The 54,524-nt window shown below is 64.9% G+C and carries 56 protein-coding genes and 2 tRNA genes (2 of these 58 only partly in view); 20 read left to right on the forward strand and 38 right to left on the reverse strand.

The window, feature by feature from the left end; translation table 11 throughout:
• Together ACXYMR_RS11510 and ACXYMR_RS11515 are read left to right on the forward strand one after the other, a co-directional pair.
• Positions 1-18, forward strand: the 3' portion of a protein-coding gene (locus ACXYMR_RS11510) for a PAN domain-containing protein (RefSeq protein ID WP_458943015.1). The gene continues 375 nt to the left of window position 1, outside the view; only the last 18 of its 393 coding nucleotides appear in the window; the start codon falls outside the window, past its left edge; the stop codon is at positions 16-18.
• Positions 19-115: 97 nt separating this feature from the next.
• Positions 116-1,198 (forward strand): DUF2336 domain-containing protein, encoded by a 1,083-nt coding sequence (locus ACXYMR_RS11515; RefSeq protein ID WP_458943016.1) that lies wholly within the window; start codon positions 116-118, stop codon positions 1,196-1,198.
• Here ACXYMR_RS11515 and ACXYMR_RS11520 read toward each other — a convergent pair.
• The 4 genes from ACXYMR_RS11520 to ACXYMR_RS11535 form a co-directional block, all read right to left on the reverse strand.
• On the reverse strand, positions 1,195-2,403 hold the full coding sequence (locus ACXYMR_RS11520; RefSeq protein WP_458943017.1) for a mechanosensitive ion channel family protein: 1,209 nt from the start codon (positions 2,401-2,403) through the stop codon (positions 1,195-1,197). The genes ACXYMR_RS11515 and ACXYMR_RS11520 overlap by 4 nt on opposite strands.
• Positions 2,400-4,007, reverse strand: a complete 1,608-nt coding sequence (locus ACXYMR_RS11525; protein WP_458943018.1) for a peptide chain release factor 3 — start codon at positions 4,005-4,007, stop codon at positions 2,400-2,402. Before ACXYMR_RS11525 ends, ACXYMR_RS11520 begins: the two co-directional genes overlap by 4 nt.
• A 33-nt stretch (positions 4,008-4,040) precedes the next feature.
• Complete coding sequence (locus ACXYMR_RS11530; protein ID WP_458943019.1) at positions 4,041-4,472, reverse strand: hypothetical protein; 432 nt, start codon at positions 4,470-4,472, stop codon at positions 4,041-4,043.
• 62 nt (positions 4,473-4,534) lie between these two features.
• On the reverse strand, positions 4,535-4,870 hold the full coding sequence (locus ACXYMR_RS11535; protein ID WP_458943020.1) for a DUF1491 family protein: 336 nt from the start codon (positions 4,868-4,870) through the stop codon (positions 4,535-4,537).
• A 56-nt stretch (positions 4,871-4,926) separates the two neighbouring features.
• Between ACXYMR_RS11535 and ACXYMR_RS11540 the strand changes: the two genes are divergently transcribed.
• Positions 4,927-6,603 (forward strand): hypothetical protein, encoded by a 1,677-nt coding sequence (locus ACXYMR_RS11540; protein ID WP_458943021.1) that lies wholly within the window; start codon positions 4,927-4,929, stop codon positions 6,601-6,603.
• Positions 6,604-6,715: 112 nt separating this feature from the next.
• Positions 6,716-7,612, forward strand: a complete 897-nt coding sequence (locus ACXYMR_RS11545) for a hypothetical protein (protein WP_458943022.1) — start codon at positions 6,716-6,718, stop codon at positions 7,610-7,612.
• 4 nt (positions 7,613-7,616) lie between these two features.
• On the opposite strand, the gene ACXYMR_RS11550 is transcribed toward ACXYMR_RS11545, so the two are convergent.
• Positions 7,617-9,359, reverse strand: coding sequence for a sensor histidine kinase (locus ACXYMR_RS11550; RefSeq protein ID WP_458943023.1), 1,743 nt, complete (start codon positions 9,357-9,359; stop codon positions 7,617-7,619).
• A gap of 192 nt (positions 9,360-9,551) precedes the next feature.
• Here ACXYMR_RS11550 and ACXYMR_RS11555 point away from each other — a divergent pair, with 192 nt between their 5' ends.
• The 3 genes from ACXYMR_RS11555 (at position 9,552) to ACXYMR_RS11565 (ending at position 11,551) form a co-directional block, all read left to right on the forward strand.
• Positions 9,552-10,553, forward strand: a complete 1,002-nt coding sequence (locus ACXYMR_RS11555; protein WP_458943024.1) for a hypothetical protein — start codon at positions 9,552-9,554, stop codon at positions 10,551-10,553.
• A 229-nt stretch (positions 10,554-10,782) separates the two neighbouring features.
• Positions 10,783-11,049, forward strand: coding sequence for a hypothetical protein (locus tag ACXYMR_RS11560; protein WP_458943025.1), 267 nt, complete (start codon positions 10,783-10,785; stop codon positions 11,047-11,049).
• 82 nt (positions 11,050-11,131) lie between these two features.
• Positions 11,132-11,551 carry a SufE family protein gene (locus ACXYMR_RS11565; protein ID WP_458943026.1) on the forward strand — a complete coding sequence of 140 codons (420 nt, stop codon included), beginning with the start codon at positions 11,132-11,134 and terminating at the stop codon, positions 11,549-11,551.
• Here ACXYMR_RS11565 and ACXYMR_RS11570 read toward each other — a convergent pair.
• The 15 genes from ACXYMR_RS11570 to ACXYMR_RS11640 form a co-directional block, all read right to left on the reverse strand.
• The gene (locus ACXYMR_RS11570; protein ID WP_458943027.1) at positions 11,548-12,261 is read right to left on the reverse strand and encodes a DUF6456 domain-containing protein; all 714 of its coding nucleotides are present in this window, start codon (positions 12,259-12,261) and stop codon (positions 11,548-11,550) included. The genes ACXYMR_RS11565 and ACXYMR_RS11570 overlap by 4 nt on opposite strands.
• Positions 12,261-12,605: a helix-turn-helix domain-containing protein gene (locus tag ACXYMR_RS11575; RefSeq protein ID WP_458943028.1), complete on the reverse strand. Its 345-nt coding sequence runs from the start codon at positions 12,603-12,605 to the stop codon at positions 12,261-12,263. The genes ACXYMR_RS11570 and ACXYMR_RS11575 overlap by 1 nt, the downstream gene beginning before the upstream one ends.
• 159 nt (positions 12,606-12,764) lie before the next feature.
• Positions 12,765-14,492, reverse strand: a complete 1,728-nt coding sequence (locus tag ACXYMR_RS11580) for a Na(+)/H(+) antiporter subunit D (RefSeq protein WP_458943029.1) — start codon at positions 14,490-14,492, stop codon at positions 12,765-12,767.
• Positions 14,489-14,803, reverse strand: coding sequence for a hypothetical protein (locus ACXYMR_RS11585; protein ID WP_458943030.1), 315 nt, complete (start codon positions 14,801-14,803; stop codon positions 14,489-14,491). The genes ACXYMR_RS11580 and ACXYMR_RS11585 overlap by 4 nt, the downstream gene beginning before the upstream one ends.
• Positions 14,800-16,281, reverse strand: a complete 1,482-nt coding sequence (locus ACXYMR_RS11590; protein ID WP_458943031.1) for a proton-conducting transporter transmembrane domain-containing protein — start codon at positions 16,279-16,281, stop codon at positions 14,800-14,802. Before ACXYMR_RS11590 ends, ACXYMR_RS11585 begins: the two co-directional genes overlap by 4 nt.
• A gap of 6 nt (positions 16,282-16,287) precedes the next feature.
• Positions 16,288-17,808 (reverse strand): monovalent cation/H+ antiporter subunit D family protein, encoded by a 1,521-nt coding sequence (locus ACXYMR_RS11595; RefSeq protein ID WP_458943220.1) that lies wholly within the window; start codon positions 17,806-17,808, stop codon positions 16,288-16,290.
• Positions 17,808-18,392, reverse strand: a complete 585-nt coding sequence (locus tag ACXYMR_RS11600) for a cation:proton antiporter subunit C (protein WP_458943032.1) — start codon at positions 18,390-18,392, stop codon at positions 17,808-17,810. The genes ACXYMR_RS11595 and ACXYMR_RS11600 overlap by 1 nt, the downstream gene beginning before the upstream one ends.
• 3 nt (positions 18,393-18,395) lie before the next feature.
• Positions 18,396-18,854, reverse strand: coding sequence for a Na(+)/H(+) antiporter subunit B (locus ACXYMR_RS11605; RefSeq protein WP_458943033.1), 459 nt, complete (start codon positions 18,852-18,854; stop codon positions 18,396-18,398).
• On the reverse strand, positions 18,851-19,426 hold the full coding sequence (locus ACXYMR_RS11610; RefSeq protein ID WP_458943034.1) for a DUF4040 domain-containing protein: 576 nt from the start codon (positions 19,424-19,426) through the stop codon (positions 18,851-18,853). Before ACXYMR_RS11610 ends, ACXYMR_RS11605 begins: the two co-directional genes overlap by 4 nt.
• Positions 19,423-19,872, reverse strand: a complete 450-nt coding sequence (mnhG, locus tag ACXYMR_RS11615; RefSeq protein ID WP_458943035.1) for a monovalent cation/H(+) antiporter subunit G — start codon at positions 19,870-19,872, stop codon at positions 19,423-19,425. The genes ACXYMR_RS11610 and mnhG overlap by 4 nt, the downstream gene beginning before the upstream one ends.
• A complete protein-coding gene (locus tag ACXYMR_RS11620; RefSeq protein ID WP_458943036.1) occupies positions 19,869-20,186 on the reverse strand; it encodes a monovalent cation/H+ antiporter complex subunit F in 318 nt (105 codons plus the stop codon). The genes mnhG and ACXYMR_RS11620 overlap by 4 nt, the downstream gene beginning before the upstream one ends.
• Positions 20,186-20,689: a Na+/H+ antiporter subunit E gene (locus ACXYMR_RS11625; RefSeq protein ID WP_458943037.1), complete on the reverse strand. Its 504-nt coding sequence runs from the start codon at positions 20,687-20,689 to the stop codon at positions 20,186-20,188. The genes ACXYMR_RS11620 and ACXYMR_RS11625 overlap by 1 nt, the downstream gene beginning before the upstream one ends.
• 129 nt (positions 20,690-20,818) lie before the next feature.
• Positions 20,819-21,232, reverse strand: a complete 414-nt coding sequence (locus ACXYMR_RS11630; RefSeq protein ID WP_458943038.1) for a response regulator — start codon at positions 21,230-21,232, stop codon at positions 20,819-20,821.
• An 8-nt stretch (positions 21,233-21,240) separates the two neighbouring features.
• Positions 21,241-22,638: a PAS domain S-box protein gene (locus tag ACXYMR_RS11635; RefSeq protein ID WP_458943039.1), complete on the reverse strand. Its 1,398-nt coding sequence runs from the start codon at positions 22,636-22,638 to the stop codon at positions 21,241-21,243.
• Positions 22,639-22,733: 95 nt separating this feature from the next.
• Positions 22,734-23,831 carry a DUF2336 domain-containing protein gene (locus ACXYMR_RS11640; protein WP_458943040.1) on the reverse strand — a complete coding sequence of 366 codons (1,098 nt, stop codon included), beginning with the start codon at positions 23,829-23,831 and terminating at the stop codon, positions 22,734-22,736.
• 179 nt (positions 23,832-24,010) lie between these two features.
• On the opposite strand from ACXYMR_RS11640, the gene ACXYMR_RS11645 reads away from it, so the two are divergent.
• The 3 genes from ACXYMR_RS11645 to ACXYMR_RS11655 all read left to right on the forward strand — a co-directional run bounded on the left by ACXYMR_RS11645 (position 24,011) and on the right by ACXYMR_RS11655 (position 28,031).
• Positions 24,011-25,321, forward strand: a complete 1,311-nt coding sequence (locus ACXYMR_RS11645) for an MFS transporter (RefSeq protein WP_458943041.1) — start codon at positions 24,011-24,013, stop codon at positions 25,319-25,321.
• Positions 25,302-25,709 (forward strand): peptide-methionine (R)-S-oxide reductase MsrB, encoded by a 408-nt coding sequence (gene msrB / locus ACXYMR_RS11650; protein WP_458943042.1) that lies wholly within the window; start codon positions 25,302-25,304, stop codon positions 25,707-25,709. The genes ACXYMR_RS11645 and msrB overlap by 20 nt, the downstream gene beginning before the upstream one ends.
• A 120-nt stretch (positions 25,710-25,829) precedes the next feature.
• A complete protein-coding gene (locus tag ACXYMR_RS11655; RefSeq protein ID WP_458943043.1) occupies positions 25,830-28,031 on the forward strand; it encodes a S9 family peptidase in 2,202 nt (733 codons plus the stop codon).
• Between the two features lie 84 nt (positions 28,032-28,115).
• On the opposite strand, the gene ACXYMR_RS11660 is transcribed toward ACXYMR_RS11655, so the two are convergent.
• The 9 genes from ACXYMR_RS11660 to ACXYMR_RS11700 all read right to left on the reverse strand — a co-directional run bounded on the left by ACXYMR_RS11660 (position 28,116) and on the right by ACXYMR_RS11700 (position 35,371).
• On the reverse strand, positions 28,116-28,724 hold the full coding sequence (locus ACXYMR_RS11660) for an energy transducer TonB (RefSeq protein ID WP_458943044.1): 609 nt from the start codon (positions 28,722-28,724) through the stop codon (positions 28,116-28,118).
• A 221-nt stretch (positions 28,725-28,945) separates the two neighbouring features.
• Positions 28,946-30,481: a tetratricopeptide repeat protein gene (locus tag ACXYMR_RS11665; RefSeq protein WP_458943045.1), complete on the reverse strand. Its 1,536-nt coding sequence runs from the start codon at positions 30,479-30,481 to the stop codon at positions 28,946-28,948.
• A gap of 135 nt (positions 30,482-30,616) precedes the next feature.
• On the reverse strand, positions 30,617-31,234 hold the full coding sequence (locus tag ACXYMR_RS11670) for an energy transducer TonB (protein ID WP_458943046.1): 618 nt from the start codon (positions 31,232-31,234) through the stop codon (positions 30,617-30,619).
• Positions 31,235-31,246: 12 nt separating this feature from the next.
• A complete protein-coding gene (locus ACXYMR_RS11675) occupies positions 31,247-31,651 on the reverse strand; it encodes an ExbD/TolR family protein (protein WP_458943047.1) in 405 nt (134 codons plus the stop codon).
• A gap of 17 nt (positions 31,652-31,668) precedes the next feature.
• A complete protein-coding gene (locus tag ACXYMR_RS11680) occupies positions 31,669-32,082 on the reverse strand; it encodes an ExbD/TolR family protein (RefSeq protein ID WP_458943048.1) in 414 nt (137 codons plus the stop codon).
• Complete coding sequence (locus ACXYMR_RS11685; RefSeq protein WP_458943049.1) at positions 32,079-32,615, reverse strand: MotA/TolQ/ExbB proton channel family protein; 537 nt, start codon at positions 32,613-32,615, stop codon at positions 32,079-32,081. Before ACXYMR_RS11685 ends, ACXYMR_RS11680 begins: the two co-directional genes overlap by 4 nt.
• Before the next feature lie 14 nt (positions 32,616-32,629).
• Positions 32,630-34,015: a MotA/TolQ/ExbB proton channel family protein gene (locus ACXYMR_RS11690; RefSeq protein WP_458943050.1), complete on the reverse strand. Its 1,386-nt coding sequence runs from the start codon at positions 34,013-34,015 to the stop codon at positions 32,630-32,632.
• A gap of 23 nt (positions 34,016-34,038) precedes the next feature.
• The gene (locus ACXYMR_RS11695; protein WP_458943051.1) at positions 34,039-34,764 is read right to left on the reverse strand and encodes a DUF3450 domain-containing protein; all 726 of its coding nucleotides are present in this window, start codon (positions 34,762-34,764) and stop codon (positions 34,039-34,041) included.
• 532 nt (positions 34,765-35,296) lie between these two features.
• Positions 35,297-35,371, reverse strand: a tRNA-Gln gene (locus ACXYMR_RS11700).
• 214 nt (positions 35,372-35,585) lie between these two features.
• On the opposite strand from ACXYMR_RS11700, the gene ACXYMR_RS11705 reads away from it, so the two are divergent.
• Both ACXYMR_RS11705 and sppA read left to right on the forward strand, forming a co-directional pair.
• Positions 35,586-35,662, forward strand: a tRNA-Pro gene (locus tag ACXYMR_RS11705).
• A 233-nt stretch (positions 35,663-35,895) separates the two neighbouring features.
• Positions 35,896-37,686, forward strand: coding sequence for a signal peptide peptidase SppA (gene sppA / locus ACXYMR_RS11710; protein ID WP_458943052.1), 1,791 nt, complete (start codon positions 35,896-35,898; stop codon positions 37,684-37,686).
• A gap of 78 nt (positions 37,687-37,764) precedes the next feature.
• On the opposite strand, the gene ACXYMR_RS11715 is transcribed toward sppA, so the two are convergent.
• Both ACXYMR_RS11715 and ACXYMR_RS11720 read right to left on the reverse strand, forming a co-directional pair.
• Positions 37,765-38,952 carry a DUF3667 domain-containing protein gene (locus ACXYMR_RS11715; protein WP_458943053.1) on the reverse strand — a complete coding sequence of 396 codons (1,188 nt, stop codon included), beginning with the start codon at positions 38,950-38,952 and terminating at the stop codon, positions 37,765-37,767.
• Between the two features lie 58 nt (positions 38,953-39,010).
• A complete protein-coding gene (locus ACXYMR_RS11720; RefSeq protein WP_458943054.1) occupies positions 39,011-40,642 on the reverse strand; it encodes a peptide ABC transporter substrate-binding protein in 1,632 nt (543 codons plus the stop codon).
• A 132-nt stretch (positions 40,643-40,774) separates the two neighbouring features.
• Between ACXYMR_RS11720 and ACXYMR_RS11725 the strand changes: the two genes are divergently transcribed.
• Together ACXYMR_RS11725 and ACXYMR_RS11730 are read left to right on the forward strand one after the other, a co-directional pair.
• Positions 40,775-41,377, forward strand: a complete 603-nt coding sequence (locus ACXYMR_RS11725; protein WP_458943055.1) for a hypothetical protein — start codon at positions 40,775-40,777, stop codon at positions 41,375-41,377.
• Positions 41,378-41,397: 20 nt separating this feature from the next.
• Positions 41,398-42,105 (forward strand): hypothetical protein, encoded by a 708-nt coding sequence (locus ACXYMR_RS11730; RefSeq protein ID WP_458943056.1) that lies wholly within the window; start codon positions 41,398-41,400, stop codon positions 42,103-42,105.
• A gap of 83 nt (positions 42,106-42,188) precedes the next feature.
• On the opposite strand, the gene ACXYMR_RS11735 is transcribed toward ACXYMR_RS11730, so the two are convergent.
• The 3 genes from ACXYMR_RS11735 to ACXYMR_RS11745 form a co-directional block, all read right to left on the reverse strand.
• A complete protein-coding gene (locus ACXYMR_RS11735) occupies positions 42,189-43,097 on the reverse strand; it encodes an ABC transporter permease subunit (protein ID WP_458943057.1) in 909 nt (302 codons plus the stop codon).
• Positions 43,097-44,029, reverse strand: coding sequence for an ABC transporter permease (locus ACXYMR_RS11740; protein WP_458943058.1), 933 nt, complete (start codon positions 44,027-44,029; stop codon positions 43,097-43,099). Before ACXYMR_RS11740 ends, ACXYMR_RS11735 begins: the two co-directional genes overlap by 1 nt.
• 72 nt (positions 44,030-44,101) lie before the next feature.
• On the reverse strand, positions 44,102-44,257 hold the full coding sequence (locus tag ACXYMR_RS11745; protein ID WP_458943059.1) for a hypothetical protein: 156 nt from the start codon (positions 44,255-44,257) through the stop codon (positions 44,102-44,104).
• Positions 44,258-44,400: 143 nt separating this feature from the next.
• Here ACXYMR_RS11745 and ACXYMR_RS11750 point away from each other — a divergent pair, with 143 nt between their 5' ends.
• The gene (locus ACXYMR_RS11750; protein ID WP_458943060.1) at positions 44,401-45,339 is read left to right on the forward strand and encodes a hypothetical protein; all 939 of its coding nucleotides are present in this window, start codon (positions 44,401-44,403) and stop codon (positions 45,337-45,339) included.
• 5 nt (positions 45,340-45,344) lie between these two features.
• Positions 45,345-46,268: an MBL fold metallo-hydrolase gene (locus ACXYMR_RS11755; RefSeq protein ID WP_458943061.1), complete on the forward strand. Its 924-nt coding sequence runs from the start codon at positions 45,345-45,347 to the stop codon at positions 46,266-46,268.
• On the opposite strand, the gene pdxH is transcribed toward ACXYMR_RS11755, so the two are convergent.
• A complete protein-coding gene (gene pdxH / locus ACXYMR_RS11760; RefSeq protein ID WP_458943062.1) occupies positions 46,259-46,927 on the reverse strand; it encodes a pyridoxamine 5'-phosphate oxidase in 669 nt (222 codons plus the stop codon). The two genes, ACXYMR_RS11755 and pdxH, sit on opposite strands and share 10 nt — an antisense overlap.
• Before the next feature lie 90 nt (positions 46,928-47,017).
• Here pdxH and ACXYMR_RS11765 point away from each other — a divergent pair, with 90 nt between their 5' ends.
• From ACXYMR_RS11765 to ACXYMR_RS11780, 4 genes are all read left to right on the forward strand, one after another.
• The gene (locus ACXYMR_RS11765; protein WP_458943063.1) at positions 47,018-47,527 is read left to right on the forward strand and encodes a J domain-containing protein; all 510 of its coding nucleotides are present in this window, start codon (positions 47,018-47,020) and stop codon (positions 47,525-47,527) included.
• A 46-nt stretch (positions 47,528-47,573) separates the two neighbouring features.
• Positions 47,574-48,665: a chorismate synthase gene (gene aroC, locus ACXYMR_RS11770; RefSeq protein ID WP_458943064.1), complete on the forward strand. Its 1,092-nt coding sequence runs from the start codon at positions 47,574-47,576 to the stop codon at positions 48,663-48,665.
• Between the two features lie 116 nt (positions 48,666-48,781).
• Positions 48,782-50,053: a hypothetical protein gene (locus tag ACXYMR_RS11775; protein WP_458943065.1), complete on the forward strand. Its 1,272-nt coding sequence runs from the start codon at positions 48,782-48,784 to the stop codon at positions 50,051-50,053.
• 190 nt (positions 50,054-50,243) lie between these two features.
• Positions 50,244-51,044, forward strand: a complete 801-nt coding sequence (locus ACXYMR_RS11780; protein ID WP_458943066.1) for a hypothetical protein — start codon at positions 50,244-50,246, stop codon at positions 51,042-51,044.
• A 20-nt stretch (positions 51,045-51,064) separates the two neighbouring features.
• On the opposite strand, the gene ACXYMR_RS11785 is transcribed toward ACXYMR_RS11780, so the two are convergent.
• The 3 genes in view from ACXYMR_RS11785 to ACXYMR_RS11795 are tightly spaced (at most 22 nt apart) and all read right to left on the reverse strand, a layout consistent with a single transcriptional unit that may run on beyond the window.
• Positions 51,065-51,796 carry a TlyA family RNA methyltransferase gene (locus ACXYMR_RS11785; RefSeq protein ID WP_458943067.1) on the reverse strand — a complete coding sequence of 244 codons (732 nt, stop codon included), beginning with the start codon at positions 51,794-51,796 and terminating at the stop codon, positions 51,065-51,067.
• A gap of 22 nt (positions 51,797-51,818) precedes the next feature.
• Positions 51,819-53,747: a 1-deoxy-D-xylulose-5-phosphate synthase gene (gene dxs, locus ACXYMR_RS11790; protein WP_458943068.1), complete on the reverse strand. Its 1,929-nt coding sequence runs from the start codon at positions 53,745-53,747 to the stop codon at positions 51,819-51,821.
• Between the two features lie 18 nt (positions 53,748-53,765).
• Positions 53,766-54,524, reverse strand: partial view of a polyprenyl synthetase family protein gene (locus ACXYMR_RS11795; RefSeq protein ID WP_458943069.1) — the 3' portion only. It continues 129 nt past the right edge of the window; 759 of the gene's 888 nt are visible here — the last part of the coding sequence; its start codon lies off the right edge, out of view; the stop codon is at positions 53,766-53,768.

Here is a 54,524-nt window from a genome sequence, read left to right on the forward strand (position 1 = left end):
GGCAGCGGCCCGCACTGATTTTCTTCCGCCGCAATACGCAATTTGCGCATCCGTCAGCACGCTTTCTTTACGGATATCGACCAGTTTGAACCGGACCGGTGGTGCGGAGACGTCGATGGCAATCAACAGCAGGCTGAATAATCTGGTCGAGCTGGCCAAGGAAAAGTCGAGCGAGCGACGCCGCACACTGCTGCGTGAAGTCACCGACCTGTTCTTCGAAGAGCCCCCGGCCCGCGACACAGCCACATCCCAGGAATTCGACGACGTGCTCAGCGCGCTGGCCGCCCAGACAGCCCAGGAAGCTCGCGAAGAACTTGCCGAGCGATTTGCCGACACACCGGTGGCACCGCACGGCCTGATCCTGCAGCTGGCCCAGGACGCGATCGACGTCGCGGCCCCCATTCTCAGTCGCTCTTCCGCGCTCAGCGAACACGACCTCGTCGACATTGCCGAGCGTGCCGGGCAGACCCACCTGAAGGCGATCAGCCAGCGCGAGAGCGTGCCGGAGAAAGTGTCCGACACCATTGTGCGCCGCGGCGATGACGACACCGTTGCAGAATTGATCGGCAATGAGGGTGCGCGGCTGTCACGCAATGCCTTCGAGGCCGTATCGGAACGGGCGGAGACCTCGCCGACCCTGCAATCGCCGCTGGTCGAGCGCCAGGACACACCCAACGACCTTCTCGCCGATCTCATGCTGACCGTGAACAACCGCCTGCGCGAGCGTATCGAGGAGCGCTTCGAGCAGGTCGACCCCGAAGTGCTGGAGCAAGCCATGGCGGCCTCCCGGGCGCGTCTCGCCGATCGGCTCAAGGAAGACAAGGAGATTGCCGAGGCGCGCAAGTTCGTCAGCACGATGGCGGTACGCCGCAAGCTCGACAACGCCTTGCTTGCCCGCCTGCTGCGTGAAGGCCAGCGGGTGCGGTTCTACGTCGCTTTCGCCGAAATGGCCGACATCGACTACATGGCCGCCAAGCGCGCCATCGACCAGGATTGCATCGATCCCCTGGCCCTGATCTGCAAAGCCGCGAAGTTCGACAAGGCGCTCTTTGTCACCCTCGCTGTGTTGCGCGACACAGCCAATGAGGACGCTTTCAGCGATGCCCGTGAACTGGGCGCACTGTACGATGCGATCTCGATCGAGGATGCCAACCGGGCGATGCGCTTCTATCGCATGCGCCGCGACGTCGCTGCCTAGGACGTCGCCGGCTCGGAGGCCGTGCTCTCGATGGACTGCGGCGCTGGCCCGTCCGGCTTCGGGAACACTTCAACACCGCCCTCCACGTAAAGCGAGGTCGACGGGAAGGCGAACTCGGTCCCGGCCTCTTCCACCGTCTGCTTCACGAATAATGCCAGCTCTTCCTTGATGCGCAGCCACTCGCCCCAATTGGTGGTGACGGTGAAGCAGTAAAGCAGGAAATCGATCGACGAGGCGTTGAAGGCGTCGACCCGCATGAAGGTTGCGACATCCGGCGGATTGGCGAAATCCGGACTGTCCGAGACGTAGGCGAGAACCTTGTCACGGATTTCCTTGAGCTGTTCGGACGTGGTGTCGTAGCGCACGCCGATGGCCCACTTGATGCGACGGTGGGTCATGCGGGAGAAATTGGTCACCGCATTGTCCGAGAGATCCGAATTGGGCACGTAGACCGGCCCCTTGTCGAAGCGCCGGACCACGGTCGAGCGGAAATTGATCTCCTCCACCGTGCCCTCGACCACGCCGTCGACAAGAATCCAGTCGCCTGGCAGGAAGCGCTTCTCAGTGAGGATGAGGATGCCGGCGATCAGGTTCTTGAACAGGTCCTGCGCGCCGAGACCGATGGCAACGCCGAACAGGCCCAGGCCGGCGACAATGCCGGCCACCGGGATGTCCCAGATCTGCAGCACCGCGGCAGCGCCGACGATGATGAAGATCAGGCGCAGCGCTTTGGACATCCAGTCCAGCATTACCGGCGTTAGCGCCGAGCGCAGCCCCGTCAGCAGCTGGGTGACCGGGGCGACGGCATTGTGCAGGGCCCAGAACAGGGCAATGACGATCAGCGATTGCACAAGCTGGTAACCCCGCAGCGCATTGTCGGAGCCGATCTGCAGGATGTTGATGGCGAAGAACACGGCGATGATCACCGGAACCAGCTTGAGCGGGCCTGACAGGGCCTCGACCACCGCGTCGTCGAGCGTTGTCTTGCTGCGCGCGGTCAGCCCCTTGAGCATCTTGATCAGCGCCCGGGCTGCCAGCCCGCGCACGGCAAGGCCGATGCCGAGCACGAGCAGGGCGATCAGTCCCTGACCGACGCTGACGCCCAGGAACGAGGTATTCCAGACCTCCAGCACCATGGCCCAGAGGTCTTCGCTCTGCGTGACAACGGTATCGACAGCGCTGTCGACGACGTTCTCCTGGCTCATGTCGAGCGCTCCTTGGCCCGATGGAAGGTGATGTCCGGAAACTTCTCTTCGGAATAGGAGACTTCCCAGGCACTCTTGGCCAGGAAGACCGGGTCGCCATTGATATCCTCGGCCATGGCCGATTTGTGCCGGTCCGCGAAGGCCTCGAGCTTGTCACGACTGCCGCCGAGCCAACGCGCCGTGTCATAGGGTGCGGGCTCGAAATCGACCTCGAGCCCGTATTCCGCCGCCACGCGCTCGCGCATCACGTCGATCTGCAGTGCCCCCACCGCGCCGACAATGAAATCGCCGCCGAGGACCGGCCGGAAGAGCTGGGTCACGCCCTCTTCCGCCAGGCTTTCCAGCGCCTTCTTCAGATGCTTGGCCTTGAGCGGATCGGCAAGGCGGGCGCGGCGCAGGATTTCCGGTGCGAAGTTTGGAATGCCGGAGAAGCGCAGCTTGCCGCTCTCCGACAGGCTGTCGCCGACCCGTAATGTGCCGTGGTTGGGCACACCCATAACGTCGCCGGCAAAAGCTTCGTCCGCGATCTCGCGGTCCTGGGCAAAGAACAGGATGGGCGAGGACACGGTCAGCTGCTTGCCAGCTTCCGTCTTCAGCTTCATGCCCCGCTTGAACTTGCCCGAACACAGACGGACGAAGGCGACGCGGTCGCGGTGGTTGGGATCCATGTTTGCCTGGATCTTGAACACGAAACCGGTGACTTCCTTGCCCGCCGGCTCGATCTCGACCGTCTTGCCATTCTGCTCGGCCTTGATCGGGGCCGGGCCCGGAATCGTGTCGGCCAGGCCTTCCAGCAATTCGCGCACACCGAAATCACGCAGCGCCGTGCCGAAGAAGACCGGTGTCATATGGCCTTCGAGGAAGCTGTTCGGGTTGAAGCTCGGGCACAATTCCCGGGCCACTTCCGCGCCCTCGGTGACCTCGGCGATCTCCTCCTCGGACAGCACCGCTTTGATGGCGTCGCCATCCATGGCGATGCGCTCGGCAGGTTCTCCGGCTTCACGGTCCTCGCCCGGACGGTGATAGCGCAGGAAATCCCCACTGGTAACGTCGAGCACGCCCTTGAAGCGATTGCCCGAGCCAGATGGCCACTGCATCGGCACGGCATCCAGGGCCAGCTTGTCCTGGATGTCCTCCAGCAGGTCGACCGGATCGAGCGCCTCGCGGTCCATCTTGTTGATGAAGGTGACGATCGGGATGTCGCGCAGGCGGCACACCTCGACCAGTTTCAACGTCCGCGGCTCCACCCCTTTGGCCGCATCGAGCACCATGATTGCGCTGTCCGCCGCCGTCAGCGTGCGATAGGTATCCTCGGAGAAGTCCTCGTGGCCCGGCGTGTCGAGCAGGTTGAACAAGAGGCCGCGGTGCTCGAACGTCATCACCGACGCCGACACCGAGATGCCGCGCTCCTGTTCGATCTTCATCCAGTCCGACTGGGTACGCCGGTTCTCGCCGCGCGCCCGCACCTGGCCGGCCAGACGGATCGCGCCAGCCGACAGCAACAGTGTCTCGGTCAGCGTGGTCTTACCGGCGTCCGGGTGGGAGATGATGGCGAAGCTGCGGCGCCGCGCCCATTCCGGCGTGTCAGAAGTCTGGGAGGTCATGCAAGCGGCTCACATTCGATGTTGGCCGCCCGGTTACCCCGTTCCGGTCGCCTGAGGCAAGTTTTCGCTGTCGTTCGAGCCTGACTGACCAGCCAGCCAGACGGCCTGATTAACCCGGGACGCGTTGAGCCGCCCCAGCTGCTGCTCGCCCCACAGATAGGCCAGCGTGGTGATCGGAAGCTGGGCGTAGCGCAGACCGACCTCCGTCCAGCTTTCAGCACCTGAGGGCGCAACCGCGAGCAAGGCATTGGCCCCCGGCGCGACCTGGCAGATCAGCGCCGCGAGGTGGCGCACATGTTCGGGTTTGCTGTGCGCGATATTGGCGTCCATGAACACCGTTTCGCGGACCAGGCTGTTCAGTTGGGCAGCCGTCAGATTCTCGATCTGGGCGGGGCTGAGCGGGATGACCCCGCTTCGCAGCACACTGTGGATATCACCCAGATCGAAAACCACATCGTTGAACAAAAACAACATCGTGATCTCGGAGCAATAGAGCAACAGGAAGCGTGGACTGTAAGCCCCGCCGGTTAAAGATCCTCTACCGGCTCGGTAAGGAAGTGGCGACCCTGTCGGTCCTCGATCTCGACAAGCCACAGATCAGAGTCCTGATCGCAGCGGCGGCGGAGATAAGCGTCGATGTCGGCCTCCCCCACCGCTCCTTCACGGAACACTGTCCAGACCCGCTCCCCCTCCGCGTCCCGGGCTGGGACATAGAGCCGACAGCTCCCGCCCGGCTGCACCACCTTGACGAGCACGGCACCCGCATCCTCGTCTCCCCGGCGAACCACATAGGCCGCGGCAAACCCTGTTTCAGCCCGTCTCACAAGGGCCGCCACCCAGAAATCTGTCTTCAGTGCATTCATTTTCGTTGCTGGCCGCCCAATTGCTTAATAATCTGTAAACGGGTGAGGAGCGTTTCATGTTTGTACGTGTCGTGTCGATGACTGTCGCCGCCATTCTGGCCGCGTCCGGTTCTGTTCATGCGCAGTCCGTTGCGGCTGCCGGTTCGCCAGCACCCGAAACGCTGGAGGTTTCAGCCGAGGAATGGTCGCTCGCAGCGCTGCACGGACGCGCCAGCGCCTTTGTGCTGACGAATAGCCAGACCATGACCCGGATCAATTTCGACCTGCCGCCAGGCGCCCGGGCAAGCGAAGCCACCCTGCGGCTCGCCGCCCGCCCCCAGGCCCCGACCACGAGCGGCCTCATACATGTCTCCGTCAATGGCGGAGACCCCATCACCATTCGCCCGCAAGCGCGCGAGATGGAAGCCCGGTTTGCCCTGTTCTCCGCTGATGTGCGCCCCGGCGCCAATGTCCTGGAGATCCGTTTCGACAACCAGCGCGCCACGCCGGGCTGGATCATCGATGCGCAACGCTCGCAATTGCGCCTGACGCTCGACGCTGCCACTCCGGTTTCGACATTGGCGGAACTCGAGCAGGTTCTGGCCGCCGATTTCGCCGCTCCCCGTCGCATCGCCCTGGTCACCGAAGACACGCAGGACCGGGTGATGCTGGAAGCGCTGGTCGCCCAGGGGATTGCCCTGCGTACGGGGAACGTACCCCTGTTCACGGCCGACGCTGAGAATGCCGACCTGGTCATCCGTGTAGCCCCCAACCACGCGCTGGCCGCCGCGGATCGCGCGGCCTTGCGCAATTCGGACCAGAGCGCCGGGCCGGAGATCGGCCTGCTACAGGGCGCGACGCCGCGCCTGATCCTGACCGGCCGCAATGCCGAGGAAGCCGCCGCGGCTGCCCGCCTCATGGCAGCCCGCTCCTTCGCCGGCCAAGGCGTCCATTTCGGACCCAGCCAGGCCATTGCCGCGCCGCGCCTTGGCGAAGCCCCGGTCCGGCTCGACACCCCCTCAGCGTCCGTGGCCGACCTCGCAACCTTCGCTGCCACCGGACGACCTTTCTCCGACCAGCATGGCTCACGCACCGCCGTCCAGTTCGCTGTTTCCAGCGATGCCGACCGCGCCGGCGCCCTGTCTGTCATGGCCCGCGCCGCCCTGATCTCGGGTGAAGCCTGGCTATATGCCTGGTACGGGGACCTGTCCCAGACAGCTCCGGCCAGCCACAACCTCCTCGTCATCGGGCCGGACAGTTTCGAACAGGGCGATGTGGCAGCCAGTGCTCCGGCCGAATTGCGCGCTGCCCTGCGTGCTGCCGAACGTTCACGCGGCCAGCGCGGCGTCATGAGCCTCGCCGCTGCGGCCTATGCGGACGACATTGCCGCCTCCACCCAGCCCGCGGATTCCGGCATCACCGGCATCGGTGTGGCCTCGGTGTTTGCCGACGTCCATCGCCCGGGTCGCACGATTGCCACCCTGACCTCGCCCGAAATGGCCTCGTTCGAGGCCGCCAGCCGCAGCCTGGCGCGCTCGGAGCTTTGGCGGGCCCTGGAGGGCCGGGCCGCCGTCTGGAGCTCGCGTGGGGTGACCTCACTGGATTATTCCGTTTCAGCGCCCAGCCTGCTCGACCGGGGCCGGGAAATGGCCATCGATCATACGCGGGATGCGGCCTTCATCCTGTTCGGTGCGGCCCTGCTGCTATTGGCGCGCGGGCTCTCGCGCCGCCGCCGCCGCACCGCCCAGGCTTGAAGCTCAGGCCGGCGAAAATTTTCGCCTTCCGCCTAAGTACCTGTTAACCAACCTTCTTCACGAGGCATCAAAACCGGCGTGCTATTCCCTTCTTCAACGAATGGGAAGACCGATGCGCCTTTTGACGACTCTGACCAGCTCTGCCCTCTGCCTGGCCGCCCTCGCGCCGGCCGCCTTTGCCAACAATGCCGAGGCGGTGTTTGGAGAGCGTGAGCTGGCGCTCAATCTGGACGCCCGGTGCAACCTGTTCAGCGAGGCGGAACGCAAGGCGCTCGACGCCTCCCGGCTCCAGGCCCGGGGGACCCTCCTGCGCGGGGGAACAAGCACCGCGACACTCGAGGCGAAGACTACCGCCATTCGCGACCAGGCCGCCCGTCTCGATTGCCAGGCCCCCGTCGTCGCCGATATGGCGGACCGTGTCGGGTCAGCCTATGCCGCCTGGATGCTGATCCAGTCAGCAGAATTTCCCGGCGACACGTTCGGCTGGAATGCCACCCGTTTCGCCTATCCGGGGGTCGAGAGCTGGGCCCTGTACCAGGACACCGGATCGCTTCGGGTCGGCATGAGCGTGCTGGACGAGAGGATGCGGCTGACCCTGGCTCTCCCTGATGCCGAACCGCGCGCCACGGCCGCGGTGCTCGTGCTGCGCGATCTGGACCGCGCGCCGGACCTCTACGATCCGACCGTGGGCGGCATCTTTGCCGGCCCGGCGGATGCCCAATGGGCCCGCTGGACCCCGCCCGCCTATGCCAAGACGCTCAACTGGGCCCGTGGCCGCGGCGACCGGGCCTCCGTCACCGCCCTGACCGGCGATGCCGATGGCAGCGTGTTCTATTTCTCCGAGAGTGCCGCCGAGGCCCTGGCCCTGCGTGATCCGCGCGAAGCCGCGCGCATCGAGCTGCTCGACCGGCGCGGCGAGGTCATTGCCGTGCATCACTTCGAAGTCGGGGATTTCGGCGCCGGCCTGGCTTTTCTAGAAGCCTCGCAGTGGCACCGGCTGGAGAGCTGACGCGCTAGGCGGATTTCGCCGGCGTCATGTTTTCCGAAGCCGCCCGCGCCCGCTCGATCTGCTGATGTACGTCGAGCCCGGTGGCCGGCAGGGTTTCCACCTCGCCCCGATCCTCGACCAGCACCGGCAGGGTCACGGTCACCGTGGTTCCGACGCCCTTGCGGCTGGTCAGCGCCATTGCCCCGCCATGCAATTCCGCCAGCGAGCGCACCAAAGACAGGCCAAGGCCGGTGCCGCGCTTGTCGATGTCGCGGGCATTGGTGGCCTGTTGGTAGGGTTGGCCGAGCTGGCTCGCCTCACCGGCATCGATCCCGACACCGCTATCACCAACTGCGATCACCAGGTTCTGGCCACTCGGCTTGGCCATGACCACCACGGCGCCGCCTTCCGGCGTGAACTTCACCGCATTGGAGAGAAGGTTGAGCAGGATCTGGCGCAGCGCCTTGCGGTCTGCGGTTACGCGCACCGGCTCGTCCGGGGTGCGTACGGTCAGGGTCAGCCCGGCTTCCTCGGCCTGCAGGCGCATCATCTTGGCTGCCAGTCCGATGACTTCGCCGATCTCGAATTCCTCCCGGACCAGCTCGTAACGGTCGGCCTCGATTTTCGACATGTCGAGCACGTCGCCGATCAACTCCATCAGGTGCTGGCCGCTTTCGTGGATCAGGTCGGCGTACTCTGCGTACCGCGCCGGCATCGGGCCGAACAGCCGGGCCTTCATGACATCGGAGAAGCCGATGATGGCGTTCAGCGGAGTGCGAAGCTCGTGGCTGACCGACGCCAGGAATTGCGACTTGGCGAGAGCATCGTCCTCGGCCTGACGACGCATCGACTCGGCTTCCGCGAGGCGACGCTCCAGATCGTGCCCGGGGTCGGCGGCGAGGATGGCGACCGAACCGCCATGGATCGGCCGAGCCTTGAAAGTGATGTCGGAACGCGCGCCCCGGTCCGGCCCACGCAGGGTCAGGTCGGCACTGATGTCGCGCAGCGCGGCGCGGCGGCCGGAAGCCGCCAGCTGGGCCCGGTCTTCATCGTCAAACCCGAGATCCGCAAGCGGCAAGCCATACAAATCCCGCGGCAGTCCCGGCGACAGGTCGCGAAGCCCGTTCGAGGCAGCCAGGATGTGGCCGTCCGCGTCGCAGGCGACGAGGGCCGCCGGCGCGGCGTCGAAGGCGCGCGACCGAATACGCCCGCGATCGGCCTCCGCCCGGATCCGGTCCGCTGTTCTCACGGCCTGCAGGGCCCCGAGCCCAAAGCCGGTCGCCAGCAGGACAGCCGTTCCGAACACGAAGGGCAGATGCTGTTCGACTGCCATGGGAGCCGGCTGGACAAATCCTGCGATCTGCAAGCCGGCCACGATGGCTCCGGCCCCGGCGGAAATGGCGATGGCACGCGTGATACCGCGTCGCTCGCCGCTCGAGGCGGCCACGGCGGGACCGATCAGGAAGGCGAGAGCGGCCAAGCCGGTCACTCCTCCACCTGCCATTGCGACCGTTGCTGCCAGGGCCGTCCACACGAGGGCCAGTACGAATTGCGCCGAGGAGCGATCCAGCCGCGAGGCTAGCAATGACGTGATGATGGCCGGAAGACCCAGGCACGCCAGTGTCAGGGTGCGAAGCCACGGCGCTCCATCAATTAACGGCCAGACCTGGGGCGCGGCCACGCCAATCGTCACCAGCCAGATCAGGCTAGTGACGACGGCACCCTGGCTCGTGAGCCGGGTCAGGAAATCGCGCTTGGAGCTATTCATCTCGCCGTATTTCGACTCATTAACAATTCACGGTGAATCTTCGCTGAGTGCGTTAACAAATACTGAATCGTGAACGTTGGCCGTTTACGTATCAAATATGGCAAGATTGCGCGCGTTTCCTCATACATAATCCCTTGGTCCCGCACGCCGCTGCAGGCAATATGGAATCATGGAAGTTGCGGAGTGACCCACATGCTGACCCACCTGATCGCCGTATTGTCGCTGACCCTTACGGTCCAGGATGAAAGCCCGGCCCCGGCGAACGCTGAAACCCCACCGGTTCTGCAGCTCGAACTGCCGGAGAACTCCGGTGTCGTGGAAACCTCGGCGCGCGAGTATGCCGCTTATCACCGGGTCGTTGCCGATCTGCGGGACGCCCCGATCGGGTCCGGTGAAGATCTCGACCGGGCCATGGACCGCCTCACGTCCTTCTATGGCGAAGACCAACTGGTTCGCGCCTGGATCGCCTACGCCGCTATCATCGCTTCCCGGCATCCCGAATATCTCGACGAAGTACGAGAACTGGCCGACTATTACGGTCCGCAATCCGCGATTTCCGGCCTCATATACGACCCCACCTACGCCACCAGCTTCGCTACGTCAGACGTTGCCGAGGCCCATGTCGTGGACGTGCTCGAACAGGACAGCGCCCAGCTTCGTGAAGTCTCCGAGCGCTACCGGTTGGCCGCGTATGACCTGCAGTCGGAACAGTGGGCCAATCGCCGCGCAAGTGATCGCCGGCAACGCCTGGCCATGCTTGAATCCATCGGCCAGCGCCCGATCGCCCTGACGGACGAGTTCAACTTTTCCTTCGACGAGCGTTTCGAGGCCGGCCTGCCGGCCTCTGCCCTGTTCGAGCGCATGGACATCCCGGCCGCCCGTGTCAACGCCGCTCCCTCCCCGCACCTGACCCTGAATGTCGGTGAAGCCGCGCCCGATCCTGACCGGACCCGTGTCGGTCGCATCCTCTCGGTCGCTGCCCTGCAATCGATCAGCGACGACCCCAGTGAGGTCGAGCAGGCCATCCAGTCCCTGCTCAGCGACCCGATAGTCGAGCGCTGCCTGGCCTGGGTGCGTCTGGACCTCCAGCAATGTGTTGCTGCCGGTCACTTCAAGTACGAGGACAGCTTCTGCATCTCCGAGCACGCCCTGCTCGACGTGTCGCGTTGCCTGGGAGCCGCCAGCAGCGAGTAGCGGATAAAAACTGCAAATCGACGCACCGCGGTAACTGTCTGTTAGGGTCAAGGTGTTTCGATGAGAGACAATCTAAAATTTCCGCATAATTTTATACAAAATCGGCGCGCCAATTTTGCACGCCGTTTCCCGTACGTATTGGTTTCGCTCGATTTTTTGAATCAACCGACCTAGCCTCAATCCTGCAACGGCCCCCATTGAAGAGGAGCCGGACAATGAGGTCGGTACGATGATGTTTCTAATTCGAGCTGCGTTCTGGATGGCCATAGTCAGCGTGTTTGTGCCGAAGGATTTCGCCGGCGACGCTTTCGAAATGCCGATGAATCTCGCCGAGACCCGGATTGATGCCGGGGCTGGCGTGAACGATTGGTGCGCCGACAATGAGGCCCTGTGCGAAGCCGGCGAAGAAGCCGCCCGCCTCGGTGGCTTCCTGTCCGAGGTCGCTGTGGACCGGATTGCCCTGGCCATTGAAGAGAACAACACCGACGCGTCCTGAACCGCCACGCCGTGACGCCGTGTTGCGCACCTGATCTGGAGGCTTGCCTCGATCCGTGCCGCACACTACCTCCCCGCCTGTGATGACAGGTACAAGCATTCAGACCGAAATCGACGATATCGTCGACGAATTCGCCCTTCTTGACGATTGGGAGCAGCGCTACCGCTATCTCATCGACATGGGCAAGGCGCTGCCCGAGCTCGACGAGGCAGAGCGCAGCGAGGCCAACAAGGTCAAGGGCTGCGTCAGCCAGGTCTGGCTGGTTACCGAGCAGCCCGATCCCGATCACCTCGTGTTTCGCGCCGACAGCGACGCTCACATCGTGCGCGGCCTGGCGGCTCTGCTTGTACGCCTCTATTCCGGTCACTCGCGCGACGACATCCTGTCCGTCGACGCACGTGACGTGCTCGCCCGCATCGGCCTGTCCGAGCATCTGTCCCCGCAGCGCTCCAACGGCCTCGCCTCGATGATCGGCCGGATCCGCGCGGCAGCGGAGCACTAGAGCCCGGCATAGATCAGAACCAGGGCGGCCATGGCACGCTTGACCGCATCCCGGGCCCGCCGCCTTGAGGCACCCAGCCTGCGAGCAATGGCGGCCTGGCTCTCCTCGCGCACCAGAACCGCTTCAAGCAGACTTGCCTGATGTTTCGGCAAGGCCTCCAGCACCGCCATCACCCGTTGCTTCGCCGCCAGCGCGGCAACACTACTTCCGTCACCCCCGGCCTGACGCGCCCGTCGTCGGCCGATCGGCACCGGGCAGTCCCAGTTCTGGGTCACCGACTGGCGCAGGCTGGATTGCAGGTAGTCGTTGAGAAAACGCTCTCCGGCCTCGCTCTCGGCCGGATCAAGCAGTGATTGCCAGCGGGCCAGCGGCGACGCGTCGGGCGCCACGCGCACCCGTTGCGGCCGTCGCCCCGGCTCGCGCAGCAACCGGTCCTGCAGATCCTGCCGCTCGACCCCGGCCAGCCCTCCGCCCTCTTCCCGCGCCGCCTCAACCGCGGCGCGGCCCGACTGGCTCAGCGTCCAGCCGCTGTCACCGGCCTCCAGCAACCCCAGGGCCTGGGCTTGCTCGACCTGGCGGCGGGCCAGCCGCTTGGCCGGGCGCCGTCGGCGGTCAGGCGTGCGGTAAACGGCAAAGCCCTCACCGGGGCCGCCATATCGCGCCAGGAACGCGCCCGGTCGCGCCAACTTGGCCAACCAGCGGGGGGCCATCACGCCGCCTCCCTGACGCAGCAGGGTGTTGCCTTGAGGCTGGCCTCAAGGGCGTCCATGTACTCATCGAAGGCCATGTCATCTCTGCGGTCCTCGATGCGGTGACAGGCGCTCGCCGCTGTCGACCGATCGCGGCCAAAGGCCTGGGCCACCCGGCTCAGGGACATTTCGAAGGCGACATGCGCCAGGTACATTGAAGCCTGCTGCACGAACACCGCGCGATCATTGCGCGGAGGTCGTTTCTTAATCTGCGATTCCGATATTCCGAAGGCATAGGCCACGGCGTGCTGGGTGAACTGGGCCAGCGCAATATCTGCTTCCAACTGCTCGACGAGCTCCGTCATCATCCTCTCCCGTCCAGTCGCCGCACAAAGCCGCGCGACAGGGTCCATGATAAGCCGGCCACACCCAGGTGGGGATAATATTCCTATTTTAGGTGTAAAGAAAGCCCTGACCACCTAGGCGGGCAGGACTTTCTTCTTGTGCCAATATGTACCGGAAAATCAGGGTGCTAGGTAGGCAATCAAAAGCACGATTGCGAGCAATGCACTCGTCCAGATCGCAAGTATTCCACTGGGGATATCTCGACTCATGGCTCCGATAGGACTGAATGCCTGAAACAGTCTGGCTCCAATCCGACGCCGTCCGGCGTCTGCCACATTGCCCGTCGCGGCCCACAGCCGGTCGAGCATGGCCAAACCCCACCGCACGAAACCATCGGCGGCCCGACGGTAGACCCAGTCGGTGTCCAGATTGACCCCGCGCTTCTCCGCCGGATACCAGTTCATCCGGACGAGGAAGGCGAAGGCGAACATCGCCGCGAGCAGGAGCTGCATCTGCCCCACGATATGGTCCAGCGTGAAGGGGGCGTACTCCAGCGCCGCGGCCGGATACGGCACCAGCTCGTACAGCGTGCCATAATCAATGCCGAGATAGACACAGATCAGCGCCGCGATCGCCATCGCCATGAGCATGTTGGCGGGAGCCTCGCGAACCCGGTGGCCACGATCATGGCTGAAGAAGGCGAAGTACGGGATCTTGATGCCGGAATGCTCAAGAACACCGGCCGAGGCGAAGACCAGAACCAGCCACACGACCCAATGCCCCTCCTGGGCAACGGCCGCCAGTGTCAGCGCCTTGGCGACGAAGCCCGAGAACAGCGGGAAGGCCGAGATCGAGGCGGCCCCGATGAGGCAGAACACCGCCGTCGCCGGCATCGACTTGAACAGGCCGCCCAGCTCGGACGCCTTGACCGTACCGACGCGGTGCAGCACCGCTCCCATGCTCATGAAGAGCAGCGCCTTGTAGATGATGTGCACGAAGGCGTGGGCCGCGGCGCCATTGATGGCCAGCTCGGTACCGACACCGATACCGACGACCATGAAGCCGAGCTGGTTGTTGAGCGAGTAGGACAGCACCTTACGAAGATCGTTTTCGACCACGGCGAAGAACACCGGGAAAGCGGTCATGATCGCGCCGATCCAGATCAGCATGTCGGTGCCCGCATAGCCGCGCGCCAGAGCGTACACGGCTAGCTTGGTGGTGAAGGCCGACAACACCACGGTGCCGGTGATCGTCGCCTTCGGATAAGCGTCCTGCAGCCAGTTGTGCAGGAAGGGGAAGGCACACTTGATGCCGAAGGCGATGAAGATCAGGAAGCCGCCCGGCGTCGACACCGACAGACTGTCGTCGAACGCCCAGCTGCCGGTCGCATTGGCGTGCAGCACGGCACCGCCGAGCAGCAGCACGCCGGACAGTACATGGATGACCAGATAGCGAAGGCCTGCCTTGTACGCGGCCTGGTTACGGGCGCCCCAGATCAGGAAGACCGAAGAGATCGCCGTCAATTCCCAGAAGAAGAACAGCGACAGGAGGTCGCCGGCAAACACGGCGCCGAGACCGGCACCGGCATAGATCAGTCCGGCCGCATCGGCGATACGGTCCTTCTCGTGCAGGCCGTAGACCGCGTTGATGAAGGCGGCGATGATGAAGATCAGCCCCCAAATCCTCGACAGCCCGTCAAACCGGAAGGTCTCGAGGGTGAACCCGCCCATCTCGATGATGCCACCGACATAGACACCTTCCGGCGGGTTGAACCACAGGAACAGCGCCGCGATGGGGGCCAGCAGGGCCAGGCCCTTGCGCACCATGTGCATCGGGAAGGCAGCCGCCAACAGGCCACCGATGATGACCGGCCAGGCCGGGGAGACGTCGTAGAGGGCCTCGATCATTGCTCGCCCTCCCGGTCGCCCGGCTCGCGATCCCAGTAATCCTCGGACCGGCCCAGCAGGCCGCGCACGATGAACCAGCCGCCCATCACGGCCAGCACGAAGGCGCCAAAGCCCCACATTGCGTAGAAGCCGTAGAATTCGGCCAGGTCGACGTATTCATGCCGGTGATGCACGAAATCGACGGCCACGAATCCCAGCGTCGCCGCCAGCAGGATCCAGATCATCGATTTCTTCAGCCAGGGCGCATCGAGCCACAGGAAAGGCCGGGCTGCGGGATGCACCAGGTCGTCATTGTTTTGCTGATCGCTCATGACAGGCTCTCGGCAGCAAGGCCCGACGTCAGGAATACCGGTTCAAGGTAGTCCCGCAGCGGGGTGATGAGGAAAAACAGGACGATGACTCCGATCGCCGTGATCACCGGCGGGATGATCACCCAGACCGGAGGCGTCTTCTTTAGACCGCTCTCTTCCGGCGCCGAGAAGAAACCGCGCGCCGAAATCGGCAACAGATAGGCAACATTGAGGATCGACGAGGCGATCAGGGCCACGATCAGGGCGCCCTGCCCGGCGTCCCAGGCCCCCTGCATCAGGAAGAGTTTCGGCCACGTCCCGCCCAGCGGCGGCAGGCCGATGATCGACAGCGCGCCGATCGTGTAGGCGATGAACAGCCACGGCATGTAGCGCCCGAGCCCTGCCATCTGGGAGATCTCGGTCTTCTTGGTCGCGGTGTAGATCGCGCCGGCGCTCATGAACAGCGTGATCTTGCCCCAGGCATGCATGACGATCTGCAGCGCGCCGCCGAGCATCGCCAGCGGCGAGCCGAGCATCACGCCGAGGGTCACATAGGACAGCTGGGACACCGTCGAGAAGGCCAGCCGGGCCTTGAGGTTATCCTTGGTCATGGCAATGATCGAGGCGAGCACGATCGAGATCGCGGCGATCCAGGCCAGCGTGTCTGAGGTCGGCGCGGCGGCGATCAGGGCCGGTCCGAAGATGTAGGTGCCGACCTTGAGCATGGCGAACACACCGGCCTTCACAACGGCCACGGCGTGCAGCAGGGCCGATACCGGGGTCGGAGCCACCATGGCATTGGGCAGCCACGGGTGGACCGGCATCAACGCCGCCTTGCCGATGCCGAAGGCGAACAGCACCAGCAGCACGCCGGCAATCATCGGGCTGACATCATTGAGCGCCAGCAAGCCGCCGGCCACAAAATCGGTCGAGCCGGCCAGGTAATGCGTGGCGATCACGGCCGGCAGAAGCAGGCCGATCGATGTGCCCAGCAGGATGGACAGGTAGATCGCCCCGCCTCGCTTCGCCTTGGCGTCGCCCTTGTGCGTCACCAGCGGATAGGTCGACAGCGTCAACACTTCGTAGAAGACGAACATGGTCAGCAGGTTGCCGGACAGGGCAACGCCCATGGCGGCCCCGATGGCGATGCAGAAGAAGACGTAGAAACGGGTCTGGTTCTTCTCCTGATTGCCGCGCATGTACCCGATCGAATACAGCGAGTTGACGATCCACAGCCCACTCGCCACGGCGGCAAGGAGCGCGCCCAGCGGCTCAAGGCGGAAGGTCAGCTCCAGGCCCGGCGCCAGGGTCGCCAGATCAAGCTCGGGCCGCTCCGGCGCGATCTCGACCAGATAGGCGACATTGAACGCCAGCAGAACCGCGGCAATCAGGGTGGCCGCCTCGCGCAGATTGGGTCGGCTGCCGAGCAAGGCGACGAAGACGCCACCGGTCGCCGGCAGGGCGAGGGCCAGGGCAAGGGAGAGTTCGGGAGTCCACATGATGCGTCAGCCCCCCATCACTGCAGCGGCCGCGGCGCGGGTGAGCGCAACCAGCGGATCGGCATGGAAGAAGAAATACACATTGGCGAAGGCCAGAAGGCACAACGGCACCAGGATCATCAGCGGGGCCCGGCGCGCCGGCACCGGAGCGCCGCGCCGCTGCGGCGGGCCTTCCATCCAGATCGCGATCAGCATGCGCGCCACATAGGCCAGGGCCAGCAGGGAGGACAGCATCAGCGCCGCCACGGCCCACCACCAGCCGCGCTCCAGCGCCGCTGTGACGAGATACCATTTGGAGGTGAACCCGACCGTCAGCGGCACGCCAACAAGCGATATGCAGGCCACAGTGAAGGCCGAGGACGATACCGGCATGAGCTGGCCCAGCCCGCCCAGGTCCTTGATCCGCCGCACCCCGAAATGCAGGGCGAAGGCGCCCAGCGCCATGAACAGTGCCCCCTTCATCAGCGCGTGGTTGACCAGGTGCAGCAGGCTGGCCGACAGGCCCGCCGTGGTGCCCATGCCGAGGCCGAGCATCATGTAGCCGACCTGGGCCACCGAGGAGAAGGCCAGCAGGCGCCGCGCATCGGACTGGAACACGGCCTGCAGGGAAGCCACGACCATCGCGACCACTCCGACTACTGCGAACAGCCAGGTAAAGCTGGTCATGACGAAGTTGACGTCCGGATGGAAGACCGAGAACACGAAGCGGATGAGCACGTAGAAGGCGACCTTGGTGGCCGTCGAGGCCAGGAAGGCGGTGACGAAGCTGGGCGCGAAGGCATAGGCGTTCGGCAGCCAGACGTGCAGCGGGAACATCGCCGCCTTCAGGCCGAGGCCGACGACGATGAAGGCGAAGGCGGCCTGGGTGACGCGGTTGTGCCCGGTCTGCTCGAGCACCAGCGCCATGTCGGCCATGTTCAGCGTGCCGGTCGCCATGTAAAGGAAACCGACGCCGATGACGAAGAAGGTGGCACCGATGGTGCCGAGAATGAGGTAGTTATAGCTCGCCGTCAGGGCGCGGCGGTCCTGGCCGGCACCCATGGCCACGATGGTATAGGTGGCGATCGAGGAGATCTCGAGGAAGACGAAGACGTTGAAGGCATCGCCGGTGATGGTCACGCCGATCAGGCCGGCAAAAGCCACCAGGAACGCCGAATAGAACAGCGGCTGCTTGTCGGCGGGGATATCGTCGGCCACGGTGGGCAAGGCAAAGATCACGCACAGCAGGCCGATGATGCCGACCAGCAGGAGCAGCAGGACATTGAGTGCGTCAACACGCAGCTCGATGCCGTGCGGCGGCTGCCAGCCACCCATGGCATAGCTGATCAGGCCTTCGCTCATGACCTGGCCGAGCAGGACCAGAGACAAAACGGCAACCGGTATGGCAGCGGCCAGGGCTACACCCCAAGCCAGGCGCCCGCGCGGCATGAAGGCGGCAATGGCCGCCATGATCAGCGGAATCACCACGATCAGGGCAGGCGAATGAACGGCCAGACCGGCCGGCAGGAGTTGGGCCAGGGTCTGCATCAATCGACATTCCCGGTTTCGAGCGAATAATCAGCGGCGTTGAGTGCGTCGTCCTCGATCGTGCCGTAGGCCTCGCGGATGCGAACAACGAGTGCCAGCCCCACCGCCAGCGTCGCCACGCCAACCACGATCGCGGTCAGGATCAGCACGTGCGGCAGCGGGTTGGAGTAGAGCACCTCACCGGTGGCAGAGAGTGCCGGGTCGAGCGCCGTGTCGGAGACACTGTGAGCATCACTCAGGCCGGCGACTTCGTGGGAGGTCGGTTCATGGTCCATCGGCTCGTCATGCGCCGCGGCATCGGCATGCCCGTCGGCATCGCCATGGCCGCCGGCAGAGGCGTAGCCGGCATCGGCACTGCCGCCATGATCCCCCTCGCCGCCATGACCATCGCCCGCCAGGATGGGCGGATTGCCGCCGAACACCTTGCCGATGGTGATGTAGAGCAGGAACACCGAAGTCTGGAACAGGGACAGGCCAACCAGTCGCTTGACCAGATTCCCGGTGGCGAAAACCACGTACAGCCCGGTCATCATCAGCACGATGATCGGGATGTAGTTGAAGCGGTCGATGAGGATGTCGAGCATGGCTTACCAGTCCTCGTCCGGAATATCCGGCACGCGGCCGGCAAAGGCATAGAAGATCGCCAGCATCACCGAGGCCACGGTGATCAGCACACCCAGTTCGACCAGCAGGATGCCGTAATGCTGACCGGTATGGTGGCTCTGGTCGGGATGCAGGGCGTCATAGTCGAGGAAATTGACCGGCTCGCCGGCCCCGTTCATCACCAGCGTGGCAAGGCCGACGCTGATATACAGGACCACACCCGCCGCGGCCCCGATGCGGCAGGCCACGGGGGGCACCGCCTTGCGGGCCTCGTCCATGCCGAAGATCAGCGCGTAGAGGATGACGGCGACGGCGACAATGACGCCGGCCTGGAAACCGCCACCGGGGCCGAAATCACCGTGGAATTGGACGTAGAAGCCGAAAACCAGAATGAGCGGGATCAGCAGTTTGGAGACAACTCGAAGGATCAGGTGCGGGCTCATGCCTCGTCCTCCTCTTCGTCCTTGCGCCGGCGTCCGGTACCGAAACCGAGCAGCAACATGACCCCAAGGGCGGCGGAGAAAATCACCACCACCTCGCCCATCGTGTCATAGCCGCGATAGCTGGCCAGTACCGCGGTCACCACATTGGGAATGGCGATCTCGTTGGGGGTGCGCGACATGTAATCCATGCCGACCGAGGAATTGGCCGGCGAATCGGCGGCGCCGTAAACCGGCATGTCCGGAATGGCGAAGAACAGCGCGGCGCCGGCGGCCACGACCACAGCGAACGCGGCCCAGTGGCGCCCCTTGCCGGCGGGCTCGGCCTCGCGTGCCGTCAGCAGCATCGCCGCCAGCATCAGAACGGTGGAAATGCCGGCGCCCACGGCGGCCTCGGTGAACGCGACATCGACGGCGTCCAGCGATACGAACCAGGCCGCCGAGAGAAAACTGTACACACCAGTCAGCATGACCACGGCGAACAGGTTGCGCATGCGCACGATGGCCACGCCGACCGCCAGCAACATGGCGATCAAGGCATAGTCCAGATACTGCGTGAGATCGGCTTCGCTCATGACTTGTCTCCGCTCTCGGGCGCCTCGACCTTGGCCTTGGAAGGCGAATTCGCCTCGAGCACCTTCTGGCGCGGCGACAGGGCCTCGGCCTTGACCGCGGCACCGGCATCGCGCGGATGCTGGGGCCGGAAACGGGCCAGCATCGGGGCCAGGCCCGCACGATGCGCCGCATTGGCCACAGCGTGTGTCGCTGTCGGACTGGTCAGGAAGAGCAGGAGGCCGACCAGAGCCAGCTTGGCCACGGTTTGCCAGTCATGCGCCTGCAGCATCAGGCCGACAATGATCATCTCGGCCCCCAGCGTATCGGTGACGCCGGCAGCGTGCAGGCGGGTGTAGAAATCGGGCAGGCGCATGACGCCGATGGCGCCGGCCAGAACGAAGACGAGGCCCGTCGCCATCAGCACAATGCTGGCGGCATAGAGGGCGTAACCGAGAAACTCGCTCATTCGTCCGGCTCCCCGCCCAGGGCCCGGCGCAGTGACATCTGCGCCAGGGCGATCTCCAGCGACCGGTAGCGGAAGAATTTCAGGACCGCGATGGTCGCCACGAAATTGATCAGCGCGTACAGCAGCGCGATGTCGATGGCATCCTGCCGCCCGACCAGGGCTGCAAAGACGAGCAGCAGGAGCAGTGTCTTGGTGGCAAAGGAATTGGCTGCAAGAACCCGGTCATACAGCGTCGGACCGGCGAACAGCCGGGCCAGCATGATGGCCATGGCGCCAGCCAGGCCCAGGGCAATGACGAAATTGAAGATATCCATCAACCGGCCTCCCGCGAGCCGTCGGTTGCCCGGTCCGAACGCAGCCCCATCTCGGCGAATCCCCGCGGGTCGGTGAAACTTCCGTCAAGGGCGTGCACGAGGAAACCGTCTTCCTCGACGTCGACGGTCACGGTGCCCGGCGTCAGGGTAATCGAATTGGCGAACACGGTATGGCCGAGATCCGAACGCTGCTCCGCCGGCACGCGCACCAGACGCGGCTCGACATCGATCTCCGGCTTCATCACCAGACGCAGCACGGCGAGATTCGACTTGGCGATCTCACCGCCGAGCCAGCCCCAATACCCCATGAGGCGCGGCGCCGGAGCCAGCGGCACGGTTTCGCGGTCGAATATGCGCATGCGGAAAGTGGCAAACAGGGTGATCAGGATGCTAATCACGCCCAGCCCCATCACGATCGGGTAATCACCCGACAAGGTGAACGGCCCGGACAGGGCCAGCCACAGCGCCACAAGTATGACGGTCAGGCCAATGCCGTAGAACATGGGATCTCCCCGCGAAAGCACGCTTCCGGGGTATTTAGCCGCACAGGCAGGGGTTGGCCAGACGAAGTCGGGAAGGAAGTGCAGAGGCCGGGCGATCATCCGCCTGCCAGGCCATGCGATTGCACCGAATTACGAGCGTTGCGACTGGCCGCTTCGGGCGGCGAGCACGGCCTGGTCATCGCGCCGGGGCGAGATGTCCAGATCGTCGATGGCGCGCTTCAGCATGGCGTCGGTAAACGGCTTCTGGAGGACCGGCGCGTTCTGGAACGGGGCTTCCAGGCCCTGCTTGCCATAGCCGGTGGCGAACAGCACGGGAACCCCCATCTCCGTCAGGCGCTCCGCGATCGGGAAACTGCGGCTGCCATTCAGGTTGACGTCCAGAATGGCCAGATCGGGCACCGTCCCGCCGTCCAGCGTATCGATGGCCTCTTCTACCGTCCCGACAGCGGCGATCACATCATGCCCGAGCTCCGTCAGACGGACCTCGAGATCAATGAGGAGAATGGCGTCATCCTCCGCCAGCATGATGGTGTGCCGTAACATCGTTCCGTTCAAACCTTGCCTTCAATCCGGCAAATCACACCGCTTTCGGCATAATCGACCAATACTTCTCCCTGGATGTCACGCGGGAGTATCCGCTTGAGCATCAGGCTTCCGAAACCTTCCCGCTCTGGTGGGGTCACCGTCGGCCCCCCTGTTTCGCGCCAGGTGAGCTCGAACCGGCCGGCCTCTTGGTCCAGCCATGCCCATCTAACGCATATCCGGCCATCTGGTTGCGAAAGCGCCCCATATTTAACCGCATTTGTCACCAATTCGTGGATGGCCATGGACATCATTTGGGCCGCCTTGGCCGGAAGCTGGATGTCCGGACCATCCAAATCAACGTCTTGCCGGTCATTGGAGCTCGGATCGCGGCTGTCGCCATAGCCGAAGGGCATCAACGCCGAAGCCACGACCTCGCGCATGCTGGCGCCGCTCCAGCTTTCCTTGAGCAGGAGATTGTGAACCGATGACAGGGCGCTCAGCCGGGCAACGAAATTCTTGCGCCCGTCTTCCAGACTGGTTTCGCCGCGCAGCGATTGCGAAGCGATTGCCTGCACCGTGGCCAGCGTGTTCTTGACCCGGTGATTGAGCTCCTGGGTCATTACCTCGAGATGCTGCTCCCCGGCCTTTCGCCGGCTGATATCCTCGACAACGGCGATGCAGTACAAGGGCGCGCCCTCGGCGTCCCGCTGCAGCGATGTCGACAGGTTGACCCAGATCAGCTCGCCATTCTTGCGGTAATAGCGCTTCTCCAGGGAATAGCTGCCGATCTCGCCGCTGGTCAGTTGGCCAAACAATTCACGGTCGGCATCCTGGTCTTCCGGATGCGTCATGTCCTCGGAGCGCAGATCGAGCAACTCGTCCCGCGAGTATCCGACGATCTCGCACAGTCGACTGTTGACCCGCAGCCAGCGCCCGTCCTCGCCGACATGGCCGATTCCGACAGCGGCGTTCTCGAACGTCGCTTCGATCAGCGCCTGGTTGGCCTCCCGTTCCGCCTGGGCCTGCTTCTCCGGCCTCAGGTCGCGCACTTCGATAATCGTTCCGACGACCTCTGAATCATGGGCCCGCAGCGGCGACGCGGTAAACGCCACGGGATAGAAACTGCCATCCTTGTGCACGAAAATCTCTTCGCCCTGCTCGCAGTTGTTTTCGGGGAATGCCCGGTCAATCGGGCATTCCTCCAGTGGGTAGGGCGATCCGTCAGGCTTGGTGTGATGGACCACGTCGTGCAAGGCCCGGCCCCGCGTTTCCTCGAGGGTGTAACCACTTAGCTCTTCTGCGGCCGGATTCATGTAGATGCATTGCTGCCGGTCGTTCATGATGAACATTGCAACCGTCGCGTTTTCGCAGACGGCGCGCCACAGCGACACGGTATCCGGGATATTCAGGGTATCGACCGGCACAACAACTCCCCGCTTTTCAGACCCGACGATAACTGCTGACCTGCCGAAAAGTTCCCTGGTTGATCACAGTCACTGCTCACCGGCTCAGCTGGCGCCTATGCGACCTGCTTGTCCTCGAGCGAGAGATTCCAGTAGCGCAGTACGGTCTGCGCCTTTTCGACCGACAGGGAATCGAAGACCTTGCGCGCCTGTTCGAGCACTTCTCCGCTCTCCGGTCGCCCCAAGCCTCGCCAGAAGCCGAGAAATGACGGCCACTTAAGACCGGTCGCCTTGCACAGGACGGCGAACGGTTCGCCGGCATAATCGTCCACCATCTGCAGGACGAGCCGACGGTCGACCGCGGCCAAGGTGGCAATCTCGCTGATCAGTTCGGGGCGGGCGCCCTCCACCGCGAACGCATCCAGTGTCCCTTCCAGCGAGCCGTACGGGCTGAGCTCCGCGGCGGCGCGATTGCGCTGGCGACGATCGATATAGCGCAGGATCCGGGTGACCATCGGATCCTCCCAGCCATCCGCCGATGCCATCGGGAAGATGTCTTCCGACGCGTCAATCAGAATGCTGCGGTCGACCGCGAACCGGCTGAGGATCTGGAAGCGGTCGACATGATCGCAATGCCAGAACAGCCGGAAGGCCTGGGCGGGGCGCAATTCCTCGCGCCGGATGATCATGCTGGCAAAGCGGTTCTCCTCCAGCGCCACACCAACCAGGTGATCAATGGTCGGAGCCGCCAGCAAGGCCGTACGATTGCGCAACAGGCGCTCGACCACCGGTGGCTCGCCATAGGCCGCCAGCGCAGCCGCCACGGTCTCGGAAATATTCTCCCGATTGGCCACGGTCATGCGATGCTGCAACGTCCCGGCCTGGACGATTTCCAGCATGTCGAAATCGGTCAGCGCCTGGCAATTGGCCAGGATCGGCTCGGCCACTTCGAAGACGTCGCTGGCGAGCATGCGAAGCAGACGGTGCGGCGCTTCCTTGAGCACTGAAATGCGGCGCGCACAGCGCTGGCGCAGCTCGACATCGCTGGAGCGCAGCACATCATACAGCAGGTCCCCGACGATCCAGCGCTCGCGAGGCGTAATGCGGCTGGCTGGCAGGCCGACGATATCCGCCAGGCGCCGTGCCAGGATGGCCCGCGTGGATGTGCGGAATCCGGTCGGCTCGTCGAGCGGAAGTGGGTCGGCATCGGCCATGATGGCATCCTGAGGGTCCAAATACCGCAACAGAATGCCCGCTCGGCGTTAATGAATGGTACGTCGCCGCCTCGACGTGCGGGCTGATGGCGGGCCATGGGCAGCCGCCGGACTTGTGCTAGACAACGGATGGGACCCGGTCGCGCACCCCTCCCCCCACGCCGAGAAAGCCTGTCACCTTGCCCGTTTTCCGTCCCCTCGCCGTCAATCGCAATCTGCGCCTGCCGCCGTTCGGGGCCTATCTGGTTCTGGTCGCCGGCTGGTTCTTCGGTTTCGGCCTCCAGACCACGCTGTTTCCCGGCGTCATCACCTTCACCCTCGGGGAAAGCCCGGAGCGGCTCGGCATCGCCCAGGCCGCACTGACCGGCCCCATGATGCTGCTCCTGCCCGCAGCCGGCGTCCTCGCCGAGCGCAAGGACCGGCGTGGCATCATGTTCTACTTCTACATCTTCGCCGGGCTGGCGGCGATCACGCTCGGCCTGCTCCTGGTCACCGACCACCTGTCCTACTGGATCATGGTCGTGTTCGCCCTGCTGATCGGCGTTGCCGGGGGCTTCGTGATGCCCGCGCGTGACAGCGCCATCAATCCGGTGGTGCGCATCTCGGCTCAGACCAGGCATGGCGGCATCGAGCTGCAGCGGGCCGTGGTCATGGCCTCGGCAGTCCAGTTCGGGGCCCAGATCGCCGGCATGGCAGCGGGCTATTTCGCCGCCCGCACCGGTCCCGGCGCGCTGTTCGTCCTGCAGGGCGTCGGCCTGCTCATCGGCGGCCTGTCCGCCGCCTTTCTCCCGCGCCTGGGCTCGAAGCGCCACAAATCGACAGCCCACCCGGTCACCGACCTGGTCGATGGCATTCGCGCCGTGTTCACCTCACGCGTGCTGATGCCGATGACGGTGATGATGATTGCCATCGGCCTGCTGGTGGTAGGCGGATCCTTCTTCGTCCTGATCCCCATCCTGATCCGGGAGAATTATGGTGGAGGCTATGCCGAGATCGCCAGCCTGATGGCGATCTTCTGGATCGGCGCCCTGGTGGCCAATGTCGCGCTGGTCAAGTTCGGCCAGATCGAGAAACCCGGTCGCGCCATGCTGATCGCACAGGGCGTGACGGTACTGGCCACCGGCGCCTTTGCCATCGACCTGCCCTTCTGGTCGCTCTACGTGCTGGTTTTCTGCTGGGGCATGGGCGCAGGCATTGCCATCTCGCTGAGCCGCTCGGTGGTCCAGGAACAGGCGCCGCCGGACAAGCTCGCGCGCGTCATGTCGGTCTACCAGCTCGGCCTGTTCGGCGGCATGCCGGCGGGGGCTATCCTGATGGGCTTCATCGTCGGCGCCATGGGGCCCCAGAACGCCGCGCTGATCCCGATGGTCGGTCTGGGCCTGGTGCTGGTGGTTATTTCTCTGACCACTCCCATATTGTCGGTGAAGCGCGGCCAGCGTCTGGACGCGCCGAAAGTCCTGGAGGGCCCGGATGCCGCGACTCGACCCTGAGAAGATCAAGACCCTGAAAGCCAAGCTCGACCCGCAGACCCGGGCCATCGCCTTCGATGAGGGCACCGAAGCGCCGTTTTCGCACCCGCTCAATGCGGAGAAGCGGAACGGCGTGTTTCACTGCAAGGTCTGTGACGCCCCGCTGTTCACCGCCGAGACCAAGTACGAATCCGGCTCCGGCTGGCCGTCCTTTTACGCGCCGGTCAGCGAGGATGCCGTCGAGACCAAGACCGACCACAAGCTGGTCGTGCCACGCACGGAGATCCATTGCGCCAATTGCGGCGCCCATCTGGGCCACGTATTTCCCGACGGGCCGGCCCCGACCGGACAGCGCTATTGCACCAATGGCACTGTGCTGGACTTCCGCGAAGAGAGCGAAGACAACTGAGCCAGACCGGCCGCCCGGCGGCCACTCAAGGGGAGAGACATGAACAAAACAATGCCCGCCAGGTGGCTGGGCGCAGGGCTTCTGGCCCTCGCCGTCAGCGCCTGCAGCCAGGAGACTGACATGACAACCGAGACGGCTGCCAGTTCGCAGCCTGAAACCACCCGCACCTCGCTGATCGAGCGTGCCCGCACCCTGACCCCGCCGCAGGCCGAGCAACGGCCCGTCGAGATCGAGCAGGTCGGCTTCACCCGGATCGACGAGTATCAGTGGATCAAGGATGACAACTGGCAGCAGGTGATGCGCGAACCCGAGGTCCTCGACCCGGACGTGCGCGCCCTCCTGGAAGCCGAGAACGCCTATCTCGACGAGGTGATGGCGCCGACCGAGGAGCTGCAGGAGCGAATTTTCCAGGAGATCCGCGGGCGCATCAAGGAAGACGACAGCTCGGTGCCCGAGCGTGATCGCGGCTATCAGTACTTCACCCGCTACCGTGAAGGCGGCCAGTACCCGATCTATGCCCGGCGTCCGGTTGATCCGGAGACCGGCGAACCGACCGGCGAGGAGGAGATTCTCATCGACGGTGACGCCGAGGCGGCCGATTTCGACTATCTCGACTTCTCCGACATGGAGCACTCGCCGGACCACCGCTATGTCGCCTTCGGTGTCGATGTGCGCGGCTCGGAATACTACGAGATCCGCATCAAGGAAGTCGCCTCCGGTGCCATCGTCGCGACCCTGACCGACGAAAGCTCCGGCGACTTCACCTGGGCCAATGACAGCGAGACCCTGTACTGGGTGTGGCGCGACGACAATGGCCGCTCCAAGCGCGTCTATCGCCAGGCCCGCGAAGGCGGCGAGAGCGAGCTCGTCTACGAGGAACCCGATGACGGCTTCTTCGTCTCCGTCGGCCTGTCGGACGGCGACAACTACGTCATCATCAATGCCGGCGGTCACACTTCCAACGAGATGCGCCTGATCGACGCCAATGACCCGACCGCCGAGCCGCGTCTCGTGGCCGAGCGCCAGGCCGATACCGAATACTATCTCACCGAGGGGCCTGACCGTTTCTACATTCGTACCAATGCGGACGGTGCGGTGGACTTCAAGGTCATGTCGGCCCCGCTCGACAATCCGGGCCGCGAGAACTGGGAGGAGTTCATTCCTCACCGCTCCGGCACGCTGATCAACGGGCTGATCGGTTTCGCCGACTGGCAGGTCCGCGTCGAACGCGAGAACGCCCTGCCCCGCATCGTCGTGCATGAATACGCCAGCGGCGACGAGCACGAGATCGCCTTCGACGAGGAGGCCTACTCGCTGGGCGCCTCGGCCGGCTACGAGTTCGACACCGACATGCTGCGCTTCTCCTACGAGAGCCCGTCGACGCCGGAAGAAACCTACGACTACAACATGGCGACGCGCGAGCGCACCCTGCTCAAGCGCCAGGAAGTGCCGTCCGGTCACAATCCGGAGGATTATGTCGTCCGCCGCATCATGGCACCCGGCCATGACGGCGCCCAGATCCCGGTGACCATCCTCTACCACCGCGATACGCCGGTCGACGGCACGGCGCCACTCCTGCTCTACGGCTACGGGTCCTACGGCATTACCATTCCGGCCGCCTTCCGCGTCACCCCGCTCTCGCTGGTCGATCGCGGCATGGTCTATGCCGTCGCCCACATCCGTGGCGGCATGGCCAACGGCTACCAGTGGTATCTCGACGGCAAGCTCGAGCAGAAAATGAACACCTTCCGCGACTTCGTCTCGGCCGGTGAGGCGCTGGCTGCCGAGGGCTATACCTCGCGCGGCAATATCGTCGCCTATGGCGGCTCGGCCGGTGGTCTGCTCGTCGGTGCGGCCATCAACCTCGCGCCCGACCTGTTCGCCGGCGCCATCGCCGCCGTGCCCTTCGTCGACGTGATCAACACCATGTCCGACCCGGAACTGCCGCTGACCCCGCCGGAATGGCCGGAATGGGGCAATCCGATCGAGAGCGCGGAAGACTATGAGACCATGCTGGCCTACAGCCCGTATGACCAGATCACGGCCCAGGACTATCCGCACGTCTTGGCCACGGGCGGCCTGACCGATCCGCGCGTCACCTACTGGGAGCCGACCAAGTTCGTCGCACGCCTGCGGGATCGACGCACGGATGACGGCCTGACCCTGCTCAAAATGAATATGGGTGCCGGTCATGGTGGCGCATCAGGGCGTTTCGACAGCCTGCGCGAGACCGCCCTCAACTGGGCCTTTGCACTGATGAGCGTCGGCCTGGCCGACGAGGAAGTCGCAGCCATGAGCCAGGCCGAGGCCGCAGCCGAGTAGCGCTGCCGCCCCTGCAAACAGGAAACGCCCGGTCCCTTCGGACCGGGCGTTTTCATGTCCGGTGTGTGTCTGGCAGCTGGAGGTCTACTCTTCCAGGGCGTAGCGCAATTGCGTTGTCGCGCCCCGGTACATGACCGGCCGCCCATCCCGGATCTGGGGATCGTAGCGCCAGTCCGCCACCGCATTCATCGAGGACCGTTCGAACAGGGTCGACGTACAGCTCAAGGGCCGGATATTGGTCGTTGTCCCATCGGGCAGGATATCGAAGATGATCGTGCACTGGCCTTCCAGGCCACGCTCCAGGGCCCGAAGCGGATAGCTCGGCCCGACGCGAATGCGCGGGATCGGTTCGTGCGCGACCGCGGCCGGCTGGAACCCGCTCGGGCCCGTGGGCACGGGAACAGCTGTCGCGGCGAACTCCGCCCCGCCAGTCCCCGGCTGCGGGGACACGGACCGCACGAACTCGCTCGGCGGCGGCGGGGTCGGGTCGATGACCGGCTGGACCGGTTCCCGGATGATTTCCCGATCGGCCGGGGCAAATTGGATCTCGATGCGCGGGCGCTCGACACGCGTCTCCGGTGTAACATCGCCGATATCGATCAATTGCCGCATCAGCATGAACAGCGCCAGGGTGACCAATCCGGCAACCGGGAGGATCACGGGCAGGCGCAGCATCGATGACGGCACGGTCATGTGTGAAATCCCCACAGCAGGCAAAGGAGCGGTGCGCAGCGACGCCGGCAGGACCGGCGCCGCCGCAACCCGGTCCCACAACACGGGACCGGGCCACGCCCCATGGATGCCCCGGTCCATTGGCCAAAGCGGGGCGAAATCGGGATCAATTGAGGCAGACATGCAAAAGCGCCCCGACCGTCGGCCGGGGCGCTTCTGTCATTCGGCAATGCCGGGCTGGATCAGCCGGCATCGGCCTCCTCGGCCGCGTCGTCCTGGGCCGGCTCGTCGCTGGCAGCCACTTCGGCATCCTGGCGGCGGCCATACTGGTCGAACAGGTCGTCACAGCGGTCCGGCACATCGATGATGATATTGCCCTCATCGTCGAGGTCACCGAGCAGCGTCGCCGTTTCCAGCAGGTCTTCCACGGTGAAGCGGCACTCGTCGATGCGCACCTGTTCGCGGATCCGCACACGGTCGGCTGCGGCACGGCGGCGGTTGTTGATGAAGCTGATCCAGCCGTTCGCGGTAGAACGCGAATACGGATAGCGCGCACCTTCCTGGAAGGCCGAGATGGCGGCGTCATCACGCCCCAGCTCGAAGCGCACATTGCCGAGCAGCGTCCAGGCCAGACCCGGACGATCCAGTCCGCCGCGGTTGAGCGCCTGCTGGAAGGCCGTCTCGGCTTCAGCCAGCTGACGTTCCTGGTACAGCGCCTCGGCCAGCTTGAGGAAGTCATCGCCGTCGCCGGTCAACTGAGCGACCTGGCGCAAAACCGGGATGGCCCGGCCCCATTCGCGGGCCTGACGCCACATATTGGCCAGCAGGTTGAGATTGTTCTGGGTCCGGTCGACGGCCCCGGAATTCAGCTCACGCTCGAGGATCACGGCGCCCCGGAAGGGGTACTCGTAGTAGGAATAGTATTGAGCCAGCGCAACGATCTCATTGCTCTCGGTGAGCATGCCGTTGATGTACATGATCTTGTTGGCTTCGAACGCGTCTTCCTCGCGGCCGGTCTGCGCCAGCAGGGACGCGTAGGACCGCCAGTTGTTCTTCTCTGTCGGCCAGCGCGCCACCATCTCCTCGATGATCTCGAACTGCTGCGGGATCATGTCGAGCTGCTGGTAGAAGAACAGCATCAGCGAGTAATCGCCCCGCTGGCGTTCCGCGCGCGGCTTCAGGCTCCAGAAGCGCTCGGCCCACTGAAGGCCCTCACGGTAGCGCTCGGCCTGGGCGTAGGCCTGGGCGAGCATCTTGGCGACACCGACATTGATCACCGCATCGCCGCCGGCCGCGACAGCCTGCTCGAGCGAGCGGATACCCTGGTCGTACTGGCTTTCGGTGATGTAGAGCTGGCCGATATTGATGCGCAGATTGACCACTTCATCGGTGGTCAGGATGCCAGTCGCGATGGCGGCTTCCCAATCCTGGATGGCGCGGCTGACCTGCTCGATCTCGTAATAGGCGCGCCCCCGCATCTGCAACGCGACAGAGCGTTCGTACGGGTTGATCGAGGAATTCCCCAGGGCGCGGTTCAGGCTCTGGATCGACTCGTTGAACTGGTTGTTCGCCTGCTGTTCCTGCGCCTGCAGCACGATTTCACCAATGGCGGCGGAAAAGGTCCGGTCCTCGCCATTGCTGTCTTCTTCATTCTGGTTCCGGTTGCGGCGCTGGGCGTCGGCATCGGAAATCATTACCCCGGCGAGCGAGGCAGCAAGGGCGAGCGTCGCGACGCCGCGCAACACACCCGAGGTATCGAAACCGTTGAAACGGATCATCGATGGCTCCTTCATACCGACCCAACTCCCCGGGTCGGTCCTTCAAAAACATGCCGGAACTCGGTCCTTAGAGGGACCTGTCCCATCGCGCCGGAGTGGCGAGGCGGAGACCTGAGGGTCCCCGCCTGCCTGAGCTTACTCGGCCAACCGGAAGTCGAACCGGGTTTCCACGCCGCGGCGGGCAACCGGAACTCCGTCCTGGACCTTCGGATTGTACCGCCAGCGCTCGACCGCCCGGCGCGAGGCACTCTCAAACAGAGAACTGTCGCAACGGGTAATGTCGATATTGGTCGGCGTGCCGTCCGGGGTCACGTCAAAACGCACCCAGCAGCTGCCTTCCACACCGCGCTCGGCGGCCCGCATCGGATATTGCGGCTCGATCCGGACCAGCGGCTGTGCATCCCGGTCGGAGACCGAGAAGCTGACGCTCTCGCTGTTGAGTTGCGGAGCATCAAAGTCCGGGATCGCACCCATCACCGTGGCCAGACCCTCAGCAGGCTGCTCGGCCCGCTGACGCTCGATCTGCGGCGGCGGAGGGGGCGGCTGGACCTGCTGCACGTCCTCGATCGTGGTGTCACGACGGCGGGCTTCGATTTCCGCCACTTCGTCGTTGATCGTGAACTCCAGGTCCTCGACTTCATCGTCGCTGATCGCGCCTTCGACGAAGATCAGTTTCGTCATGACGATGAAGAGAACGAGCGTGATGATGGCCGCTACGGGAATGCCAATCAGCAGGCGAACAAGTGTACCCATGATCTCTCCTCCCTAGCTCTGCAACGTCGAGATCTTGACGTCGACTTCCATCTGCATGAGCAGTTCCTGGACGTCGAGGATGATCCCGATATCAGCGGCCTCGTCCCCCTGGATCATTGCACGCCCCTTGGGGTTCTCTTGCAGCAATTGCTCGATGACCCCGCGCATCTCGTTCATCTCGTAAACGCGGCGATTGACCCAGATCTCATTGTCAGCCGTCACAGCAATCAGCATGGACGGGTTCTCGTCTTCCTCGGTCAGGGCATCCGGACGGATTGTATCCACGCCGGGTTCCTTGATGAAGACCGAGGTGACGATGAAGAAGATGAGCAGGATGAAGACGACGTCCAGCATGGGCGTCATGTTCAGTTCGACTTCTTCCTCGTCGGTATTCACTCGACTGACGCGTCGCGCCATGGTTCTACCTCCCCGGCCTAGCCGTCCTGATCCGTTTGACGCTGGATCGACACCGGTACGCCATTGGCGCCCATATCGTCCCAGATCTGAACGATGATGCCGTGATCGGCTTCATCATAGACCTCCAGCAGCACCGCGCTGTTCGGCTCTTCCGCCCGGAAGCGGTTGACCGCGGACAGCACCCGATCGACATCCGTCCGGACCCGGTTGACGAAGATGATGTTCTCATCATCGACCTGGATCACGATCGGCGGCGCGGCGTCCGGAGGTGGCGGCTCGTCACTATCCGGCGGAGGCTGCATGTTAATGCCTTCTTCCGACAGGAATGTGGCGGTCACGATGAAGAAGATCAGCAGGATGAACACGATGTCGAGCATCGGCGTCATGTTCACTTCGGCCTGATCGTCATTGTGCCTTTGCTTGCGTCTCATGACTGGACCCCCTCGCCGATCTCGAGTTCATCCGCCAGTGCCGCAGTGCGACGACGGGCCATGATCTCGATCTGGTTGGCGAAGATGAGCCCCGACAGGGACGCCACCATGCCGGCCATGGTCGGGATGGTCGCCCGCGACACACCGGCCGACATGGCCTGAGCATCCGACGACCCCGAGATGGCCATCACGTCGAAGACCGAGACCATGCCGGTCACTGTCCCCAACAATCCGAAGAGCGGAGCGACCGCGACGAGGGTTTTCACCAGCTCGACATTCTGGTCACAGCGCTGTTTGACCTCCGAGATGAGTTGGTCACGGATCGCATGAGCATACCACGATTTGCGGTCAGCCCGTGCGGCCCATTCCCGCTTTGCCTGCTTCGCATAGCCCGGTTGGGCGAAGTAGAAGAAGGCGAAGCGCTCGAGGATGAAGGCCCACATCACGAATGTAGTGATCATGATGACCACAAGGACGGGGCCTCCCCGCTCGAGGAACTCCTGAAGGCCGGTTTGTACGGCCTGGAAATCCATAGCGGTTCCTCCGATTAGCGCTGCGCGCGTTCTTCAGCGTGACGGGCAACCATCCCGGCAGCCTGTTCCTCGAGCACCTGCTGGACGCCGCGAGCAAAGCTCTGGGCGAACGAGTGGATGAAGAGAAGGGGGATCGCCGCGATCAGGCCGAGCACCGTGGTCATCAGGGCTTCGGAAATACCGCCGGCCATGATTTTCGGGTCGCCCGTACCGAACAGGGTGATCTGGGTGAAGGTCTTGATCATACCGGTCACCGTACCCAGGAGACCCAGGAGCGGCGCGATACCGGCGGCAAGCTTGAGGAAGTTGAGACCGAACTCGAGCTTCGGGGTCTCTTTCAGGATGGCTTCATCCAGCTTGAGCTCCATGGTCTCGACGTCTTTGTCCTTGGCATCCTCGTAAGCCAGCATGACACGACCCAGCGGGTTGGACCGGGAACCGGTCGACTTGCGCTTCTGGGCGTTCACGGCGGCTTGCGTGCCGAGCAGCATGAACATGCGGAACAGGCCGAAGGCAGCGGAGATGATCAGCAGGCCGATGATGACCTTGCCGACCGCGCCGGACTGCTCGATACGCTCCGGAATGTCCGGCACGTCCTTGTAGATCGCGAGGAGCGGGCCGCGCGACGGGTCGAGAACGCCCATGACGATCTCGTTCGGCTCGGCATTGTAGAGGTTTTCCGCACCACCGATGATGTTGCCCGGAGGCTGTGCCGCCAGGTCGGTCAGGGTCCAGGCACCGGATTCCGTCTCACCCCAGGAAGCAAAACGCTGATTGCCGTTGTAGTTGGTGAAGATGGAGAACGGTCCCACGCGGGTCGTCGGGACCTGCTCGCCGCCGCCGAGACCGGTGACGCGGGCGTTAAAGGTGACGACTTCCTGCTGGTAGATCATTTCTTCCAGGGCACGACGCCAGATGCGGTCGAGCTCGGAGCGCGTCGGCAGGGTGCGGCTGTTGGACAGCTCTTCCAGTGCGTCGGCGCGGCCCGGGTACTGGGCGGAGATGATCGAGGAATTGATGATGGCGGCGAATTCACCGGCCGCCTGGCGGGCGGCACCGAACAGCTCACCAAAGGCGCCCTGACGCTGACGCAGTTCGGCGTCGAGTTCGTCAATCGAGACCTGATTGGCTTCGAACTGGGCGGACAGCGCGTTGGCGCGGGCTTCCAGCGCGGCCATTTCCGAGCGCGCCTGGTTCAGCAGAGCCTGCTGGCGGTTGGTGTCGGACTGGAATTCGCGCAGGCGTTCCTGGTTTTCAGCACTGGCTTCACGGGCGTCGGAACGGACCCGGTTGAGCAGTTCGCTGAGCGAGCCGGCGGGCTGGGTCTGAGCCGAGACCCCGGCGGTAAGCGCCACGCCCATCGAAACGGCGGCGGCGAGCATCTTCATTGTGGTTTTCATCGTAAAACTCTCCGTTCCAGCCGTTATTGAGCGACTTCCGGTCCCGGCAGCGGGGCCAGGAAGACGGACGGGGTGGTGACTTCCTGCGCGATACGCAGGGCACGGGTCACATTGCCCTCGAAACCACCCGGAAGCGGCTGCCAGTCATCGGAATCGATGTGGCGGATGGTCATGCTGCCGTCGGGATACTGGCGAATCATCGCGACACGGCCCAGCTGCAGCACGGTGACCGAGACGGGAGCGCCGTCTTCGCCGATGATCTCTTCGTCGAACGAAGCGACACTACGACCGTAGGACATCTCGATGTCATAGGCGTTGAGAATGACGCGGTAACGTTCGGCCGGCGGGACGCTCGGATCGTCGACCAGGTCATACAGACGGTCGATGCGGGCCCGGCGACCGGCTTCACCTTCCATGCGGAAGGGCAGGTCGAGACTGACGAACTGGTCCAGGTTCTCGACCATTTCGCGCATCATCGGCGCGAGGTCGCGCTCGATATTGTCAACGCGGTCGATCTGCTGCTGCAGGGAAGCGACCTCGTTCTCCTGCGAACGGATGAAGACTTCCTGCTGCTCGACGAACAGACGCTGCGATTCGATCTGCTCGAGCAGGGCCCGGTATTCTAGTTCGATATCGGTGCGCTGGTCGTCCAGCTGGTCGATGCGGCTCTGGGTTTGAGCCCCTTCACGCGTGTCCTGACGGGCCGTCTGGAGCGTTTGGTCCAGCTGCGCTACGGCGGCCCCCCCCAAAGGCGCCCGCCGCAACCGTCGCCATAAGCGACGCGCGAACCAAATTCTTCAAGTTCACCATTTCTCGCCTCACAATGGTCAATGCGGGTCAGCCAAGGCCTTCCCGCTGTAAAAATCTTCGATGCTGAGCCGACATTGCTGTCGGCTTGGCCCCTACCCTGCATTCAAGCGGCCTGTTTTGCGCCGCCGCCGGAGCGGCTTAGCGCGCAAGTCTGATCGGTTTGTTACTGCGGCTGCAGTCGCTTCCGAACACCGCGGCGGTTGGCCCGCCATCTTGTAGGCACTCACGTGCCGCTTGAAAATCGGTCGAACGCTAACACCAGCGTTACACCACGATCAATACATCTTTGTGGCCAGACTGCGGCTGAATTGGTGCCGCAACAGCCACAATTCTCCTGACACGGGTATCTGGCTGCGCCGGTTCGCGTTGGGCTGGTATATACACGCCAGCGGTTGCAGCGCAAAACCGGCCGTTCAGCACACCCGGATCCCGCGCCATCGGCGGCTGACTCTCTGAGATATCTGGAAAGGTTGGCTGGGGCGCCAGGATTCGAACCTGGGAATGCCGGTACCAAAAACCGGTGCCTTACCACTTGGCGACGCCCCAACCGGAGCCGTCGTGACGACGGAGCGCGCTAGATACATAACCGTTCGCGGGGATGCAACGGGGCAATGCGGTTTGTCGCAGCAGTCGGCCGGATTTCTGCAGCCAGACAGGTGTTTTCGGCAAGCCACTGCGTTTCGGTGTCACGAGGCTGCGGACACCTGTGTTTGCCGCGTTGCGCGGCACAGAAGAGTTGGCTATAAGCCGCGCCTCGGTTCGGAGTATAGCTCAGCCTGGTAGAGCACCGTCTTCGGGAGGCGGGGGTCGCAAGTTCGAATCTTGCTACTCCGACCATTCTTTCCCGCCCCCATCCCCGATTGAATTCTCCCCCGGCGCGCCTTCACAATCGCGGCATCATGCCGTGAGTGGGATGCATCACGCTGTCCGGCACGTCTGCAGACGGGACCTGCGACAGCGCGATCCCTCGACCGGGTATGGCCGGCGCACTACAGTATGGGGGCGAGAACGGGACTGCATCTTGCAGTGTAGAGTCCCTGATGTGCTGGTACGGGTCGGAAGGGACTCAGATGAAACAGTTTCTAATTACGTTTGCGGGCTCCGTGACGGGCGTGCTGGTGGGAGCCATCCTGGCTTTCATGGCGCTCATCTTCATGGTGGTCGGCGTGTTCTCCTCGATCGGCGGCATGATGTCCGCCCCGACCGCCGCGCCCTTGCCCGGCGACCGGGTAGTGCTCGAGCTTGACCTGCGCCAGGGGCGGCTTGATTCCCCGACCCGTTCGCCCTTCGGCTTCTCCGAACCGACGTCTGTTGTCGACTTGGTCCGCGCCCTCGAGCGCGCCGAGAGAGATGACCGCATCAGCGGCCTGTTCATCAGGGCCAACGAGTACGGCATGGTCCCCGGCATGGCCGACGAATTGCGCCTCGCGATCAGCGATTTCCGCGAGGCCGGAAAGTTCGTGCTGACCCATGCCCAGGGCTTCGAGGGCACCTCGGTAACCAGCTACATGGCGGTCTCCGGATCCAGCGAGATCTGGCTGCAGGACACCTCGAACTTCTCGCCTGCCGGTCTTGCGGCCGACGTCATGTTCCTCGGCGGCCTGTTTGAACAGTTCGGCGCCGAGCCGCAGTTCGAGCAGTTCCACGAGTACAAGAACGCTGCCAACACCTATACCCAGAGCGAGTTCACCGAGCCGCACCGCGAAGCGATGATGTCTTACATGACCTCGATCTTCGACACCGCGGTGAGGCGGATTGCCGCCGATCGCGGGCTTGACGAGAGCCGCGTGCGCAGTCTGCTCGAAGCCTCCCCGCACACCGCCGAGGAAGCCCGGGCTGCCGGCCTGGTCGACCAGCTCGGCCACGTCATCGAGGCGCGCGAGGCGGCACTGGCCCAGGCCGGTGAAGGCGCCGAGTTCGCCGAGATCGCGGCCTATGCCAACGGGGCCCCGCCGCGCCAGAGCGGCCCGGTCATCGCCCTCATCGAAGGCCAGGGCGCCATTGTCACCGGCACCGCCCAGCGCGGCCCGTTCGGCGGCGATGAAACGATTGGCAGCGACACCATGTCTGAGGCCATCCTCGACGCCGCTGACTCCGACGAGGTCCGCGCCATCGTGCTGCGGGTCGATTCGCCGGGCGGCTCGGCCATCGCCTCGGACCAGGTCTGGTATGCCATCCAGCGGGCCCGCCAGGCCGGCAAGCCGGTCATCGTTTCGATGGCTTCGCTGGCGGCCTCCGGCGGTTACTACATCGCCGCCCCGGCCGACTATGTCCTGGCCCACGACACCACGCTGACTGGCTCGATCGGCGTGCTCGGCGGCAAGGTCGTGCTGGAAGGCACGATGAACCGGATCGGCCTGAACACCGAAACCGTGTCGATCGGCGGCGAATACGCCACCGCCTACTCGCCGCAGATGGAGTGGACGGAAAGCCAGCGCGAAGCTTTCCGCGGCCAGATGGAGGATGTCTACGAAGACTTCACCCAGCGCGTCGCAGACGGTCGCGACCTGCCGCTCGAGCGGGTCCTTGAAATCGCCCGCGGCCGCGTCTGGACCGGCGCCCAGGCGCTCGATCTCGGCCTGGTCGACGAAATCGGCGGCCTGCGGGATGCCGTGGCGGCCGCCAAGCGACTGGCCGGCATCGATGCGGGTGACAGCGTTCGCCTGCGCCGCTTCCCGCGCCAGCGCACCCCGGCCGAGGCCCTGCAGGACCTGCTCGGCGTGTCGGCGGAAGGCGCCGAGGCAGCCAGCCGGCTCAATGCCCTGATGGCCCTGCCGGAAGTTCGTGCTGCCCTGCAGGCCCGCGAAGAAGCCGGTCAGACCGGCACCCAGCTGCGCAGCCGGACACCGGTCCCGAACTAGGCGGGCTTCGGCCTGCGCCCACGAGAAAGGCCCGCCCCGAGAAGGGCGGGCCTTTTTCATGTCCGCATCCAGGGTGACCTAGACCGAGAAGATGCCGATCAGAAACAGCGCCAGGAAAGCGATGGACAGCACGTTGAGATACACGAAGTCGACGAACATCGTGCGCACCACCGACGAGAAGCGCCCGCACTGATAGACCCGCCGATGGATCCGGTAGAGGTAGAAATTGGTCCACAGGAACAGGATCAGCAGCACCCAACCGATGCCGAACAGGGCATTGACGGGCAGCATCAACAGGAAGGCGAAGAACAGGAAGGCGTGGAAGTGGAGCGACACCACGAGGTGGTCGTAATAATAGAAGCCGCGCTTGTAGAAATGGGTCACGGCCAGGATCAGGGCGTAAACCGGCAACAGGGCGAACATCAGGCGCGGCGCCCACCGTTTCATCTCGGCGAACAACCGCTCACCGCCATCTTCGGAAATTTCCCGGGCGCGGCGTTCCAGTACATCCCCGTCTTCGGGTTCGGCGAACCCGTCAATCATGCCCTGGATGAAACTCTCCGCGGGATCGGAGGGGTCACTCTGCAACTCACCGGCGCCCTCGCCTGTCGGCGTTGCCGGGTCGGCCTCACCTGCATCCTCCACCGGCCCCGCCTCGTCCGTCGGCCGGGCCGTCGAGCCCTCGCGGCCGACCGCCTCGACGACCTCGCTGATGCGCGCTCGCTGGTCCGGCGAAATTCCGGCCTCGGCGAGCTCGCGCTCGACCTCCTCCAGCGTTTCCCCCAGCTGCGCCTCGCTGAGCACGGGCTCGCTGCCTGCATCGATATTAAGTCCCCCGCTATCGAGCGCATCCAGCGCGAAGAAGGCGAAGAAGAACAGCACGCTCGCGGTCAGGTAGAGCCGGAACGGCATGACATAGCGGGCGCGCACACCGGACAGATAGCTGCGGGTCAGATGTCCGGGCTTGAAGACCAGCGCCGGCAGGGTCCGCCACAGTCGCCCCTCCAGCCCGAACAGGCCGTCGATGACATCGGCGATCAATTCCCAGATCGGGCGGTGGAAATGGTCGGCGCTCTGGCCGCAGCTGTGGCAGACGGGCCCCGCGAGCCGGGTTTCGCAGTTCGAGCACTGGCCTGGCGGCGTCGGTGGCGGGAATTTGGTCGCACGTTCGCGCCGACGCCGCCGCGATGCCCCAACGGCATCACCGATCGCACCCTCGCCAGCGCCGCCTATGACGGCATCACTGATGGTGTCGCTGCCCGACATGGCCGGGCCCCCTGCCCCGGCCGGCGCGGGCGCCGGTCAGCCGGCGCCCGTCCCGGTCCTAGTTCTCGGCGTCGTCCTGCCCGGCATCGGCAAAGCACAGATAGCGGGTCCGGTGGATGTCGACGAGATTGTCTTCCCACCCGGTGAGGTTCGGATTCACCAGGTTCTTGTTGACGTAATAGACGATCGGGATGATCGGCATGTCGTCGATCAGCATTTCCTCGGCCTCGGCCAGCATGCGGCCGCGCACCTCGAGGTCCTGCTCCCGATTGGCCGCCTCGACCAGCGCGTCATACTCCGGATTGTTGTAACGGGAGTAGTTCATCGGGATCGAGCGATACTCGCCCAGGAACAGGAAATTGTAGGCGTCGTTATAGTCCGCGATCCAGCCACCATCGGCGACCTGGAAGTCGGACGCACGCAGATTGTCGTAATGGATCTGCGTGTCGTTCACGATCAGCGACGGCTCGACCCAGTCGGCGATCGCCGACCAGTCGTTCTGGACCACCGGAGCGACGCGCGGATTGTCCCGCGTGGCCCGATAGGTGTACTCGAAGCGGAACGGATTGTCGGGCCCGAAGCCGGCCTCTTCCAGCAGCTCGCGCGCCATCTCGCGGCGCTCGGCCACCGGCGTCCCGGCCCAGTCGGCCTCGACACCACCCGGATAGTTGGCAACTCCCGGCGGCACCAGCGAATAGGCCGGCACGAAGCCCGCCCGCAGGATCTCGTTGGCGATGAATTCGCGGTCGATGGCCATGCCCAGTGCATTGCGCACGCGCGGGTCGGCGAATTGTTCACGCGTCGTGTTCACCGAGAAATAGATCGTGCCCATGTACGGGTGGACGCGGACATAGTCCGGGATTTCCCGCTGCAGGAAGTCCATCTGCTGGCCCGGGAAATCATTGTTGATGTGCAGCTCGCCATTGCGCACCCGGCGTCCGGCGGCGCTGTTGTCGACGGTCGGATAGTAATAGACCTCGTCGATGCACACGTTTTCATTGTCGAAGAAACGCTCATTGCGCTCCAGGTGCACGAAGTTGTTCGTCCGCCAGTCTTCCAGCGTGTACGGCCCGTTGGTGACCATGTTCTCCGGGCGCACCCATTCATCACCCACCGCCTGGACCACATGCCGCGGCACCGGGAAGGTGGTGTAGTGGGTCAGCAGGCCGGCCAGGTAAGGCGCCGGGTTTTCCAGCTGAATCTCCAGGGTCCGGTCATCCACGGCGCGCACGCCGATTTCTTCCGGCGTGATCTCTCCGCGGCTGGCTGCCGCCACACCGCGCACGGGGAAGAGCAGCGAGACATACTGGGCACCGGTCTCCGGTGTCACGATGCGCTGCCATCCATAAACGAAGTCGTGCGCCGTCACCGGCTCACCGTCCGACCACAGGGCCTCGCGCAAGGTGAACGTCCAGGTCAGGCCGTCCTCGGATACTTCCCAGCTTTCCGCCATGCCGGGAATTGGCTCGCCTTCGGCGTTCTCGGTGAACAGGCCGATGAACATGTCGCCAATGATATTGTTTTCCCACGACCCGCTGGCCTTGTGCGGGTCCAGCGACAGGGGCTCGGAAGAATTGCCCCGGTGCAGGACAAGCGTGTCGTCGTCTTGCGGCTGGTTGCCACCGCAGGCTGCGAGAGCCAGCGTCGAGGCACCAAGAAGGGCGGTCCACAGGGTCTTGTTACGGTTCACGATATCGGTCTCCCCTCCGATGCGTCTGGGCGATTCGCCTTGGCCGATTGTTCTAGCGGAACATGCGCAGCCGGTCGACAGCTAGAACGACCTCCCGCATAGTTCGTCCACTGCGAATTTGGACCAGAGAACATGAACGTACGATTACTCCTTTTGCTTCCGGCGCTTGCCATGACGGCTCCGGCCCTCGGACAGGCGGCTCCACAGCCGCTCGAGCCCCTGTTTGCGTGCCGCGAAATCGCTGATCCGCAAGCCCGCCTGACCTGCCTCGATGCTGCTGTTGAAGCGCTGCATGCACGCACCGAAACCGGCGATGTCGTGGCGGTGGCGCGGCAGCAGATCGAGGCTGCGGAGGAAGCCACCTTTGGTCTCAGCATTCCGAATTTCCGCCTGCCACGCTTCGGCGGCGCGGGCAGTGACGATGCGGAGCTGGCCGAGGCCGCCGAGGCCGTGAGCGCGGCCAGCACCCACACCGTTATCCGGGAAGAGGACGGGGATATCGAACGCATCGAGGGGCTGGCCGTGACCGAACTCGAGGAAAACCGTTCCGGCAAGGCAGTCATAACCCTGGCCAATGGCCAGCGCTGGGTGCAGACCGACCAGACCCATGTCTCGCGCCTGAGCCGCGGCGCCCAGCCGGGCATGACCGCCTCCATCCGTACCGGAGCCCTGGGCTCCTACTTTATGCAGTTGAGCACATCCACCCGCTGGTTTAGGGCCGAGCGGACCCAATGAGTGACGAAGGAATGGCAAACATGAAATCGACCACCGGGCTGCTCCTGGCCGCCCTCACCTGCAGCACCGCCCTGAGCGGTGCCAGCCTGGCCCAGGATGACGCCGTGACCGGTGTCCTGGCCTGCCAGGGCATTGAAGATGTCAGCACCCGTCTGGCCTGTTTCGACGCTGCCGCTGTCCGGCTTGCCGCAGCCCGCTCGGAGGGCGAAATCGTCATCGTCAGCCGCCAGGACGTCGAAGCGGTCGAGCGTGACAGCTTCGGCTTCAGCCTGCCCAGCCTGCCCCGCTTCCGGCTGCCGGTCCTTGCCGGTCGGGCGGCGCATGATGCTCTCGACAGCTCGACCACCGCGGCAACCACCGCTCCCGCAACCCAGCCCAGCGCACCGGCCGCGACGACCGCTCCAAGCATCTTCGCCGCGCCCACGCCAAGCCCCGCCCCGATCGCCGAAGCGGCTGCCGAGAGCGATGTCGTCATTCTCGAGCGCAATCGCGACGGCGATGTCGACCGGGTCCGCATGGCGCTCGAGCGCGTCCGGGTCGTCGGCTACAACACGCACGTCTTCCACATGGAAAACGGCCAGGTCTGGCGTCAGACCGATGACGGCCGGGTCCGCGTGCCGCGCGATCTCGAGGGCGCGTTCGCCGAAGTGCGCCGCGGCGCCATGGACAGCTATCTGCTGCGCATCAATGGCGAGGGCCGCGCCGTCCGCGTCCGCCGCGAGCAGTGACGCCCCCAGGCCACTGAACGAGATAAGCCGCCCCGGATATCCGGAGCGGCTTTTTTCTTGTGGCTGCCGGGTTTGTGGCCTGGTCAGCGATCCTTGGGATCGATGGCGTCGCGCAGGCCGTCGCCGATGAAGTTGAGGCAGAACAGCGTCACCATCATCGTCACGGCCGGGCCGATCAGGGTCCATGGCGCCGGCTCCATGTCCTGTGCACCGGCCGAGATCAGGCGGCCCAGCGAGGTCAGCGGCTCCTGCACGCCCAGGCCGAGGAAGGACAGGAAGCTTTCCGCCAGGATCACCACCGGGATCATCAGCGTGACATAGACCACTACCGGTCCGAGCACGTTGGGAATGATGTGGCGCTGGATGATCTTGAAACGCGACACGCCGGCGGCCTCGGCCGCCTCGACGAATTCCATCTTCTTCAGGGCCAGCGTCTGGCCACGCACGATGCGCGCCATGGTCAGCCATTCGACGGCGCCGATGGCGACGAAGATGAGCACGATGTTGCGTCCGAACACGACCATCAGGATGATCACGAAGAAGATGAAGGGCAGCGAGTAGAGAATGTCGACGAAGCGCATCATGGCCTGGTCGACGCGGCCGCCGATGAAGCCCGCCGTCGCCCCCCAGGTCACACCGATGACCAGCGACACCAGGGTCGCCACCACGCCGACCATGAGCGACACGCTCAGACCGACCAGGATACGCGCCACCATGTCGCGCCCCTGGGCATCGGTACCCAGGAGGTGCCAGTCCTCGAACGTCGGCGCGATCCACACCTTGTCGCGATAGATCGTGTCGTAGTCGTGCACCCACACACCCATCTGCCCGAGGATGGCCAGCAGGACGAGCACGCCCAGAATGACCATCGACACCACGGCGGCGCGGTTGCGGAACAGGCGCGCGCGCGCATCCTCCCACAGGGACCGGCCCTGCACGGCGGTCTTCTCGAGCAGCTCGGCCTTCTCGGTCGGGGTGGACAGCGTGGACATTACTCGTACTTAACCTTGGGATTGAGCGTGCCGTAGAGCAGGTCTGCGACCAGGTTCAGAAGAATGATCAGCGAGGCGTAGACGATGACCACGCCCATAACCACGGTGTAGTCACGCTGCAGCGCCGCATCGACGAAATGCTTGCCGATGCCCGGCAGCTGGAACACGCGCTCGATGACCAGCGAGCCGGAAATCACCGCTGCCGAGGCCGGGCCGAGATAGCTGACCAGCGGCAGCACCGCCGAACGCAATGCGTGGCGCACGATGACGGCCGGTGCCGACAGGCCCTTGGCCCGCGCCGTGCGGATGTAGTTGGAGCGGATAACCTCGATCATGGAGGCCCGCATCAGGCGGGCGATGATGGCGATCTGCGGCAGGGCCAGCGTGATCACCGGCAGGATCAGCCGGTCGGTCGTCATGCCGAACCGCGGATCCAGCCCACCGGTCGGCACAAGTCCCAGATAAAGACCGAAGACGAGCGCCAGGATCGGCCCCATGACAAAGGGCGGGATGGAGATACCCACCATGGCAAAGGTCATGACGGCAAAGTCGCCGCTGGTATTCTGGCGCAGCGCCGCCACGGCACCGAGCAGCGAGCCCACTGTGATCGCCAGGATCATCGAGAACAGGCCGATCGTAGCGCTGACCGGGAAGCCCTCGGCGATGATCTCGGCCACGTCCTTGTCGCGCAGCTTGAGCGACGGCCCCAGATCGCCCTGGAACAGATTGCCCATGTAATCGAGATATTGTTTCCAGACCGGCTGATCCATGCCGAAATTGGCCAGCATGATCTGGCGGATCTCTTCCGGCATCGGACGTTCCAGATCGAACGGACCGCCAGGGGCCGCGCGCATCATGAAGAAGGCGATCGCAATGATCACCAGGAGCGTGGGTATGGCAACGCTGATGCGTCGAAGGACGAATGCAAACATGAACAGGCGGCTCAATCCGAGTTTTGCGGAAGTTTCATGGGGCGCGACACGATGTCAATGAAGGCGCTGCCGTTACAGTGCAGCTGTGCCGCCCTCAATGGGCGGCAATGGGGCCGTCCGTGACTGTGTGACTTGCGGTGTCGCGAGCCCTTGAGCCAACTGCATTACGATGAGGAAAACCACCAGCCAGCCGAGGCGCAGCAGGCGCTTGCTCACAAATTCGGCCATGATCGTCCTCCGCCTGTCTCGTCCCGGTCCGCCGTCGCAAGAACCGGACCGCTTGGCCGCCGCGCTCACTGTCGAGTCAATTGCATGCCGGTGGGAGATGCGTAGGATGCGCCTCGGGGTAATAGTGCGGGAAGGTCGGCGGCATGCACAGTGCGCTGTGGTGGCGGGATTTCGAGTTCGAGGACGGTGTGGTCACCGTCAAGAAGACCGGCGCCCGCCTGCCGGTAGAACCCGGACTGATCGGCGAAGTGCTGTCCTGGCTGCCATTCTACGTCGTTGCCGAGGGCTGGCGTTTGCGCAACCTGTCCCGATCCGGGCCGCGCATCTGGTTCGCGCCCGACCGGCCGCGGCCCTGGTATCTCGTCTGGTCCGTGCTGCACGCCGCTGGCGCCCGCATCGCCGAGACGCCCGACCAGGCCGACGCCGTCTTCCTGTTCGACGATTCCACCACCGGCCCCGGGCTCGACCTGCCGGCTGGCACCCTGGCCATCAATCGCGACTGCCAGAGCATCGCCAAGTCGCACGTGGCCGAGGTGTTCGAGGAGTGCTTCGGTTACTCCCTCGCCGTTGACCCGGCGCACTGGACCGGCCCCATGGTCGAGAAGTCCGAACGCAATGGCGCACATGACGGTCGCATCATTTCCGGTCCCTGCGAAGCCCGCCCCGGTCATGTCTACCAGCGTGTTATCGACAACACCGTGGCCGGCGACAAGGTCGAGGACATCCGCTGCCCGACGCTCGGCGGGCACATCCCGCTGGTCATGCTGAAGCGCCGCCCGCTGGCCGACCGCTTCTCCAATTCCAACGACACTGTCAGCGTGGCCGAGACCGACAGCGTGTTCACGCCCGACGAGCGCGACCGGCTGGCCGCCTTCGCGCGCCGCATGAAGCTGGACTGGGGCGGACTGGACGTGCTGCGCGACCGCCGCGACGGCCGCATCTTCGTCGTCGACGTCAACAAGACCGAGCTCGGACCACCGGTGGCGATGGGCCTCGAGGACCGGATCCACGTCACCCGCCGGCTGGCCGACGCCTTCCTTGTCTACATGCGCCAGGCCGAGGCCGGCCGCACCCCCGCCTGACCGGCATGGTCACCATTCCCTTTGTCCAGCAGAGCGAAGTCGAGCACGGGCGCTGCGAACAGCTCACCCCGCTGATCCGTCGTGTCATCGCCGACAATCCGGGTCCCTTCACCTATACCGGGACCGGTGTCTACATCATCGGCCGCGGCACGGTCGCCGTCATCGATCCGGGCCCCGACACGCCGCGACACGCCGCCGCCCTTCACGCGGCGCTCGGAGGCGAGACCGTCAGCCACGTCCTCGTCACTCACCACCATCTGGACCATTGCCCCCTCGCCCATCCCCTGGCCCGCCAACACGGTGCCCGTGTCCACGCGCGCAGCCCGGCCGCGACCGGTCCCGGCCAACCTGCGCAGGCCATGGAGGAAGGCGCCGACCCGGGTTTCCGGGCCGATGTCGAACTGGCTGACGGCGACTCGCTGCACGGCCCCGGCTGGACGCTGGAAGCCCTGGCAACGCCGGGCCACACGGCCAATCATGTCTGCTTCGCCCTGCACGAGGAAAACGCCCTGTTCACCGGCGACCACGTCATGGGCTGGGCAACCAGTGTGGTCCTGCCGCCGGACGGTCATATGGGCGATTACCTGGCTTCGCTCCAGCGTGTGCGCGAGCGTGATTTCGCCACGCTCTGGCCGACGCATGGCCCGCCGGTCACCGAGCCCGGCCCCTTTCTCGACGCCTACATCGCCCACCGCATGGAGCGAGAGCGACAGATCCTAGCGCAGCTACAAGCCGGCGAGACACGGATCCGGGCCATTGTCGAACGCCTGTACACGCATATCAACCGGCGACTATTCCCGGCCGCCGCCCAGTCCGTGCTGGCCCATCTCATCCACTTGGTGGAAACCGGCCGCGCCCGCATAGACGGTGAACGCACGCCCGGCCTGGATGTGGACTATCGCCCGGTCACACCTGACGGTCAGGGATAGAGCCGGGTCACGCTCCAATTGGCGTCAGGGCCGGACCGGGTGAAGTGCATCCGGTCATGGAGACGGAAGGGCCGGTCGCGCCAGAACTCGATGCTCGAGGGCACGACACGAAAGCCTGACCAGAAGTCCGGGCGCGGCACGCCGGCCACGCCGAACCGGCCGACCTCGCGGGCGACCGCCCGCTCCAGGGCAAACCGGCTTTCCAGCGGCCGCGACTGCTTCGACGCCCAGGCGCCGATCCGGCTGTCTCGTGCCCGCGACGCGAAATATTCATCCGCCTCCGCGTCACTCACCGCCTCGACCCGGCCGCGTACCCGCACCTGCCGGCGCAAGGACTTCCAGTGAAAGCACAGCGCCGCCTGGCCGTTCTCGGCCAGCTGGCAGCCCTTGGCACTCTCCAGATTGGTGTAGAAGACGAAGCCGCGGGCATCGAAGTCCTTCAACAGCACCATGCGCACGTCCGGCAGCCCCTCCTCGTCCGCGGTGGCCAGGGCCATCGCGTTGGGATCATTGGGTTCCTTCTCGCCCGCTTCGCGCAACCACTCGCCGAACAGAGAGAACGGATCGTCCCGGTCAAAGATCTCTTCCGCATTGGCATCCGCCGTGCGGGCATAGTCCTCGGCATCCGGAGAGGGTGGAATGGCGTCTTTTCGGCTCATGCTCGGTGTCCTGCGCAAAACTCATCCCTAGGTACGCCCCAGCGGCCCGGCGTCAACCTTTCGGGAATCTTCTCGTGCTAAGAGCGAATCATGACTTCGCACGATTTGAGTATTTTGGAAGCGTATGCGGCGTTCGGGCTGGCCCCGGACGCGGGCGTGCGGGCGGCCAAATCGGCCTTCCGCGAACGCGTGAAAATGCTCCATCCCGATGTCACACCGGCCTCCACGGAAAGCCTGTTCGAGCTGTCGCGCATCGTCGCCGCCATAGAGGTGATCCGCGCGGCCGGCCCGATCAGCCTCGAACTCAGCCTCAGCGCCGACGAGGCCCGCACCGGGGTCACCCGCACGCTGCGCTGCGACGGTCGCCCGATCATCGTGCGCGTACCGGCCGGCACGCCCACCGGCACATGCCTGCCTGCCGTCGGCGAAACCCGGCCATGCGTGCTCGTCCGGGTGGACGCGGCACCGCAACAGGCCGACCTCCCGGCCGCCTCGCCACATTTCCGAGACGAGCTCGACGGCTTCATCGACGAGTTTTCGCGTACATCGGCGCACGCCCGCTTCGCCCGCTGGATCCGCAATGCGCAGCCCGCCGCGTGACCTGACGGGCCGGCGCGACTAGATTGCCCCCAACAGCGGGGTCTCCATGTCACACAACAGTTTCGGACACTTGTTCCGCCTCACCACCTGGGGCGAAAGCCACGGACCGGCCATCGGTGCCGTCGTTGACGGCTGCCCGGCCGGTATCCCGCTCGATGAAAGCGACCTGCAGCCCTGGCTCGACCAGCGCCGTCCCGGCACCAGCCGTCACGTCACGCCGCGCCAGGAACCCGACCAGGTCCGCATCCTGTCGGGCACGTTCGAGGATGACCGCACCGGCGGCCCCGTCACGACCGGCACCCCGATCGCCCTGATCATCGACAATGTCGACGCCCGCTCCAAGGATTATGGCGAGATCCGTGACATCTGGCGGCCCGGCCATGCAGACTTCACCTACGACATGAAGTACGGCGTACGCGACTATCGCGGCGGCGGCCGCTCCTCGGCCCGTGAAACCGCCATGCGCGTCGCCGCCGGGGGCATAGCCCGCAAGGTGCTCGGCGAGACCATCTCGGTCCGCGCCGCCCTGGTCCAGGTCGGTGAACGCGCCATCGACCGCTCGCGCTGGGACTGGGACGAGGTCGGCCGCAACGCCTTCTTCTGCCCGGACGCCGAGACCGCCGCCCTGTGGGCCGAAGACATGGACGCGCTGCGGCGCGACGGCTCGTCGACCGGCGCCATCGTCGAGGTCGTGGTCTCCGGCGCGCCAGCCGGCTGGGGCGCTCCGGTCTACGGCAAGCTCGACAGCGACCTCGCCGCCGCCATGATGACCATCAACGCGGTGAAGGGCGTCGAGATCGGCGCCGGCTTCGCCTCAGCCGCCCAGCGCGGCGAACAGGCCAGCGACGAAATGCGCGCCGGCGAGGACGGGCCGGTTTTCCTCGGCAATTCCAATGGCGGTGTGCTCGGCGGCATCTCCACCGGGCAGGACCTGGTCATCCGCTTTGCCGTCAAGCCGACGTCCTCGATCCGCATCGAGCGCCAGACCCTCAACCGCGATTTCGAGGAAACCAGCATTTCCACCCGGGGCCGGCACGATCCGTGCGTCGGCATCCGTGCCGTGCCGGTCGGCGAGGCCATGGCCGCGCTTGTCCTGGCCGATCACAAGCTGCGCCACGCCGCCCAGAGCGCCTTCTGACCCAGGCCTGCCCTGGAACATGAAGGCCGCGTTCATGTTAGGCTCATCCGCCCCCGCCTAGCCTTGTGGGTGATTGGCCGGCCCTCGAGTCGGCGCCCTTCGAAAAAGGAGCGCCCATGTCCCCGCGCACACTCCGCCTGACCGGCGCCTCGGTCTTTGCCCTCCTGCTGATGCCCGCGACGCTTGTCGCGGCTCCGGCGGACGCCCAGCATCGCGGCGACGACCGTGCTTCGGCGCTTGAACAGCATTCCCGCCAGCGCGCCACCAGCCCTCGCGCCGAGCGCAATAGCCGTGGTGATGTCGACCGCCGTACGGTCGAACGCCGAGTGCCGGCACCGAGACAGGCTGAGACCCGACCGCCCCGCCGCCCCCAACATGTCGCCTCGACGCCGCCGACCCGCCGCGCTGAAATAGACCCGGCCATCAATCGCGGGGGCGACCACCCGCGTCGCAGCGGTCGCGAGGGTCGCCGGCCCGGAACCACTCCCTTGGCGCCGAATTATCGCCACCGGCCGGGTACCGGCTCATTGGCCGGGCTCACCCCGCAGCCGGGCGACCGGCACTTGGTTGACCGGGACCACAGGGACCACCGTGTCGGCCGCGACGATCGCCGTGACCGCAGGTTTGACCGCGATGACTGGCGCGACGACCGCTACGGGCGCCACGACCGCCGGGATCGCCGCTATGACGAGCACCGCCGGGACCGTCGTTACGATCATCGCAGGGATCGCCGTTACGATCACCGACGCGATCGGCGCTATGGCTATCACCACCCGCGGCGCTACGAGTATGCCCAGCGCCGCCGCGCCTTCTTCCACGACCGGGCCCACCTCGAACACAGGCTCTGGGTCTCGCACCTGAATCACGGCTGGTCGCGGTCGCGCTATTACGGCCATTACGGCCCCACCAACCGCTGGCGCTACAATGACCGCTATTACCGCCACGGCTACGACCGCCGCAACTTCGCATATTACGACGGGCTGTGCCGCTATGAGCGCAACGGCAACGGGGCGGCGATCGGCGCCCTGCTCGGTGCCGTTATCGGCGGAGCTGCCGCCGGCGATGACAATGTCGGGGTCGGCATCCTGCTCGGTGCCGGCTTCGGTGCGGTGCTCGGCTCCAGCCTCGATCGCCTCGACCAGTGTGACCAGGTGCAGTACCACTACGCCATGAATTACGCCTTCGAACACGGCCAGCCCTACTACTGGGCAAACCCCTATTCAGGCGTTCGGGGCACCGTGGTAATCCGCGAAACCTACTACCAGTCCAATGTCGAGTGCCGGACCGGCGATGCCGAGATCTACATGCCCGACGGCAGCTATAATTACGAACGCGTGCGCATGTGCCGCGACCGTTATGGCGACTGGCAGGTTGCCGCCTACCAATAAGGCACGGCGGGTCACGCCGGGGATGCCCGCCCAGCATGGGGCCGGTGGTTTCACCGGCCCCACTTTGCTGAATGCCACCTGCCCGCAGCGTTCATCCGCGGCTCATCGCCCGCCTGCTACAACCGGGGCAAGCTCGAAGCCGGGCCCTGTGGTCCGGCCTCCCCGTTTCTGGTGGCCAGAGGAGATTATTATGAAACTGCTGACCCCCGCATTGCTCGCAGCCTCGGCACTCTCGCTGGTTCTGCCAGCGACCGCCCAGGCCCAGTCCTACGCCCAGCCGCGCGCCACATCCTACCAGGATTGCGAGGCCCAGCGTCAGGGCCGGCAGGTCGCTGGCGCCATCATCGGCGGACTGCTCGGCGCCGTCGTCGGCAATGAACTGGCTGATGACAGCAACAACAACCGTCGCGGTCGCGACCATTACGGTCGCCGGGGCTATCACGGGTATGACCGCTACGCTCATCGCGATTACCGCGGGCACCGCCGCTACGACCGTCGCTACCGGCATCGTGATCGCGGCAATGCCGAAGAAGTGGGCACGATCGCCGGTGCCGGCGTGGGCGCCCTGATCGGTGCCGGGATTGCCGGCGGCGAGGACTGCAATCGCTCGCGCCGTCACACCACCTATCCGGGCAAGCCGGCCGGCTATGGCTATGACAGCCCCTATGCCCAGGACACGCGGTATGGCCAGGGTCATTACGCTGGCGACACGGGCTATTATGAAGACCCGGCCTATGCAGATCCGCGATACCAGGAGCCCTATGCCAACTCGCCGGCTTATGCGGGCACCCCCTACAGCCAGCAGGACGGACTGCTCGGCGGCCCGCAATCCAGCCAGTCCGCTCGCACCTATTCGGCATCAGCAGGCCTGACCTGCCGCTGGCAGGAAACCCGGCGCATGGACGCCTACGGAAACCCGGGCACGGACCAGGTCTACATGTGTCAGGGCGCCGACGGCATCTGGCGTCCGGCTGATACCTACGACCAGTAATTCCGGTAGCGAAATTCGCCTTATTGGCGAATCAGGGCGGCGGACATAAGATACTCCTTATTCCCGTCGCCCCCCGCTATTGGACTGTCCATGATCCCCGAGACTGACAGACCAGGAACCGCTTCCAGAGCCGAGCGCACCTTCTCGAGCGAACGGAGGCGGTCAGCCTCGCTCTTCACCAGCCCGCCCCGACCGACCGCCGCCCTGCCAGCCTCGAACTGGGGTTTGACCAGAATGATCAGGTCGCTTTTCGGTGCCAGCAGACCGAGCACCGGCGGCAACAACTTGGTCAGCGAGATGAAACTGGCGTCGCAGACCAGGAAGGAAGGCGAAGTGGTGAAGCTCTTGTCGGTCAAGGACCGCGCGTCCGTCGCCTCCATCGAGGAGACGCGCCGGTCAGCCTGAAGACTGGGGTGCAGCTGGTCTCGGCCAACATCGACGGCATAGACATGCCTCGCCCCGCGCGACAGAAGCACTTCGGTAAAGCCGCCTGTTGAACTTCCGATATCGACACAAACCCGGTCCCTCGGATCAACCGGGAAGGCCTCCAGCGCCGCTACCAGCTTCAGCGCCGCCCGGGACACCCAGGGGTGCGCCGCTTCCGCCTCGATGCGCGACCCTGCGGAAATCTTCTGGGACGGCTTGCGCACGAGCGTGCCATCGACCCTCACCTTGCCGGCGGCGATGGCCTCCTGGGCTCGTGCGCGGCTCTCGAAAAATCCGTGTTCGACGAGAAAGAGATCGGCACGCATGGCGGGCCCCGGCGTCAGGCGCCTAGCCGGCGGCCAGCGGAGCGGCCGCCATCCGCGCCGCCTCGGCGTCCTGGCCGATGGCCTCCAGCGCCGCCGCCGCGATATGGCGGGCATTGAGCCCGGCCTCGTCATACATGGCGAACGGTGTGTCCTGGTCCTGGAACACGTCCGGCAGGGTCAGGGTGCGGATCTTCAAACCCCTGTCAAGCGCCCCCTTGTCGGCCAGCAGATGCAGCACGAAAGCCCCGAAGCCGCCGCGCGCGCCCTCTTCCACCGTGATCACCACCTCGTGCTCGCGCGCCAGGCGCAGTACCAGGTCCTCGTCCAGCGGCTTGGCGAACCGGGCATCCGCCACCGTGGTTGAATATCCCTTGGCACTCAGCGCATCGGCCGCCTTGAGCGCTTCCTGCAGACGCGCACCGAGGCTCAGAATGGCGATCCGCGAGCCCTCGCGCACTACCCGGCCCCGCCCGATCTCCAGCGGTTCGATCACGTCCGGCATATCCAGCCCCAGCCCGTTGCCGCGCGGATAGCGGAAAGCGGACGGGCCGTCATCGATCTGCACCGAGGTCGCCACCATGCGTGCCAGTTCGACTTCGTCCGAGGCCGCCATCAGCACCATGCCAGGCAAGGCACCGAGATAGCCAATGTCGAACGAGCCGGCATGCGTGCAGCCATCGGCGCCGACCAGACCGGCCCGGTCAATGGCGAAGCGCACAGGCAGGTGCTGGATCGCCACATCGTGCACGACCTGGTCATAGCCCCGCTGCAGGAAGGTCGAATAGATCGCCGCAAACGGTTTCATGCCGTCCGCCGCGAGGCCCGCAGCGAAGGTCACCGCGTGCTGCTCGGCGATACCGACGTCGAACATGCGATCCGGGAAGCGTTCGCCGAACAGGTCCATTCCGGTTCCGCCGGGCATCGCCGCGGTAATGCCGACCACGCGGTCGTCGGCCTCCGCCTCGCGGATCAGCTGCTGGGCGAACACCTTGGTGTAGGACGGCGGGCCGCCCTTGGATTTCTGCTGCTCACCGGTGACCACGTTGAACTTGGCCACGCCGTGATACTTGTCGTCGGCCGCCTCGGCCGGGGCATAGCCCTTGCCTTTCTGGGTGACGACGTGGATCAGCACCGGTCCGTCATCACCATCACGGACATTCTTCAGCACCGGCACCAGCTGGTCGAGATCATGGCCGTCGATCGGGCCGACATAGCGAAAGCCCATCTCCTCGAACAGCGTCCCGCCCATGGCCATGCCGCGCATGTATTCCTCGGCGCGGCGCGCGGCTTCCTCGACGCCGATGGCCTTGGCCATGCCCTTGCCCAGCTTGCGCAGGTTGCGATAGCTCTGGCTCGAGACCAGACGGGCGAAATAATGGCTCATGGCGCCGACCGGAGGCGCGATCGACATGTCGTTGTCATTGAGGATGACGATCAGCCGGCCCCCGATATGGCCGGCATTGTTCATCGCTTCATAGGCCATGCCGGCCGACATCGAGCCGTCACCGATGACGGCGATGACATTGCGGTCGGCCTCGCCCTTGAGATCGCGCGCCACGGCAAAGCCGAGCGCTGCGGAGATCGAGGTCGAGGCATGCGCAGCGCCGAACGCATCGTATTCGCTCTCCGCCCGCTTGGTGAAACCGGACAGGCCGCCGCCCTGGCGCAGGGTGCGGATCCGATCACGACGCCCGGTCAGGATCTTGTGCGGATAGCATTGGTGGCCGACATCCCAGATCAGGGTATCGCGCGGCGTTTCGAAGACGTGGTGCAGTGCCGCGGTCAGCTCGACCACGCCAAGCCCGGCGCCCAGATGCCCGCCCGTGACCGAGACCGCATCAATGGTCTCGGCCCGCAACTCCTCGGCCAGCGCCTTGAGCTCGGCCTGGCTCAGATCCCGCAGGTCTGCGGTCTGGTCAATTCGGTCGAGCGTGGGAGTGGACGGGGGCATGGGCATTTCCAGTTGCAGCTAGACGTGACGGTCGAGGATATAGTCGACCGCCTCGCGAAGGACATCAGCGCGCGCGCCGAAAGGTTCAAGATGGTCCTTGGCCTGGCGAGCCAGGTGCCGGGAGCGGTCGCGCGCGCCGTCGACGCCCAGAATGGTGACAAAGGTGGCTTTTCCTTGACCGGCATCCTTGCCGACCGCCTTGCCGGCGGTCGCGGCATTGCCGGTCGCGTCGAGCAGGTCGTCGGTGATCTGATAAGCCAAGCCGAGGTCATGGGCAAATCCCTCGAGCGCACGCCGGACATTGTCCTCGACGTCCTTGAGGATGCTGACCGCGTCGACGGCATAGCCGATGAGGGCTCCGGTCTTCATCCGGTGCATGCGCGTGACCACCGAAATGTCGAAGGTCTCGGTTTCCGCCCGGATGTCGATCATCTGCCCGCCGACCATGCCGTAAGGCCCGCTGGCCCGGGACAGGCGATGCACCAGGCGGGCCCGGACCTCGCCGCGCGGATGGGTGTCCTCATGGGCCAGGATTTCGAATGCCATCGCCTGCAGGCCATCCCCCGCCAGCACCGCCGTGGCCTCGTCATAGGCCTTGTGCACGGTTGGCCGGCCGCGCCGCATGTCGTCGTCATCCATGCACGGCAGGTCGTCATGGATCAGCGAGTAGGAATGGATACATTCCAGCGCACAGGCGACGCGCAGCAAGCCGCGATCATCGGCATTGACCAGCCGGCCCGCCTCCAGTGTCAGGAAGGGTCGCAGCCGCTTGCCCGG

This window comes from Maricaulis sp. CAU 1757, from assembly GCF_054482675.1.

What these genes read in the sequence shown, in the direction of transcription:
- ACXYMR_RS11570 (WP_458943027.1), bottom strand. Translation starts at nt 12,261, where the DNA reads ATGGCCCCCCGCTGGTTGGCCAAGTTGGCGCGACCGGGCGCGTTCCTG.
- ACXYMR_RS11585 (WP_458943030.1), bottom strand. Translation starts at nt 14,803, where the DNA reads ATGAGCGATCAGCAAAACAATGACGACCTGGTGCATCCCGCAGCCCGG.
- ACXYMR_RS11600 (WP_458943032.1), bottom strand. Translation starts at nt 18,392, where the DNA reads ATGCTCGACATCCTCATCGACCGCTTCAACTACATCCCGATCATCGTG.
- ACXYMR_RS11575 (WP_458943028.1), bottom strand. Translation starts at nt 12,605, where the DNA reads ATGACGGAGCTCGTCGAGCAGTTGGAAGCAGATATTGCGCTGGCCCAG.
- ACXYMR_RS11590 (WP_458943031.1), bottom strand. Translation starts at nt 16,281, where the DNA reads ATGTGGACTCCCGAACTCTCCCTTGCCCTGGCCCTCGCCCTGCCGGCG.
- ACXYMR_RS11535 (WP_458943020.1), bottom strand. Translation starts at nt 4,870, where the DNA reads ATGAATGCACTGAAGACAGATTTCTGGGTGGCGGCCCTTGTGAGACGG.
- ACXYMR_RS11525 (WP_458943018.1), bottom strand. Translation starts at nt 4,007, where the DNA reads ATGACCTCCCAGACTTCTGACACGCCGGAATGGGCGCGGCGCCGCAGC.
- ACXYMR_RS11780 (WP_458943066.1), top strand. Translation starts at nt 50,244, where the DNA reads ATGAAACTGCTGACCCCCGCATTGCTCGCAGCCTCGGCACTCTCGCTG.
- ACXYMR_RS11765 (WP_458943063.1), top strand. Translation starts at nt 47,018, where the DNA reads ATGACTTCGCACGATTTGAGTATTTTGGAAGCGTATGCGGCGTTCGGG.
- ACXYMR_RS11740 (WP_458943058.1), bottom strand. Translation starts at nt 44,029, where the DNA reads ATGTTTGCATTCGTCCTTCGACGCATCAGCGTTGCCATACCCACGCTC.
- ACXYMR_RS11730 (WP_458943056.1), top strand. Translation starts at nt 41,398, where the DNA reads ATGAAATCGACCACCGGGCTGCTCCTGGCCGCCCTCACCTGCAGCACC.
- ACXYMR_RS11670 (WP_458943046.1), bottom strand. Translation starts at nt 31,234, where the DNA reads ATGGGTACACTTGTTCGCCTGCTGATTGGCATTCCCGTAGCGGCCATC.
- ACXYMR_RS11680 (WP_458943048.1), bottom strand. Translation starts at nt 32,082, where the DNA reads ATGAGACGCAAGCAAAGGCACAATGACGATCAGGCCGAAGTGAACATG.
- ACXYMR_RS11690 (WP_458943050.1), bottom strand. Translation starts at nt 34,015, where the DNA reads ATGAAAACCACAATGAAGATGCTCGCCGCCGCCGTTTCGATGGGCGTG.
- ACXYMR_RS11515 (WP_458943016.1), top strand. Translation starts at nt 116, where the DNA reads ATGGCAATCAACAGCAGGCTGAATAATCTGGTCGAGCTGGCCAAGGAA.
- ACXYMR_RS11555 (WP_458943024.1), top strand. Translation starts at nt 9,552, where the DNA reads ATGCTGACCCACCTGATCGCCGTATTGTCGCTGACCCTTACGGTCCAG.
- ACXYMR_RS11580 (WP_458943029.1), bottom strand. Translation starts at nt 14,492, where the DNA reads ATGATCGAGGCCCTCTACGACGTCTCCCCGGCCTGGCCGGTCATCATC.
- ACXYMR_RS11745 (WP_458943059.1), bottom strand. Translation starts at nt 44,257, where the DNA reads ATGGCCGAATTTGTGAGCAAGCGCCTGCTGCGCCTCGGCTGGCTGGTG.
- ACXYMR_RS11565 (WP_458943026.1), top strand. Translation starts at nt 11,132, where the DNA reads ATGACAGGTACAAGCATTCAGACCGAAATCGACGATATCGTCGACGAA.
- ACXYMR_RS11655 (WP_458943043.1), top strand. Translation starts at nt 25,830, where the DNA reads ATGACAACCGAGACGGCTGCCAGTTCGCAGCCTGAAACCACCCGCACC.
- dxs (WP_458943068.1), bottom strand. Translation starts at nt 53,747, where the DNA reads ATGCCCCCGTCCACTCCCACGCTCGACCGAATTGACCAGACCGCAGAC.
- ACXYMR_RS11605 (WP_458943033.1), bottom strand. Translation starts at nt 18,854, where the DNA reads ATGAGCCCGCACCTGATCCTTCGAGTTGTCTCCAAACTGCTGATCCCG.
- mnhG (WP_458943035.1), bottom strand. Translation starts at nt 19,872, where the DNA reads ATGAGCGAGTTTCTCGGTTACGCCCTCTATGCCGCCAGCATTGTGCTG.
- ACXYMR_RS11775 (WP_458943065.1), top strand. Translation starts at nt 48,782, where the DNA reads ATGTCCCCGCGCACACTCCGCCTGACCGGCGCCTCGGTCTTTGCCCTC.
- ACXYMR_RS11755 (WP_458943061.1), top strand. Translation starts at nt 45,345, where the DNA reads ATGGTCACCATTCCCTTTGTCCAGCAGAGCGAAGTCGAGCACGGGCGC.
- ACXYMR_RS11620 (WP_458943036.1), bottom strand. Translation starts at nt 20,186, where the DNA reads ATGGATATCTTCAATTTCGTCATTGCCCTGGGCCTGGCTGGCGCCATG.
- ACXYMR_RS11675 (WP_458943047.1), bottom strand. Translation starts at nt 31,651, where the DNA reads ATGGCGCGACGCGTCAGTCGAGTGAATACCGACGAGGAAGAAGTCGAA.
- ACXYMR_RS11550 (WP_458943023.1), bottom strand. Translation starts at nt 9,359, where the DNA reads ATGAATAGCTCCAAGCGCGATTTCCTGACCCGGCTCACGAGCCAGGGT.
- ACXYMR_RS11640 (WP_458943040.1), bottom strand. Translation starts at nt 23,831, where the DNA reads ATGGCCGATGCCGACCCACTTCCGCTCGACGAGCCGACCGGATTCCGC.
- ACXYMR_RS11540 (WP_458943021.1), top strand. Translation starts at nt 4,927, where the DNA reads ATGTTTGTACGTGTCGTGTCGATGACTGTCGCCGCCATTCTGGCCGCG.
- ACXYMR_RS11520 (WP_458943017.1), bottom strand. Translation starts at nt 2,403, where the DNA reads ATGAGCCAGGAGAACGTCGTCGACAGCGCTGTCGATACCGTTGTCACG.
- ACXYMR_RS11560 (WP_458943025.1), top strand. Translation starts at nt 10,783, where the DNA reads ATGATGTTTCTAATTCGAGCTGCGTTCTGGATGGCCATAGTCAGCGTG.
- ACXYMR_RS11595 (WP_458943220.1), bottom strand. Translation starts at nt 17,808, where the DNA reads ATGCAGACCCTGGCCCAACTCCTGCCGGCCGGTCTGGCCGTTCATTCG.
- ACXYMR_RS11660 (WP_458943044.1), bottom strand. Translation starts at nt 28,724, where the DNA reads ATGACCGTGCCGTCATCGATGCTGCGCCTGCCCGTGATCCTCCCGGTT.
- ACXYMR_RS11610 (WP_458943034.1), bottom strand. Translation starts at nt 19,426, where the DNA reads ATGAGCGAAGCCGATCTCACGCAGTATCTGGACTATGCCTTGATCGCC.
- ACXYMR_RS11735 (WP_458943057.1), bottom strand. Translation starts at nt 43,097, where the DNA reads ATGTCCACGCTGTCCACCCCGACCGAGAAGGCCGAGCTGCTCGAGAAG.
- aroC (WP_458943064.1), top strand. Translation starts at nt 47,574, where the DNA reads ATGTCACACAACAGTTTCGGACACTTGTTCCGCCTCACCACCTGGGGC.
- ACXYMR_RS11725 (WP_458943055.1), top strand. Translation starts at nt 40,775, where the DNA reads ATGAACGTACGATTACTCCTTTTGCTTCCGGCGCTTGCCATGACGGCT.
- ACXYMR_RS11665 (WP_458943045.1), bottom strand. Translation starts at nt 30,481, where the DNA reads ATGATCCGTTTCAACGGTTTCGATACCTCGGGTGTGTTGCGCGGCGTC.
- ACXYMR_RS11625 (WP_458943037.1), bottom strand. Translation starts at nt 20,689, where the DNA reads ATGTTCTACGGCATTGGCCTGACCGTCATACTTGTGGCGCTGTGGCTG.
- ACXYMR_RS11685 (WP_458943049.1), bottom strand. Translation starts at nt 32,615, where the DNA reads ATGGATTTCCAGGCCGTACAAACCGGCCTTCAGGAGTTCCTCGAGCGG.
- msrB (WP_458943042.1), top strand. Translation starts at nt 25,302, where the DNA reads ATGCCGCGACTCGACCCTGAGAAGATCAAGACCCTGAAAGCCAAGCTC.
- ACXYMR_RS11785 (WP_458943067.1), bottom strand. Translation starts at nt 51,796, where the DNA reads ATGCGTGCCGATCTCTTTCTCGTCGAACACGGATTTTTCGAGAGCCGC.
- sppA (WP_458943052.1), top strand. Translation starts at nt 35,896, where the DNA reads ATGAAACAGTTTCTAATTACGTTTGCGGGCTCCGTGACGGGCGTGCTG.
- ACXYMR_RS11630 (WP_458943038.1), bottom strand. Translation starts at nt 21,232, where the DNA reads ATGTTACGGCACACCATCATGCTGGCGGAGGATGACGCCATTCTCCTC.
- ACXYMR_RS11750 (WP_458943060.1), top strand. Translation starts at nt 44,401, where the DNA reads ATGCACAGTGCGCTGTGGTGGCGGGATTTCGAGTTCGAGGACGGTGTG.
- ACXYMR_RS11545 (WP_458943022.1), top strand. Translation starts at nt 6,716, where the DNA reads ATGCGCCTTTTGACGACTCTGACCAGCTCTGCCCTCTGCCTGGCCGCC.
- pdxH (WP_458943062.1), bottom strand. Translation starts at nt 46,927, where the DNA reads ATGAGCCGAAAAGACGCCATTCCACCCTCTCCGGATGCCGAGGACTAT.
- ACXYMR_RS11715 (WP_458943053.1), bottom strand. Translation starts at nt 38,952, where the DNA reads ATGTCGGGCAGCGACACCATCAGTGATGCCGTCATAGGCGGCGCTGGC.